The following is a 57671-nucleotide window of genomic DNA, read 5'->3' as shown; positions in this document are numbered from 1 at the left end:
CGAACTGGCCCGATCGGAGGCCGAGGGACTCGAGCGTCTTGCCCTCGTGAAAGGTGCAGAATCCATCCCGATCCATCCGGGTCACGGCCGCATCGACGGTGCCGAGGATGGCCCGGAGGATCATGTCGCCCTCCTTGAACTTCTCGACGGCCTCGACCTGCTCCGTGACATCCTGCCCGAAGCAGAGCAGCCGAATCGGCTCGCCAGCCTCGTCGAGCACGGGCGCATACCGCCACTCGCACACGACGGCGCGCCCGTCCTTGCGGGTGTGGGTGCAGCGGAGCGGGGCGCTCTCCTTCCCGAGCGCACGCCCGAAGGTCTCGGCGTCCAGCTCGCTCACGATCGTGTCCGCGAGGCGGCGGCCCACCGCTTCGTCAGCGGTATATCCAAAGATGCGTTCTGCCTCGGCGTTCCACTCGGCGACCACGAGCTCGTCGAGGTTCCCCGCGCACTCGATCACCGCGAAAGGCGCGCTGCGGACAGCCCTCATATAACTCGCGGCGAGGCCCGGGGCTCCGGGAGCAGTCCCTGTGCTCATCATCTTTCGTCCAAGGTAAACGGGGCCGGCTGTCGGTGTCGAGGACGACCGACCGGAGGCCGGCAGAGAGGACGAGAGGTGAGCCGAGCTTGTGAGATGAACTTCGTTGGGACGCAAATGCGGACTTCCGCAGGCGGGCGTGGCCTGACCGACGGCGCCGGGCGGGTTGCTGTGAGCCGCGCGTGGGCGCGCGCAGGGACACAGGGAGCGGATGCGCTTCGCCGGCGGGTGTGCAGGCGGCCGCTCCCGACCTGGGCTGCCCCGTGGGCTCCAGCGTGCGGGGTCGCCCCCATGTGCCGCCGCCAACCTGGGCCGCTCCGCGGGGTCGAGCCCTTCGAGGCAGCCATGGGAACGCTCTGTGCCGCCGGATTGTTCGTGCACGTTCATGACCTCTAGCGCAGGGATCGATACCAACAAGATGAAGCTCATACCCGCAGAAGACAGCCATGTGATGGCGATGAGGAAATGGTTCCCCGATCGGCGAAGCTGCCAGATATGGGGTGGTCCGCAGTTCAGGTTCCCGTTTACGGACAGCACCTTCCTGGAGGACACGCGGAGCCATGTGCTGCCCTCCTATGTGATGCTCGGAGCTGATGACCAGCTTCTCGGTTTTGGCCAGTATTACCTGAGGGCCGGTCGCTGTCATCTCGGACGGCTCGTGATATCGCCCGAGCACCGGGGTGCGGGGCTGGGCCGGTGGCTCGTCGGTGGCCTTGTCGAGCTTGGCGTTCAGGAGCTCGGCGTCGGCGAATGCTCCTTGTTCGTCGTTGCGGACAACACGCCCGCAATGCGGTTATACCGGAGGCTGGGCTTCGTGGAGAGCCCGTACCCGGAAGATGACCCCGGCGTCGCATCCTTCGTGTATATGGTGGTGCTCGCAACCCGACTGGCAGAGCTGCGCCTGGGTGCCCAGCGAGGCGCTGCGAGCGACGCGCGAGACGCGCGCGATTGAGCGCGGACGCTGGGCCTGCGCCAGCTTCATTGCACCCTATCGAGGCCGTCGACCCTGTGACGAAACAAGAGATCCAAGCCTTATGCGCTGTCGCGCTTGAGTCCTTCAAGGACGTGCTCCCCCCAGAGCGCTTCCGCGATGCGCACGACTGGGTTCACCGGTACGGGGAGTGGGGGCTCGCCATGGAGCACGTCATCGACTGGATCGCCGACCTCGATCTCCCGGTCGACCAAGCCCAGTTTGACGCCATCGAGCGCGCCATGGCGGCGATGGGATGGGCTGAGAGCTCGAGGATGAAGTGGCTCCGAGGGTATCTCGCGGCGCTCGGATCGCGGAATTCTCAGGAGGGTGAGTCCGCATGAAGCTTCACGAGCGCCATGCTGTGCATGGCGCCCTGCAGGAGGAAAGCCAGTTGCCCGAGCTCCATTTCCGCCGTTCTCATCCCGAGGAGGCGGCCCGCCTTCAGGACATCCGGCGCGCGCGGCTCGCGTCGCCCTCCGACAGCGAGGCGCAGCCGAGCAGATCGCCGCCTGGCCAGGCACCTGCTCGGGCGCGGCGGTGGTACGCTGCGGCGCGATGAGCGCTTCCGCGAGCCCCGCACGCCTCCGCCTCCATCACGCTGCCTCGTCGTACTACTCGATGATCGCGCGCCTCGCGCTGGTCGAGCGCGGCGTCCCCTTCGAATCGGTAAGCGTCGACATCCACCGCAGGGCGCAGCAGCTCGCGCCGGACTACGCGCGCCTCAACCCGAACCTGACAGTGCCGACGCTGCAGGTCGACGGCCGCGTGCTCTCGCAGAGCCGCGACATCCTCCTGTTCGCGTTCGGCACGACCGAGGCCGCGCTCGACGACGCGACGCGGGGCTGGCTCGACCGCCACTACGCCTTCCCCATCGAGGAGCTCACGTTCGGGTGGCTGCTCTCGTGGAACCCGCTCGCGCGACCGGCCGTGCGAAGGACGCTCGTGGCGACGGAGAAGCGCCTGCGCCAGCTCGCGACCGAGCACGCGGACCTCGCGGACGTCTACGCGCGGCGGGCCGAGGTGTTCGCCGGGCGCATCAAGACGTTTGACCCGGAGGGCGTGGTGGCGATGTTCGGCGAGCGCAAGCACGCGGCGTTCGAGCTCCTGGACGCGCTCGATGATGCGTTCGCGGATGGGCGCGAGTCGCTCGTCCCCGGTGGTTACGGGCCCGCGGACGTGGTGTGGACCGTGTTCCTCGCGCGGATGGGCTTCGTGCGCCTCGACGCCGAGATCGCCAGGCGAGCGCGCCTCGCCCGGTATGCGAAGGCCGTCAAGGCGCGGCCGAGCTTTCGCGAGGCGGACGTCTGGGACCGGTTGAGCCCGCTGAAGTTGCTCAAACAGGTGCTCTGACGCCGCCCGTGCGCTGGTATCCGACGTTGCTGCCCGCGACGTACATGGCACAATGCGCTTTGCCGCCGGGCAGGCCGCGGCCGACCCACCATGCGGGCAGTCAGGGTCCAGGCTGCTCGTAGTGCAGCCGCGCCTCGGGTGATCGCATGAAGACCTACAAGAAGGCAGATTTTCCGGTCGCGGACGTCCGGCGCTTCCTGGAGCCCGGTCCTGTGGTGCTGGTGAGCTCTGCGCACAAGGACCAGCGGAACATCATGACGATGGGCTGGCACATGGTGATGATGCAGGAGCCGTCCCTCGTGGGGTGCTTCATCTGGGACCAGAACGATAGCTATGAGATGGTGCGGCGCAGCAAGGAGTGCGTGATCAACGTGCCCACGGTCGATCTCGTGCGCGCCGTCATCGGGATAGGGAACAGCCACGGGTCCGAGGTCGACAAGTTCGAGCAGTTCGGGCTCACACCCGTCGAGGCGACGAAGGTCGGCGCGCCCCTCATCGCCGAGTGTTATGCGAGCTTCGAGTGCAAGCTCGTCGACACGAGCGCCGTCAAGCGCTTCAGCCTGTTCGTCTTCGAGGTGGTCAAGGCGCACGTCGCGACATCGCCGCGCTATCCGACGACCGTCCACTACCGCGGCGACGGGGTGTTCATGGTGTCTGGTCGCAACGTCAGCTACCGGCAGCTCTTCAAGCCGGAGAACCTGTAGCTCGCGAGGCGCTGTAGACCAGGACGGCAGGTCGGAGCGCGTCCGTGTCGACCGGGGCGGACTCTCGGCCGGGCGCGCGCGGTGCTGGTTGCGGCGCCGGGACGGTGCCAGGAAGAGGGCACAAGGAGGAAGCTTGGTGCGGGGCACTGGCCTGCTCGCGCCGATCCGGATCAGACGAACACTTGACAAAGTATATACAAATGTATATACTTTGCGCCATGAGTACTGCCAGTAGAGCAAAAATATTCAAAAACGGCGGGAGTCAAGCTGTCAGACTTCCCAAAGATTGCCGATTTCCCGATGGCGAGGTGCTCGTACGGCGTGAGGGACGCCGCGTGATCCTGGAGCCGATCGACGAGTGGCCTTCGAGCTTTCGTGCCTGCCTTGGGGCCTGGCCGGATGAGATCGAGCGGCCGGCACAGGAGCCCGTCACGGGGATAGAGGATCCGTTCGAATGACGCTCCTCTACATGCTCGACACGGACACCGTGAGCTTCGCTCTCCGCGGATTCGGTGGCGTTCCCACGCGGTTGCTGGAGCACAGACCGTCGGAGATCTGTATGAGTGCGATCACGCTCGCGGAGCTACGATACGGCGCTGATCATCGTCGCTCCAGGAAGCTGCACGGTCTTATCGATGCCTTTGCGGCTGCCGTGACGGTTGTCCCCGTCGATGAGGGAGTAGCTGCTCGGTTCGGAGCGGTGGCTTCGGCGCTCGTCCGTCAAGGTACGCCGATCGGCAGCTTCGATGCGCTGATAGCGGCGCATGCGCTCGTGCTCGACGTGACCTTGGTGACGAACAACGCGAAACATTTCAGCCGCGTGCACGGGCTACGCATGGACAACTGGGTCTGAAATGAACCTCCGCTCGATCAGCCGTCGTCGTGGGCGATCGCCCAGCCGAACTCGGGTGCGAGCGCGCCGGTGGCGGCTTCCTGCGTGACGCCGAAGAGCCCTGCGACGAAGCGCGACGGGTGAGCCGTGCCGTCGCGCGCATCGACGAACCTGACGGCCGCGCTGGCGATAGAGCTCGGGATCGCCAGGAGGCTCGGTCCCTCGGGCTTGAATCTCCAGTCCGTGCGCTTCTCCGCGGCGCGCAGCGCCTGTTCCCATCGGCCGAGATACGGGTTCGGCTGGAGGCGCTCGCCAACGTCGCTTCCCGGGGCTCCCGCTGCCGCGATCCGCAGCTCCCGCACCCCGAAGGCCGACCGTCCAAAGCGTTATCGACGCCGCTTCGATTCAATCGCCCGCGCGATCCGGCATTGGCTCCGGCCCGCCCGCTCGCCAGCGCCGCGCGCTCCCGCGCCGACGAAGCGCGGCGGGCGCACCGGAGGCGCCGCTCGCGCCTCTTCCGTGAGCGTCCTCATCATGGCGGCTATGCGACGCGCGGGAGTAGACGCTCCCGCCGGATAGAGAGCTGAACAACCTCCTGCGATGTGCCGGCCAACCCGCCGACACGACCGAGAAATCAACGTCCTCGTCGGGAATTCCCCTCAGGACGGCTCGGTAGAAGCCCTGTCGGCGCTTGCAAGAAAGTGGACCGCCCGGCGAAGGTTCTGCTAGGGGGGTCTATCATGATCATCGCGCTCACCGGACAGAAAGGTGGGATCGGCAAGAGCACCACGGCCGTGAGCCTCGCCGTGGCCGCGCTGGCGAACGGCCGGCGTGTGCTGCTCGTCGACGCCGATCCCCAGGGGACCGTCCGCACGTGGGGCGACGTGGCCGCCGAGGCGGGGCACGATACGCCGACCGTCATGGCCATGGGCGCCTCGATGCACAAGCCGGGACAGCTGCCGGAAGTCGCCGCCGCGTACGACCTCACCGTCATCGATTGCCCGCCGCGCCACGGCGAGATCGCGCGATCGGCGCTGATGGTCGCCGACATCGCCATCTACCCCTGCGGCCCCACGGCCGCGGACGCGTGGGCCCTCACCGCAGCGCTCGAGGTGTTCCGCGAGGCCGCCGCGCTGCGGAGCGCGCTCAAGGGCTGCATCCTCATCACACGCAAGCAAGGCCGCACGGCGCTCGGCAAATCGGCGCGCGCGGTGCTCGAGACGTCGGGCTTGCCGGTGCTCTCCACGGAGCTCGGCTATCGCATCGCCTACCAGGAGTCCCTCGCCTGCGGGCAAGGGGTGACGGGCTACGCACCGCGGGACGCCGCGGCCAGAGAGATCACCCACCTTCTCGAAGAACTGGAGAAGCTTCACCATGGCCAAAAAGCAAGTCGCGGTCTCGCTGCGAAAGCCGCCGTCGCCTGAAAAGGCCGACGCGTTCGTCGCGGGCGGCGAGGGCGGCAAAGCGGCAGACGACGTCGTGAAGTCGAGGCCCGCCGCAGAACAGCGCGCGCACGACGGCGAGAAGCCCGTCGAGGCGCGCCGCGAGCGAGCGCCGGAGGCGCCGCAGGAGCGCGCGCAGGAGGCGCGTCCAGACGCGGAGCCGTCCGCGGCGGCGGCGCCGCAGGCGGCGAGCGCCGCCGCCGGGCCCCAGGCGCTCGCCACCACCTCGGAGCCGCACGCCGGCCCGCCGGTGCTCCTCGGGAACGACGGCCGCTCCCGGCGCGCGGTCACCGTCTACCTGCCCGATCCGCTCGCGGATCGGCTGCTGCTCCATTGCATCGAGAACGATCGCGACATGAGCAACCTGGTCGGCGAGGCGGTCGAGGTCCACCTCGACAAGCGCCTCGGACCGGCGTCCGTCTCCGCGGTCCCGGCCGAGGCCGCCGCCGCCCCCCGCGAGGCGCCGCCCCCGAGCGCGAGCTACCGCACCGAACCGTTCCGTCCGGCGGACACCGGCCCGAAAGGGCGGGTCGGTCGCGTGGTCCAGGTCGGCCGGGTGCTGATGACGCTCTGGCGGCAGCGGCCCCGGGCGAGCTGACCGACCCGCGCGCATCGACTCCGCCCCGCTCGCACCTGACTGGCGCGGCCGCCTCGACAGGAGTTGACGTTCGCGTCCGTCTCGCCAATGAGAAGCTAGGAGACAATGGACGTCGAAGAAAAACTCTTGAACATCCTCCTCGTCGAAGACGACGACGTCGACGTGATGAACGTCCGCCGGGCGTTCAAGCGGAACAATATCTCGAATCCCCTCTGGGTCGCCGGGAACGGCGTCGAGGCCCTCGAGATGCTGCGCAGCGGCGTCGTCCCGGTGGAGCGGCGCCTCATCCTGCTCGACCTGAACATGCCCAAGATGAACGGGATCGAGTTCCTGCGCGAGCTGCGGGCCGATCCAGAGCTCGGGGCCACGTCGGTTGTCGTGTTGACCACATCGAACGACGATCGCGACAAGGTGGGAGCCTACAACCTCAACGTCGCTGGCTATCTCCTCAAGCCGGTCACGTTCCTCAGCTTCATCGAGCTCATGGCGGCGCTGAACAAGTACTGGAGACTTGTGGAGCTACCGTAGCGAAACACATCATCTTTCTGGTTCTTGTCGTGACGGCGAGCGCCCCGCGCGGCGCGCGCACACACGCGGTCGGAGCGTCGGCCGAGAAGGTGTCCCGCGAGATCCCCGTGCGCGTCGCGCGTTGAGCGGAGGCGGCCCGGGGAAGTGCGGCTACTTGCTGCGCTTGACGACGCCGAGCGCCTTCTGCGCCGCCTTGACGGCCGCCTGCGCTTCCTTGCCTGGAGCGCTCGAGAGCGCCGCGATGAGCGCCGTCGCGACCTCGCGCCGGCTGTGCGCGTGCACGTCCGCGAGCTTCAGGTAGAGCGGCGCCTTGTCGGCGAGATCGGCGTCGCCGCGCCGGGCCTCGATCCGCTCGACGAGGCAGGCGGCCACCGCGGCGTCGTCCATCTTCTTCAGCGCGTCGAGCGCCGCCGCGCGCTTCGCGAGCTCCGGCCGGGCCTCGATGAGGTCCACGAGCGGCGTGAGCGCCACGGGGCCGAACGCGCGGATCGCGTCCGCCACGATGCCGGGCTTGTAGCCGTCGGCGTAGGCCGAGAGCAGCTCGCTCAGCCCGCGGACGTCGCCGAGGAAGCCGAGCGCGTACGCGGCGATCTTCGCCTCCTGCTCGTTCTCGCTCCGGCTCGCCAGCATCCGGACGAAGGTCTCGACCATCTCGACGTCGCCGAGCTGCGCCAGCGCGTAGGCGGCCTCCTCGCGGACGCCGCGGGCGACGTCCCCGTAGAATGCGCGGCGGAGCGCCGGCAGCGCGGCGAGGTCGCCCAGCTCGGAGAGCGCCTTCAGCGCCTCGAGCCGCTCCTCCTTGGTCGGCGCGGCGCCCAGCGTCTTCGCGAGCTCGTGCACGCGCCCGAGCCGCGCGGCGCGCCGCGCGCGCACCCAGTCGCCTCCCGGCCCGGCCGGCTGCGTGGCGTGCGCGACGTCGATCACGTCGAGCGCGTCGCGGGCGAGCGCCCGCAGGCCGGCGTCCTTCGCGTGCTCCTCGACCTTGCCGAGCATCGCCGTGGCCTCGGCGCGGGCCGGGCCGCCGTGCAGAACGACCGCCTGCAGCACCCGCACCGCCGTCAGCTTCGCCACGCGGCCCGCCTTCACCGTGAGCGCCTTCTCCGCGGCGGCGATCGCCTCGGCCCCGAGCGGCGCGAACGTCCTCGCGATGGTCGGCGTCGCGGTGCCGTCCGCCCAGATCGGGAAGATGTTCGCCACGAGCTCGCTCGCCGGCAGCGCCGCGTAGTAGCGCGCGTGGTGGACCGCGGCGACGTAGCGGTTCATCGCACCCGCCGCGCGCCGCCGCGCCACCTCGTCCGGGGAGAGCGTCTCGTCGGGCCGCGCCACAGCGACGCTCTCGTAGGTCGGCACGCGCTCGGTCGAGGCGCGGTCGATCTGCGTCGCGCCGGCCAGGCGGACGAGCGCCATCTCGAGCACCTGGTAGAGCTTGATGAAGTCGTCGAGCCGATCGGCCGGCTCGGGCCGCTGCGGCAGCGTCTGGAGCAGCGCGGCCTGCTTCTCGAGGCGGAGGTCGCGCAGCCGCGCGGCCAGCGGGTCCGTCGCGCGCGCGCTGAGCCCGGTCAGGCCCGTGACGAGCGCCTCGGCGAGCTCCTCGCGGACCTCGCCGAGCGCGATGGCCGCGGGCGAGGCGCCCGCCTCGCGGGCGGCGGCGTTCCACGCGGAGCCCTCGAGCGGCCCGCCCCGCGCCGCGCTCCCCTGCTCGGCGCCCTGATCGAGCACAGGGCGCAGCTCCAGGCCGAGCGGCCCCTCGACGACGGCGGCGAGCGGCCACAGCGTGGGCAGCGCGGCGTCGATGCCGACGTCCCCGAGCAGCGCGCGGAGCCGCGCGTCGCGCAGCGAGCCGGCGAGCCGCTCCTCGAGCGCCGGGTCGTCGGGCAGGTGGAGCGCCTCCCCCTTGTCGTCGACCGCCGAGAGCCGCGCGCCGCGCGCGAAGAGCGTGTCGGTGAGCACCGCAACGGGCACGAGGTCGGGCGCGAAGACGTCCTTGCGGTGCTCCTGGAGCGCCGCGAGCGCCGCGCCGACGTCGGGCAGCGCCCGCGCGAGCACGGCCTCGAGGGCGCCGGCGTCGAGCGGGCGCTTGTCGCCGAGATCGCTGAAGTCGACGCGCAGCGGCGGGTAGCCCGGGTAGGTCGTCGCCCGCGCCCCGGCGAGCACCTCGCCGGCGAAGCTCCGCTTCGGCTCGGTCCGCTTCGCCAGGAACACCGGGAGGATCTGCTTCTCGCTGAAGTGGCGGCCGGACTCGAGGTCGATGAAGCGGCTCTCCCGGATGACGAAATCGTCGCTCGTCGTCCGCGTCGAGAAGGCGTACTCGACGAGCGTGAGGTCCCCGGCGGGCTTCCTGTCGGACGCCTTCCACGTCTTGCCGACGAGCTCCTCGACGTGGCGGTCGTCGAGCGGCTCGCCCGCGAGGTGCTTCTCCAGCTTGCGGGCGGTGAGCAGGAGATCGGCCATCACGTTGGCGTAGGCGACCGCCGGCAGCGCGCCGCGGGCAGCCCCCCGGGCTTGCCGGCCCCCCGCGGCCTGCCTGCGGAGCAGCGCGGCGAGGTCGAGCGTCCGCGCCGAGAGGCGCCGGAGGCGGTTCTCCCGGAGCGCCTCGGCGAGCTTCTCCATCTGCTCGATGCGGTCGCCCCCGATCGTCGCGACGCCGGAAACGCCGAGCTCGCGCACGAGCGTGCCGACCTGCTCGACGCCGGACTTCATCATGGCCTGCGCGTTCGCGCTGCCCTTCTTCACGCTCTTGCGCGCGGTGTCCCCGCCCGGCGCGCCCGGCGGCGCCGCCTCGCTCACGGCGAACGACTCGGGCGCGCGCGCCCACGCGACGAGCAGCGCCGCCGCGTGCTTGCAGAACGCGGTGTTGAAGGTCCGCGCCGGGCAGGAGCAGCGCCCCTTGAACGCTGGCGCAGGCGCGTCGCTGTAGACGAGCGACACCTTGTAAGGCGAGGCCCCGGAGCCCTTGGCGTCGCAGAACAGCTTGTTCTCGTAGCGCGCGAGGTTCAGGAGCTGCCCGCCGTCGTAGAGCAGCGTGCCCTTCTTGAGCTCTCCCGCGTCCTGGATGAACGCCCGGAGCTCGCCGGCCCCGATGCGCTTCACGTCGCCCGGGGCCGCGCTCACGGCGCCTCCGCGGGCGAGCGCGCCGGGCGCGGCGACGTGGGGATCTCGTCGTTCGGGAGCAGCGGATGGGCGGCCGGCATCGGCCTGGAAGCCTATCACGGGCGGCAGCGCGGGAGCTGCTCGCTGCCTCCGCCCGCCTCCCCCGGATCGGGCCATCGGCTCATGAGATCAGGCCCTCGGGCCGTCAGGCCGGCTGTGCGGCGGCGCTGGCGCGCTCCGCCGCGGCCTCCCCGAGGCGCGGGTAGTCGATGTAGCCGCGCGGGCCCTCGGAGTAGAAGGTCGCGACGTCGGGCGTGTTGAGCGGCGCGCGGCGCGACAGGCGCTCCGGAAGATCGGGGTTGGCCAGGAACGGCGCGCCGAAGGAGACGAGATCCGCCGCGCCGGTCCGCAGCGCTTCCTCCGCGGTCTCCAGCGTGTAGCCGCCGTTCACGACGAGGGCGCCGCGGAACCGCTCGCGGAGCAGGGGCGTCACCCGCTCCGCGGCGCCGAGCGCCTGCCCCGAGAGCGGCTCCACGACGTGCAGATAGACGACCTTGCGCGCCGAGAGCTCGGCGGCGACGTGGCCGAAGAGCGCCCTCGGATCGGAGTCGCTCATGTCGTTGAAGTCGGCCAGCGGCGAGACCCGGACGCCGACCCGGTCGGCGCCGAACACCCCGGTCACGGCCTCGGTGATCTCGAGCAGGAACCGCGCCCGGTTCTCGACCGAGCCGCCGTACCGATCCGTCCTCTGGTTCACGCCGTTCCGGAGGAACTGGTCGATGAGGTAGCCGTTCGCCGCGTGGATCTCGACTCCATCGAAGCCGGCGGCCTTGGCCCGGCGCGCGCCGTCCTCGAACCGCGCGACCACGCCGGCGATCTCGTCCGTCTCCAGGGCGCGCGGGGTGGTGTACGGCTGCGGGCCCTCGGGCGTGTACGCATGGCCCTTGCGGATCGCGACGGCCGAGGACGAGACGGGCGCCTGCCGGTTCGGCTGGAACGAGGGGTGTGATGCCCGCCCGACGTGCCAGAGCTGAAGGAAGGCGCGCCCTCCCGCCCGGTGGATCGCGTCCGTCACGAGCCGCCACCCGGCGACCTGCGCGTCCGTGTGGATGCCAGGCGTGCGGAGATACCCCACGCCCTCCGGGGTGACCTGCGTCGCCTCGGTGATGATGAAGCCGGCAGAGGAGCGCTGCTCGTAGTACCGCGCGTTGAGCTCGGTCGGCACGTTGCCCTCGCCGGCGCGGCAGCGCGTCAGCGGCGCCATCACGAGGCGGTTCGGCAGCGAGACGGGGCCGAGCGCGAAGGGGCTGAAGAGCAGGTCTTTGGCGGTGGTCACGATCGATGCTCCTTGCAAAGAAGATGTGGCTTCCGAAAGGGAAGTGGCATCCGTTCGGCGAGCATGATGAATCTGCACTGCACGATGTCAAGTCACTTCCCTTTTGGAAGTGAACAGGTCATGCTGGTGTCTGGGACGACACATGAAGCACGCGTGCCAGCACCTCTGCGAGAAGTTTCAGGTCGCGATGGACGTGCTCGCGAAGCCCTGGAACGGGCTCATCATTGCGACGCTCGAGGAGGGGGCGCTGCGCTTCGGCGAGATCGGCGAGCGGCTCGACGCGATCAGCGATCGGATGCTCTCCAGCCGGCTGAAGGAGCTCGAGGCGCTGGGCCTCGTGGTGCGGCGCGTCCTGCCGGGGCCCCCCGTGCGCGTTGAGTACGAGCTGACCGACGCCGGGCGGGGATTCGGCGAGGTGGCGCAGGCGATCTCGCGGTGGGGAGAGCGGCTCGCGGTGAGCGCGGCGCGCGGCGGAGGGGCGAAGCGCAGCGCGCGCGCGGCGCGGGCGGCACGGTAACGACCGGCGGCGAAGCGCGCGCGGGCGTCATCCGCGTGGCCTCCACGCGGGTCGCGTGACGGATGTCACGAAGGAGTCCGCCCGCTCCTGAGCAGCGCTCAGGCAATACCTGACGCCGAGCGCTCGTGCGGCGAGGTAGCGGCGAGGTAGCGGCGAGGTAGCGGCGAGGTAGCGAGATGAGCGCCTCTGTCGATCTCGAGGTTGCGCTTGCCGCTCCGGTGGAATGGTGATGTAATTCGAGGGCTTCGCATCTCGGTGGCTGATAAAATGGGGTGCAGATTCGTGGGATACGAGCTCAGCCGTTAGGCCGGCGAGCGAGGCGTACGAAAGTACGCTGCAGCGCGCCGAACGACGCGGATGAGCTCGCCAAATACGAAGACGCACCCCGCGACAACGCGAAGCGTCAACGCGAGGGCGTCCCCTGGGGGTCGCGGTGGATCGCCTTATGGTACTGCAGCACCAGCGCCGACCGGGGGGGATGAGGCTCGCGCACCAGTTCTGGTTGTCTCTCGTCCTCCCCATCGCGATGGCCATCCTGCTGTATGGCATCTTCGCGTCGGCGCACCGCAAGCAGGTCCTGCGGGAGGAGGCCACGGCGGAGCTCCGCAACTACGCCACCCTGCTTCAGGCGTTCGTCGAGAGCGCGCTGCAGCGCAGGGACGTCGCGCTCGTCCGGCGGAGGGCAGAGGACTTCGCGAGCGCCGAGCGCATCCTTGGCATCGCCGCGTTCACCAGGGAAGGTGAGGCGATCTTCATCACGAAGGGAGTCGAGCGCGAAGCGGAGCGCCTCGAGCAGATCGCGCGCCAGGCGTTCCTCGAAGGCGGCGACATCGAGGAGACCGGCAGCCTGGCCGAGCAATCCGTGCTGCTCCGCACGGTTTCCATCCGCCCGAGCAGCGCCAATCAGCCCCTGGTCGCCGTCCTGGTGCGCGATCGTCATTACGTCGAGGTGCTGGAGAGGACGTTGAACCACGGCCTCGCGGCGACCGGCGTCGTGCTGCTGCTGATCAGCGCGGTCGTCGCGGGGCTCGTCGGGCGCTTCACGGTCGCGCTCCCCGCGCGGGCCATCCTCGCCGGGGCCGAGCGCGTCGCGAGCGGCGATCTGGACGCGGCCGTGCCCGAGCGGGGCGCGGAGGAGCTCTCTCGTCTGGCGAGCGCCTTCAACACGATGACCTGTTCTCTCCGCGAGGCGCGGGAGCGCGCGGTGCGGGAGGAGGCGGCGCGTGTGAACGGGGAGCGCAAGCTGCAGCAGGCGCAGGCGCTCGCCGCCGCGGGGCAGGTGGCGACCTCGCTCGGCCACGAGATCGGCTCGCCGCTGAACGTGATCCATGGCCGCGCGCGCCGCGCGGCCGACCTGCCCGGCTGCCCAGAGCACCTGCGCGCCGAGCTGGAGACCATCGCGCGGCAATCCGAGCGGATCACGCGCGTCGTGTCTCGCCTCGTCTCCCTCGCTCGGCCGCCGAGACCGCAGCAGGCGGACAGCGATCTCCGGCGCGTCATCGACGATGTTGTCGCTTTCCTGGGCCCGGAGTGCAGGAGGCGCGGCATCGAGCCGAGCGTCCTGTGCCCGCTCGACGGCGCCGCGAGGGCGCGCGTCGCCCTCGACTCCGATCGTCTGTTTCAGGTCGTGTTCAATCTGTGCCTGAACGCCGTCGAGGCCCAATCCCGCGGCGGCGAGCTCGTGGTGAGCGTCCTGCCCGAGTGCGATGGTCCAGCGGGCTCTAGCGTCGTGTGCTTCGAGGTCGCCGACGCGGGGCCGGGGATCCCCGCCGGGGATCTGCGCCGGATCTTCGACCCGTTCTTCACGACGAAGGCGGCCGGGAGCGGGCTCGGGCTCGCGATCGTCCGTGGGATCGTCGAGGAAGCTGGCGGCTCGGTGGAGGCCGCCGCCTCGGCGACAGGCGGGGCGCGCTTCCGGATCACCTTGCCCGCGACCGTGTCCGATTCACCGGCGAGCGCGGAAGCGAGCTCGGAGTCAAGTAGAGGGGGTAGAGAGGAAGGGCAGAAAGCATGAGTCTGGGCTCACCGAGCGTGTTGGTTGTCGAAGACGACGATGATCTCGGCCGGTTCGTCGTTGACATCGCCAAGGACCACGGCTACCAAGCGACGCACGTGGCCGATGCGATGTCGGGCCTCGGTCTGCTCCCGTCGGGGGACTTCGACCTGCTGATCACCGACATCCGCATGCCGGGGATGGATGGCATCGAGCTGATCGCGCGGGCGAAGGAGCACGATCCGTCGCTGGCGATCATCGCGATCACCGCCTTCGGCTCCGTCGAGACCGGGATGCGCGCCCTCCGCGTCGGCGCCTCGGATTACCTCTCCAAACCTTTCCGCTCCGATGAGCTAAGCTCTCGCATGCGACGCGCGCTCGAGCGTCGCGCTCGCGAGATCGAGCATGCTCGTCTCCAGCGGCAAGTCGCAGAAGTATTGCGCCGCGGCAAGTCGTGAAACGGCGGTACTCCAGGGTCTCATGACGCCGAGCTCCCCCGGCGTCGACGAGGCCTGAACACCTGAAACGAGAACAAGCACTCCAGGCGCGCTAACGTCGTCGGGAAGGTGGTCATGCAATCGAACAACATCGCGGCGACCTCGAAGGACAAGCACGGGAGCGGAGCGAGCAAGAAGTCGCCGCCCCGCAAGCGCGGCGCCAACGGCAGCCACCTGGATGTGCGGGAGATGCAGCTCCAGGCGGTGCTGGAGGTGCTCAAGGCGGTGAAGGCCGGCAACTTCTCCGCGCGCGTCGGCATCGGCGAGGTGCCGGGGACGATCGGTCAGATCGCCGATGAGGTGAACGACGTCGTCCAGCAGCTGCAGACCGTCGGCTCGGAGATCACGCGCGTGGCGCGCGAGGTAGGCACCGAGGGCAAGCTGGGCGCGCAGGCGGAGGTGCAGGGCGTCAGCGGGACGTGGAAGGACCTCACGGACAACGTGAATGTCCTCGCGGGCAACCTGACCAACCAGGTGCGCAACATCGCGGTCGTGACGACGGCGGTGGCGAACGGCGACCTGTCGAAGCAGATCACGGTCGAGGCGAAGGGGGAGATCCTCGAGCTGAAGAACACCATCAACAAGATGGTGGAGCAGCTGCGCGCGTTCGCGTCGGAGGTGACGCGCGTCGCGCGCGAGGTAGGCACGGAGGGCAAGCTGGGCGCGCAGGCGGAGGTGCGCGGCGTCAGCGGGACGTGGAAGGACCTCACGGACAACGTGAATGTCCTCGCGGGCAACCTGACCAACCAGGTGCGCAACATCGCGGTCGTGACGACGGCGGTGGCGAACGGCGACCTGTCGAAGCAGATCACGGTCGAGGCGAAGGGGGAGATCCTCGAGCTGAAGAACACCATCAACAAGATGGTGGAGCAGCTGCGCGCGTTCGCGTCGGAGGTGACGCGCGTCGCGCGCGAGGTAGGCACGGAGGGCAAGCTGGGCGCGCAGGCGGAGGTGCGCGGCGTCAGCGGGACGTGGAAGGACCTCACGGACAACGTGAATGTCCTCGCGGGCAACCTGACCAACCAGGTGCGCAACATCGCGGTCGTGACGACGGCGGTGGCGAACGGCGACCTGTCGAAGCAGATCACGGTCGAGGCGAAGGGGGAGATCCTCGAGCTGAAGAACACCATCAACAAGATGGTGGAGCAGCTCCGGACGTTCGCTGCGGAGGTGACGCGCGTCGCGCGCGAGGTAGGCACGGACGGCAAGCTCGGCGGCCAGGCGCAGGTGCCGGGCGTCGCCGGCACGTGGAAGGACCTCACCGACAACGTGAACCAGCTCGCCGGCAACCTGACGAACCAGGTGCGCAACATCGCCCTCGTCACGACGGCCGTCGCCAAGGGCGATCTCTCTCAGAAGATCACCGCCGAGGCGAAGGGGGAGATCCTCGAGCTGAAGGACACCATCAACAAGATGGTGGAGCAGCTGCGCGCGTTCGCGTCGGAGGTGACGCGCGTCGCGCGCGAGGTAGGCACGGAGGGCAAGCTGGGCGCGCAGGCGGAGGTGCGCGGCGTCAGCGGGACGTGGAAGGACCTCACGGACAACGTGAATGTCCTCGCGGGCAACCTGACCAACCAGGTGCGCAACATCGCCCTCGTCACGAAGGCGGTCGCGAGCGGCGACCTGTCCCAGAAGATCGCGGTCGAGGCCAAGGGGGAGATCCTCGAGCTGAAGGACACCATCAACAAGATGGTCGATCAGCTGCGCGCGTTCGCCGCGGAGGTGACGCGCGTCGCGCGCGAGGTAGGCACGGACGGCAAGCTCGGCGGCCAGGCGCAGGTGCCGGGCGTCGCCGGCACGTGGAAGGACCTCACCGACAACGTGAACCAGCTCGCGGGCAACCTGACGAACCAGGTGCGCAACATCGCCCTCGTCACGAAGGCGGTCGCGAGCGGCGACCTGTCCCAGAAGATCACGGTCGAGGCGAAGGGGGAGATCCTCGAGCTGAAGGACACCATCAACAAGATGGTCGATCAGCTGCGCGCGTTCGCCGCGGAGGTGACGCGCGTCGCGCGCGAGGTAGGCACCGAGGGCAAGCTCGGCGGCCAGGCGCAGGTGCCCGGGGTCTCCGGCACGTGGAAGGACCTGACGGAGAACGTCAACGTCATGGCCTCGAACCTCACCTCGCAGGTGCGCGGCATCGCCAAGGTCGTGACCGCGGTCGCGAACGGCGACCTCCGCCAGAAGCTCGCCCTGGAGGCCAAGGGCGAGATCGCGTCGCTGGCGGACACCATCAACGACATGACCTACACGCTCCGCGTGTTCGCCGAGCAGGTGACCACGGTCGCGCGCGAGGTCGGCATCGAGGGCAAGCTCGGCGGCCAGGCCAAGGTGCCCGGCGCGGCCGGCACGTGGAGGGACCTCACCGACAACGTGAACCAGCTCGCGGGCAACCTCACCACGCAGGTGCGCGCCATCGCCGAGGTCGCGACCGCCGTGACGAAGGGCGATCTCACGCGGGCCATCTCGGTCGAGGCGCAGGGCGAGGTCCTCCAGCTGAAGGACAACATCAACCAGATGATCTCGAACCTGCGGGACACGACGCGCGCCAACCAGGAGCAGGACTGGCTGAAGACGAACCTGGCGCGCTTCTCCGGGATGATGGCCGGGCAGCGGACGATCGAGGCGCTCTCTCGCCTCATCATGTCCGAGGTGACGCCGCTCGTCTCGGCGCAGCACGGGGCATTCTATGTGCTCGAGTCGGAGGAGAAGTACCCGGCGCTCAAGCTCACGTCGAGCTACGCGTTCCAGAAGCGCAAGGGCATCTCCAACCGGTTCGCGCTGGGCGAGGGGCTCGTCGGGCAGTGCGGCCTGGAGAAGAAGAGCATCGTCGTCACGGATCTCCCGGACGACTACATCCGGGTGAGCTCGGGCCTCGGCGACGCGCCGCCGCGCAACATCTGCGTCCTGCCGGTGCTCTTCGAGGGCGGCCTCAAGGCGGTCATCGAGCTGGCGAGCTTCCAGAACTTCACGCCCATCCACCTCACGTTCCTCGAGCAGCTCACGCAGTCGATCGGCGTCGTGTTCAACATGATCGGCGCCAGCATGAGGACGGAGGAGCTGCTCCAGGAGCTCCAGAGGTCCAACACCGAGCTCGGCTCGCGGTCGCAGGAGCTGGAGGAGAAGGCGTCGGAGCTCGAGATCAAGAACCGCGAGATCGCGCGCGCCAGCGCCTCTCTGGAGGAGAAGGCGCGGGAGCTGTCGCGCACGTCGAAGTACAAGTCCGAGTTCCTCGCGAACATGTCGCACGAGCTGCGCACCCCGCTGAACAGCCTGCTCATCCTCGCCAGGATCCTCGCGGACAACGAGGAGCACACGCTCACGTCGAAGCAGGTCGAGTACGCGAAGACGATCGCCGCGGCGGGGCAGGACCTCCTGCAGCTCATCAACGAGATCCTCGACCTCTCGAAGATCGAGGCCGGCAAGATCGACGTGAAGACCCAGCGGGTGCTGCTCTCCGAGCTGGCCGAGTACGTCGAGCGGAGCTTCCGGCAGATCGCCGAGCAGAAGGAGCTCGAGTTCTGGGTCCGGGTCGCGACCGGCGTCCCCTCGGGGATCATGACGGATCTGCAGCGGCTCCAGCAGATCCTGAAGAACCTGCTGTCCAACGCGTTCAAGTTCACGTCGTCCGGGCGGATCTCGCTCGAGATCGAGGTGGCCAGCAAGGCGCTCACGTTCAAGCGGGAGACGCTCATCAAGGCGAAGACCGTCGTGGCGTTCGCCGTCACCGACACGGGGATCGGCATCCCGGCGGAGAAGCAGACGCTCATCTTCGACGCGTTCCAGCAGGCCGACGCGTCGACAAGCCGCACCTACGGCGGCACAGGGCTCGGCCTGACGATCAGCCGGGAGCTGGCCAGCCTGCTCGGCGGGGAGATCTCGCTGAACAGCACGCCCGGGCTCGGCAGCAAGTTCACTCTGTACCTGCCGGCGGAGCGGACGGAGCAGAAGGCGACGAGGCCGGCGCGCGCCGAGCTGACCGAGCCGGTCGCGCCGCTCCTCACGAACGGCACCTCCTCGGTCGCGCTCGCGGGGCGCAGCGTGCTTGTCATCGACGATGACGCGCGCAACGTCTTCGCCATCACGAGCCTGCTCGAGCGGCGCGGGGCGCACGTGGTCCTGGCCGAGAACGCGAGGCACGGTATCGAGATCTTGCGCGACGCCGATTCGTCCATCGATGTTGTCCTCATGGACATCATGATGCCCGAGCTCGACGGCTACGAGGCGACGCGGGAGATCCGGAGCGATCCCCGCTTCAACGAGCTGCCGATCATCGCGGTGACGGCCAAGGCGATGCCGGAAGATCGACAGAAGTGCCTGGACGCCGGCCTGAACGATTTCGTGGCCAAGCCGGTGGACGAGGGGCGGCTGATGTCGACGATCCTGCACTGGGTGCGGCCGGATTGAGCCACGGAGCCGCACCGTGTCCACCGCGCCCGCGACGACCAGCATCCTCCTTGTCGACGATCAGCCGGAGAACCTGACGGCGCTCAGGGCGATCCTGGCCGACGAGAGCTACCGCCTCGTGACCGCCGCGAGCGGGAAGGACGCGCTCCTCAGGATCCTGTCCGAGGATTTCGCGGTCATCCTGCTCGACGTGCGGCTGCCCGACATCGACGGCTTCGAGGTCGCCTCGCTCGTGAAGCAGCGGGAGAGGTCGCGCCACACGCCGATCATCTTCCTGACGGGGGCGACGGACGATCTCGCGGCCATTTACAGGGCGTACGCCGTGGGCGGCGTCGACTACCTCCTGAAGCCGCTCGAGCCGGAGGTCGTCCAGGCGAAGGTCGCCGTGTTCGTCGAGCTCCACCGGCGCGGCGAGCAGATCAAGGAGCAGGCGGAGCTCCTGCGCCAGGCCGAGCAGCGGCGGCGCGACGCCGAGGTCGAGGACCTCCGGCGCGCCGCGCAGGCGAGGTACCAGAACCTGGCCGACGCCATCCCGCAGTGCGTCTTCACGGCGAAGCTCGACGGCGGCATCGATTACGTGAGCTCGCGCTGGCTGGAGTACACCGGGCTCGCGTTCGAGGCGCTCCGCGGCTGGGGCTGGCAGGCCGCTGTGCACCCGAACGATCTGAACCAGTTCGTCAGCAAGTGGCGGCGCTGCCTGGAGTCGGGCGAGCCCTTTCAGGGCGAGTGTCGCCTCAGGTCGATCCACGGCGCTTACCGGTGGCACCTGTGCCGGGCGGTGCCGGAGCGGGACGTCTGGAAGCGGGTGGTCGCCTGGCTCGGCAGCTTCACGGACATCGACGACGGCAAGCGCCACGAGCAGGAGCGCCTGCACCTCCTGACGCGCGAGCGGGCGGCCCGCGCGGAGGCCGAGGCCGCGGTGCGCCGCTCGGAGATCCTCGCGGAGGCGTCGAGCTCGTTCTCGGCGTCGCTCGACGAGCACAGCGTCGCGACGGCCCTCGTGCGCATCGCCGCGGAGCGCATCTGCACCTGGTGCGTGCTCGACCTGCGCGAGGACGGCGGCGCGCGCAGGCTCGCGGCCGCGCATCGGCCCCGCGACGGGGCGCGGTTCGTGGAACGATTCGTGGAACGATTCGGCCCGCGCGAGCTCGCCTTGACCGCGGAGGGTGTCGGCGCAGTGCTCACGACCGGCCGCCCCGACCTGCGCGTCGAGTGCGCTCCGCGCGACGTCGCCGTGGCGCTCGACATCGACGATCCCGCCGTGATCCAGGAGATCGGCGCCAGCAGCTACCTGTGCGTGCCGCTCGTCACGCGCGGCGAGGTGCTCGGGGCGCTCAGCATGGTGTGGGTCGAGCCGGGCGAGCGCTTCGAGCCGCCCGACTTCGCGGTCGCCCTCGACGTCGCGCAGCGCGCGGCGCTCTGCCTCGAGAACGCCCGGCTGCTGCGGATGACGCGCGAGGCCGTGCAGATCCGCGAGGATTTCGTGGCGGTCGCCTCGCACGAGCTGAGGACGCCGCTCAGCGCGCTGGTGCTCCAGGTCCAGGGCCTCACGCGCGCCCTCCACCGGGCCGACGGCGGGCTGCCGGCGGATCAGGTGCTGGCGAAGCTCTCCCAGGCCGGCGGGCAGATCGAGCGGCTCACGCGGCTCATCGACACGCTGCTCGACGTGGCGCGCATCAACAGCGGCCACCTCGAGCTGAGCCTCGATGACGTGGATCTGTGCGACGTGGCGCGCGAGGTGGCGGGCCGCCTCGAAGCCGAGCTGGAGCGGGCCGGCTGCACGCTCAATCTGGACATGCCGTTGACCGCGGTCGGCCGGTGGGACCGCCTGCGGATCGATCAGGTGATCACCAACCTGCTCATGAACGCCATCAAATACGGGCGGGGCAAGCCGATCCAGGTGCGCATCTCGGTGGATGGGCGGTCCGCGGTGCTCCAGGTGGCAGATCAGGGCATCGGGATCGCTCAGGAGTACATCGCCCGCATCTTCGGGCGCTTCGAGCGCGCGGCGCCGACCAGCTCGTATGGCGGGCTGGGGGTCGGCCTGTACATCGTGGACCAGATCCTGAGGGCTCACGGCGGCAGCATCCAGGTGGAGAGCGCCCCGGGCATGGGGGCCAGATTCCAGGTGGCGTTGCCGCTCCCGCCCCGAGCGGCTGGTCCGTCCGGGCCCCTGGGCGAGCGCCCTGGATCGTCGTTGACCGGTCCTGCCGGCTGAGAGGCGCTCTCCTGAGCTCACCTGCCGTCCGTGGGGCAGGGATGCGGTCGCGCTGCGCCACCGTTGCAACCGGTGGTTTCAACCGTGAAAGGCGGCTCACGGTCCCCCCGTGAAAAGCGGCGACGCCGGCATCCGGCCATCGTTGGCCTGCATCGTGCAACAAGCTCGTGACAGAGCGCCCGGTGCGACACCCGGGGGCAGTCCCTCGCCGATCACCACGGAGACACGGAGGCACGGAGCGAACCCAGACCCGTGCCTTCGTGCCTCCGTGGTGCATGCGTGCATCCGCCGTGAGAGGCGGAAGGCGAGTGGATCTCCCGGGTGGACAAGTTCACGTCCGGACGGGCGCTCAGGGCTCCTGATCTCCGCACTGCGACGCTGCGTAAAAGATCAAAACGGTTTATAGGTGATGAGCCCTCGCTGAGCGACGTGATCAGTCCGCAACATATATCGGTAGTTCAAGTGAAACTTTCTATCAGCCTAGTTGGCCCCTCGATCAGCGCCGAGAGCAGCGCGGGTCCCCTTCTGGTCAAGACACCCTCTCTGGAAGAGGTGGTTCGCGCGGCCGGGGCCCGCCGGCGGGTCTCTGCGAGCGCTGCCCGGGGCGCCACGTCCCGGAAGCGCGCCGCCGCCCGGCGGACGGACGAGCGCTCGGCGAAGGCGACCCGCCGCGCGCGCTGACAGGGCGGCGCGGGCGCGCTCGCCGGCGCGGCGGTGTTCGAGGAAGCGCGCCGCAGCGGGCCGAGCGACGCGGAGGAGCCTGTAGCGCGTGACCGCGCGACGATGCGCCCCGCTCTGGCGGTGCGAGGGCCACGGAGGCACAGACGACGCAGAGGAAGGAAAAGAACCTCTGTGTCCTCTGTGCCTCCGTGGTTTTGTGCCCTCGCCGAGGCGCTCAGCGCGCCTCGGCGTCGAGCAGCGGGCCGAGGTCCTGACCTCGCATGAGCCGCTCTACCACCTTGACGAGGAGCTTCGGGGTGCAGCCGAAGCAGGGGGTCCCGAGGGCAGCGAGCTTCTGCGCCATGTCGTGGTCGTACGAGGGTTTGCCGCTGTCGGACAGCGCGAGGAGGCAGATCGACTTCACCTTGCTGTCGGCGAGCTGGCGCATGCGGGCGACGAGCTCCTCGGCGTTGCCGCCCTCGAACAGGTCGGTGATCAGGATGAACAGCGTCTTCTCGGGGCGCTCGATGAAGTTCGCCTGGGCGTAGGCCACCGCGCGGTTGATGTCGGTGCCGCCGCCGAGCTGCGCCGTGAACAGCACGTCGACCGGATCGACGAGCATCGGAGTCACGTCGACGACCTCGGTATCGAAGAAGAGGAGCCGAGTGCGGAGGACGTCGAGGGACGCGAAGATCGCGGCCATGATGGAGCTGTAGACGACGCTCTCGCCCATGGAGCCCGACTGGTCGACGAGGATCGCGACGTCCCACTCGTGTCTCCGCGTCTGGTTCGCCCAGAAATAGAGCTTGTCGGGGACGAGGCGGCGCTGCTCCGCGTCCCATCCTCTGAGGTTCTTGCGGATGGTGCGCTTCCAGTCGAGGTTCCTGAGGACGCGGAGCGGGCTCGTCGTGTTCCGCCGCAGGGCGCCGAGGACGGCGGTGCGGATCTCGGACTCCAGCGCGCGCCGCACCTCCTCGACGACCTCGCGCACGATCTGCCGGGCGGTCTCCCGGGCGGCGTCGGGGATGAGGCCCTTCGCGCTCATGAGCGTGGCGACGAGCTCGACGTTCTTCTCGAGGAAGGGCAGCGTCTCGGGCTCGAAGAGGAGCTGCGTCAGCCCTCGTTTCTCGATGGCGTCCTTCTGGACGAGCGCGACGATGTCGTGGCTGAAGAACTCGCGCACCGCGGAGAGCCACTCGGGGACGTACGGCCGCGAGCCGCCCAGGTTGCCGGCGCGCTCGTCGTAGATGAACGAGAGGGCCTTGTCGAGGTCGCCGAGCCGCCGCGGGTCGACGTGGAGCGCGGACGCCGCGCCGCCGAGGCCGCCCAGGGAGAGCCGAGGATCGACGCGCTCGGCCTCGGCCCCGAGCGCCAGCCGCCAGCGCAGGAGGGCGTCGCGATCGCCGTCGGTGAGGTCGTCCGTCGCGCCGGCGGGGGAGGGGGGCGGAGGGGCTTTCTTGGGGGTGCGGGCGCTCATCGCTGTGGGGTGTCGGAGGGGTCGCGAGCTCTCCAGAGAGCCTGTTTGGCGGAAGCCCGATGAGCCGCCCTGCGGCGCGAGCAGCGAGCGGCCGCGAGCGCGGTGCGTGCGTGCCGCACAGCGGCAGGATAGGGGGCGTGGCCGCGGGGCACAAGGAGGACGGCGCGGCGGAGCGCGGCGGCGCCGCCGCGCTCCGTCGCCGCCGGCGCTACGCCTTCGGAGCCCCGACGGTGAACTCCCAGACGAACTTCCCCTTCCCTTGCTTCTCGTCCGGCGGGGTGAGGACGAGCCCGTCGATCGACTTCACGACGCAGCTCGCCACATCGTCCGACGCGGTGGTGCCGGCGGGATCGACGGCGACGTTCGTGATGCGGCCGCTGTCCTCGAGCACCGTGAAAGCGACGGTGACCTTGCCCTGCGCGCGGGGGTTCCGCGCGAGCTCTGCGTCATAACAAGCGCTGATCTCGTCGCGCCTCGTCTCGAGCAGCGCTGCCGTATCGTCGCGGTACATCTCGGCGTTCCGCACGGCGAAGGAGCAGCCCGCGGACGCGCTCGCCAGAACCATCATGGTGAGACCCGAAAACAACTTCTTCATGCTCGCCTCCTTGCGGGGAGCGCCCTTGCGGCTCGGTTTCGGACCAGCGTTCATTTGCCGGCGTCCGCGGTCTTCTGCGCGGTGTCCTGCTCGACGATGTTGAACTCGACGCGACGGTTCTTCTCGCGCCCCTCCGGCGTGTCGTTGTCCGCGATGGGCTTCGACTTGCCGAAGCCCTTGGCGGTGAGCATTCCGGCGGCGATCCCGTGGTCGACGAGGTACTTCATCACGGCTTTCGCGCGGCGATCCGAGAGCTTCAGGTTATGGTCGTCCGATCCCTCGGCGCTCGCGTGACCCTCGATGGCGATCTTCTTGATGTGCGTGTGCTTCTTGATCGTGCTGACGACCTCGTCCAGCAAGCTGTGTGACTCCGACCGGATCGTCGCCTGGTCGTATTCGAACTGGATCTTCTCGTTGATGATGATCTTGTCGTCCGTCACGACCACGCGCTCCGGCGGGGGCGCGGGCGGCGGGGGCGGCGCGGGCGGCCGGCCCACGACGGCGAGCGCCTTCCCTCCTTCGAACGTGGTGACGCCGCCGCAGGCGATGGGGCCAAGGCCCACCGCCGTGAGCGCGGCGGCGGCGACCCAGGGCCCGAAGCCCGTGGCCCGCCGCGCGCTGCGCCGCGCGACGAGCCAGCGGGGGCTCGGGCGGCTCGTCACATCTCGTTTATCGTCGAACTCGTTCATGATCGCGTCTCCATGGCCCGCTGTCACGGGCCCAGGCCACCGGGGCGCTCTCCGTCGCCCCTTGATGAAACCGCGGGAATCGGCGCGCCGGAGCGCGTCGCGCGCAGGAACTCGGCGAGCGACGTGAGCGCGTGGAGATCGCCGGGCGCGAGGGCGCTCGCCGCCGCGTGGAGCCGCCGGCGAGCCGAGTCGGCGGCGTGAGATCTCCTCGGCTCAGCGCTTTCGCTGGGCCACGCATGCTCGAACGAAGCCGGTATCAGACCGCGGGTGTGAAACCACGCGAGGATGCTGGCACGGATTTGCGCGAGCCGGAAGACGCGCCAGCGTCGGAGCTGCTCTGGCCTGCCAGAGAGCACGGCCTTGAACCGCCGAAACGATCCCCGGCCCTGGAGGGAATGCAGGAGCGTCACCTGGAGCTCGAGGTCGTCGACCGTCGGGATGAACGCCTCCAGCCATCCGTATTGCTCCCGCGCGCCGATGGCCTCGACACGCACGCAGCGCGGATCCGCCTCGATGCGCGCGCACGTGTCCGGGTCGGCGAGCCCGTCGACCAGCCGGATCACGGCGCCTGTCTCGAGGTGAAGGAAATAGCGGATGTGCTGAGCGGTGTTGTCGAAGGCGTTCGCGAGAGCGTTCCAGTCGACAGGGATTCTCCGGTTCGCAGCAGTGGACTCCGGCGCGGTGGTGCACATTGCGAGCCCGGCCTGTAGGCAGCTCCCATGCCAGGCGTGCAGGACGCACGCGCCTGCGCGGGGCGCCGGAGAGCATGTTTTCCGCAAGCAGCTGCGGGTGTCGCGTTGTGCAACAGGTCGATGAGGACGGGAGTCGCGCGCCTCGCGGCGGCGGGGCCGCCGGGCGGATCACGGCTTCGGGTCGCTCGAGCGTCCTCCGCGCATGCCGTACCGCTCGAGCTTCCGATAGAGGGTCGCCCGGTCGAAGCCCAGGATCTGCGCCGCCTGGCTCTTGTTGCCGCCGACCACCTCCAGGACGCGCAGGATGTAGCGTCGCTCGACCTCTTCCATGGGGACGAGCTCGGTCGGGTCGTCGCTCGAGACAAGGACGTGGGAGCGCCGGTAGGTCCGGATCTTCTCGGGCAGGTCGTCGACGGTGATGTGATCGTACCGAGCGAGCGCGACCGCCCTCTCGATGCAGTTCTGGAGCTCGCGCACGTTGCCGGGCCACGCATAGGCCATGAGCTTCTCCGCCGCGGGCGCCGAGAGTCCCTGGATGGGCCTCGCCTTGACGGTCGCGAAGTGCTCAAGGAAATGCTGCGCGAGCAGCAGCACGTCGGCGCCGCGGGAGCGGAGCGGCGGCAGGTCGACGTGAACCACGTTGATCCGGTAGTAGAGATCCTCGCGGAAACGGCGCTCTTCGATCGCGGTCTCGAGGTCGCGGTTCGTCGCGGCGATGAGCCGGACATCCACCGGGAGCTCCTCGTCGGCGCCGACGGGCCGGACGACGCGCTCCTGGAGGGCGCGCAGGAGCTTCGGCTGGAGCCCGATCGGCAGCTCGCCGATCTCGTCGAGGAACAGGGTCCCGCCGTGGGCCCGCGCGAACAGGCCGCTCCTGGCCCCCTTGGCGTCGGTGAACGCGCCTCGCGCGTGGCCGAAGAGCTCGCTCTCGAGGAGGGCGTCCGGGACCGCAGCGCAATTGACCGCCACGAACGCGCCCTCGCTCCGCCGGCTGCGCTGGTGCACGGCGCGGGCGACGAGCTCCTTGCCGGTCCCGCTCTCTCCCGTGATGAGGATCGACGTGTCCGAGTCGGCGATGCGATCGAGCAGATCGAATACGCTCCTCATCACCGGGCTGCCGCTGAGGATCTGCTCGTACCCGTGGGCGTCGGCCACGGCGCGCCGCAGGCGGCGCACCTCCTCGCGGAGGGCGCGGTGGCGCAGGGCGCGCTCCACGGTGAGCCGGAGCGCCTCGAGCTCGAACGGCTTGGTCACGAAGTCGTACGCGCCGGCGCGGATGGCGGACGTGGCGGTGTCGAGGCTCCCGAACGCGGTGATGACGATGACCGGGAGATCGGGCCTGTTCTCGACGATCCGCTCGCAGAGGTCGAGGCCGCTCATGCCGCGCATGGTCATGTCGGTGATCACGACGTCGAAATCCTCCACGCCGAGGAGCTCGAACGCCTCTGCGGCCGACGTCCGCCATGCCGTCCGGAACCCGCGCTTCTTGAGCCCGGCGTCGAGGAGCTCGCAGACGCCGCGCTCGTCGTCGACGATCAGGACGCGCCCTGTCATGAGTTCCCTCGCGGCAGCATCATGGTGAAGCGGCTCCCCGAGCCCGCCCGGCTGTCGACGTGGATCCAGCCGCCGTGCTCCTTGATGATGCCGTAGGCGACCGACAGGCCGAGCCCGGTCCCTTCGCCCACGGGCTTGGTCGTGAAGAACGGCTCGAAGATGTGCTCCAGGACGTCGGCCGGTATGCCCTGCCCCTCGTCACGAACGGACAGCGCGACATAATCCCCCTCGGCCCCTCCCTGGTCGGCCGGGGGACTGGCGCGCTCCGCCCGGAGGCCCACGGCCAACGTGCCGCCGGACGGCATGGCCTGGATCGCGTTGACCACCACGTTGGTGAGCGCCTGCTGGAGCTGCTCGGCGTCTGCGTGGACGACCAGCTCCGGCGTGTCTCCTTCCTGGACCATCGTGACGCCCTGCTTCTCGGCCAGCGGCCTCAGCATGACGAACGTGCTGTGAATGACGCTCCTCAGCGGGGTCTCCTGCTTCTCTGCGCTGCGGCGCCGGGCGAAATCGAGCAGCTGGCGGATGATCTGGGTCATCCGCTGTGACTGCTCGAGGATGATCTGCCCGTTGGCCGGCACCTCCTCTCCCGTGACGTCCCCGTCCACCAGCATGCGCGCGCGCCCCACGATGACCTGGAGGGGCGCTCCCAGCTCGTGTGCGATCCCGGACGCGAGCTTGCCGACGGTGGCGAGCCGCTCGGCGTGGCGGAGCTGCTGGAGCGCGGCGAGCCGCTCGACGGCCTCGGACTCGAGCTTTCGGTTCGCCGCGGCGAGGCGGTCACACATCGCATCCATCTCCCGTCCGAGCTCGCCGATCTCGTCCTCCTGGCGCAGCGACAGGCGCCGGGAGAGATCGCCGGCGCCGATCCGCCGCGCCTGATCGATCAACGTTCGCATGGGACGTCCCACCAGCCCGACTCCGAGGGAAGTCGCGAGCAACCCGCATACCAGCGTCAGAGCGGCCGTCGTGACCGCCGTGTTCAGGATCATGCCGTGGGTGGTGCGGCGGGCTCCCGCCAGCGACTCGGAGAGCTCCAGCGCGCCGACGCGGTCGCCGGTCACCGGCACCGGCACGCACGTGACGAGCACGTCCGCGTCTTCACGAGGGAGCCTGTGCACGACCGCCTCCCCTCGCGATACGGGGACGAGCAGCTCCGGCGCGAGCTGGGGCCGATGGGCGTCATCCGCCTGCTCATCGAGCCAGACCCACCGGAGGTCCACCTGTCTCTCGCGCTCGTTGGCGTCCTCGACAAGGCGCAGCGCCCGCGCGGGCCCTTCCGTGCGCCACACCCCCGTGATGGCGGCGGCCAGCGCGCGGCCCATCGCGTGATGGTCCCGCTGGACATCGTTCTCGAAGGTCTTGGCCTCTCTGCGGATCTGCACGTAGGCGCTCAGCGCGAGCACAAGGAAAACGCCGAACACCAGGGCGAGCGTCAGCTTGCGCGCCAGCTTCATGCCCGACGTCGTAGCGCAGGTGGAGCGCGGCGAGCCATCGCCGCTCGACGCCGCCGCAAAGTACGACATGCCGCATTTTGCGGCACCGGCGATGGCCCGCGCGCGGGCCCGCGGGCCGCCGGAGCGCGCTCCCCTGTGGAGCCTGGCGGGCCGCTTCGGTACGACCTGTTACCGCGGGCCGGCGGGTGCTTTCTCTGGGCAGCAGAACAGGTGATCTGGCACCAGCATGGCGCAGCCGTCTTTCCAGGGGTCGTCAGGCGCGTAGTCCGTCCGGTTCTCCGCAGGATAGAAGTACGCCCTGGGCTTCGCTGGATCGGCGCAGGCGCTGTCGCGCTCCGGCGCTGCCTCGCGGCCCTTCGGCGCGCCGGTGACCCTGGAGCAGGCCGCGAGCGCGGCGCCCGCCGCGAGGAGCGTGAGGAGCGCCGCGAGGGGCCTATGCACCCACGGCGACGAGCGACCGGGCTGTCGCCGCGGATATGGCTGTTGTCGAGAGCTGCCCATCGTCGGGCCCTCCGGGTGCATGACCATCAGGGGGTGCATCGGGCCTGCAGGGGGATCGATTTCAAGCGCTCGCAGGCCGTCGGAGAGCAGCCGAGGCCCGCACAGGCCGCTTCGAAGCTAGGGTAGCAGCAGCCGGCGGCGAAGACCTCGCTGTCGGCGCAGTCGACGAAGTCCTGAGCAGGTCGGGCTGGAGCAGCGCATCGTGCCGGCTTGGTGGGCGGCGGGAGGTCCGCTCTGGGCGCGTGACCGGAAGCAGGGGTCTGGTCGGGATCGGACGTCGGCGCGCCGCCGATCGCGGGCTCGGACTCTGGCGCCGGCCCCTGCTCGGGGGCCGCCTCCGGGTCGGGCCCTCGCTCCGCGATCAAGCCAGGCCCTCGGCCGGGCGGAGCGGCCGAGGTCGTCGGGCTCGGCGTGCTCGCGCAGTGAACGAGGAGCAGAAGAAGCGAGAGCGACCGTCCGAGAGCGAGCGCCTGGACCGATGCGATCTTCCGCGTCATCAAGGGAGCATCGCACGATGGCCTACGCGAAACCAGGGGAGCCCGCGTCGTACGCGCGCGCGTTCAGCCGCCAGGGCGGCCCCCCGTGCCGGCGACGTCGGTCAAGGCGTAGTGCCTCATCTCCTGGATATTTTCGAAGAAGGGCTTCACCTTGGCGAAGAATGACGGGAACGAAGCCTCCTTGCGAAACCCCTGGAGGTGGCCTTCCAGCGAGTCCCAGCGGATGCGGACGACGAAGCTCGTCGGCTCCTCGGTGCATCGGGAGATCTCGTAGTCGAGGCAATGCACGGAGCCGCGCAGCTCCGTGGCTGCAGCGCGGTAAGCCGACAGGAACGCCTGCGCTTGCTCTGCGGGGATCGCGTAGCGAATGTACTCGATGATCATTGCAGCTTCCTGGGTAGGGGGTGTGCGGCAGCACGAGCCGTCCGGGGACCAGAGATACGCGCCGGCGGATCGATCGTCGAATCGACAGTCGGTGAGCCGATTCATAGACGATGTCTATGGGTCGGCGTACTATCCATCGACCATGCGCTTGCAGTCGGTGGACACCCACCTTGTCGTGGCCTTGCACGCTTTGCTCCAGGAGAGGAGCGTCACGCGCGCTGCGCGCCGAGTGGGCGTGACGCAGCCCTCGATGAGCCACGCGCTTTCACGGCTGCGCGCCCATTTCGGGGATCCATTGCTCGTCCAGGTGGGCAGAAAGATGACGTTGAGCGAGCGAGCGCGGGACCTTTTGCCGAGAGCCGCCGAGGCCGTCGAGCGGCTCGAGCACGTCTTCGGCCAGGCCGAGCGGTTCGATCCGAGGCGCTCGACCCGCACGTTCCGGCTCGTCGCGACCGACAACCTGGAGCTGCTCGTGCTCCCGCCGTTGACCAGGATCCTCGCCGCCGAGGCGCCGCACGTCAACCTGCGGTGTCGCAACATCCCGCCGGATTTCGCCGAGCTCCTGCGCCGCGGCGAGCTCGACGCCAAGCTGGGGCGCGGCGGGCCGGTGCCCGACGGATGCCGGTCCACGCAGCTCGCGGCCGAGCAGCTCGTCTGCCTGATGCGGCGGGGCCACCCGGCCTCCCGGAAGGCGCTCACGGCGGCGCGCTACGCTGCCTGCGAGCACCTGATGATCTCGCCGCACGGAGAGGACCACAACGTCATCGATCAGGAGCTGGCGGCGCGGGGGCTGCGTCGTCGGGTGACCCTGACCGTTTCGCATTTCCTCGTCGCTCCGTTCATCCTCTCCGGCTCTGACCTGCTGCTCACCGTGTCTGCGCGGGTCGCCGTGGCGCTGGCCCGGAGGCTCGATCTCGTGGTGCGGCCGTGTCCGCTCGAGGCCAGGGGTTACACCTTGACGCTCGTCTGGCCGGAACGCTCCGAGGGCGACGAGGGCCACAGCTGGCTTCGCGCCGCCATCGAGCGCGCCGTCGCGTGTGAGCCGGTCGCGGGGCTGGGCGAGGCCGGTGGGCCCCCTGCGCGAGGGCGGTGAGAAGCTTATCATGCGTCGGGAGCGCGGCGCGCCGCCCCCGTACGTGTCGGATATCCAAAACGTACGACGCGCACTGCGCTTTCGGTCGCGGCCGCTTGGCGATCCGGCTGTAGGTAGCTCAGGACGAGCGTCCAGCCGGATCGGCGGCTATCGCGTCATGCACATCGTCGCGCGTCCCGGTTCCGGCGAGCAGGTGCCACTTCCGGAGCGTCGACAGGTCGCGCATGGCTTCCACGGCGGACCGCAGCGCTGGCGGCATGGGGCCGAACCGCGCTTCGTACAGCTCGATCGTCCCCTGCGCCATCCCCTGCTTGCGCCCCTGCTCGATGAACTGCTCGACGAGCTCCTGGGTGGTCATGACAAACTCCTCTTCCTCGGGCGTCGCCGGTCCGGGCTCGACGAGCGCCGCTCGGAAGCGTAGCAGAGGGCCGAGCGCGATGGCGCGCTCCGGCGCGTCTTCCGGTAACTGGCGGAGCACCGCAAAGAGCGCGCTGATGCTTACGTGCTCCCGAGGTCCGACGTGCTTGTTTTCTGCACACGCACGATCACTCTCGCTTTGGGGCGCAGAACGTCCTCGCCTCCCCGCGCCCGGTGAGCCATTGACCCGGGCGAGAGCGCCTTCGTGGCGACGTGCCCGACCCATCCTGCCCTCCGAAGGGCCGTGATGGTTCCCGGCTGCCACGCGGTGTGGGCCTGCGGAGACACCCACCCCCTGCGCGGCGCGGCCTTTCCTGAGAGCGCTGCGCGGCATGTGCCGTGCTCCTCCGGCCGGCATGCCGTGCTCCCGACTCGCCATGTCGATCGCTTTGCTTGCGCTCATCTCCGGCTGCGCCGCCCGCCCGCAGTCGGCCCTTCCCGTTGCCCTCGACGTCCCGCATCCGCCTGCCCCGCGTTCGTCCGAGTCCAAGGGCGCTGAGGACGCCGCGTCCGGCGGGGCGCTCCTGGTCTGGGGCCGCACGGGCGATGGGCCGCCTCGGACATGGCACCTCACCGAGGAAGGCGCGGTGATCCGCGAGGAGCCCGGGATCGTCGTGGCGACCGGTCGAGGGGAGTGGCGCTGGGAGGTGAGCGAGGTGAAGGTGGAGACCTCGGCCTGCGAGTTCGGGCCCGGGGAGACGCGCGAGCCGGGCGAGGGGACCGCGCACCGCGCGGAGCTCGTGCTGCGCGGGACGGGCGCGCGCCAGCAGGTGATCGCGCCGTCGGACGCGGACGGGAGCAACGTGATTCAGCACGAGGCGGAGGCGATCGGGAGCGTCGGGCCGTACCTGTTCATCGAGGAGCGGACGTACAGCGACGCGTGCGGCGCGCACGGCTTCGTGGGCGTGGGGTTCATGGTGTGGGACGCCGACAAGGGCGCGATCGTCGATCTGCTCGCCGAGGTGTCCAGCGTGCCGGCGCTGCAGGGCGAGGCCGAGGCGCTCCTCGACGAGGCCGAGGACGACCCGGAGGCCGCCCGGCAAGAGGAGGATGCGCCGGAGCTCGTGCAGATCGCGCCGGCCTACGACGCGCGGGGGGCGCTCCGGCTGACCGCGAAGCTCGCGCGCGCCGCGTGTTATGCCTGCGGCGACGGCGCGTGGAGCTCCTACACGCGCTCGGCGGTGGTGCCCGCCAAGAAGGCGCCGGGGCGCCTCGCGGCGTGGGTGTCCCCGCCGCCCGGCATGCAGAGCTTCCTGGCGCAGCACCCGGACCTCGACGTCGGCGGCTGGTCGCGGGCCGGCCGGACCGAGTGAGGCGAGCGAGCCCCGCTGGCTCGGCCGGCCGCGTGGTGAGGGCGGCGCGCGGAGCGCCGCGTTCATGGCCCCGCGTCAGAGCAGGTCGTCCAGGTCGTCCATGGCCTGCGACAGGTCCTCGCTCATCTCCTTCAGCTTCTCGCGGTCCTTCTCCAGGAGCACCGCCTGCGCCGCGCGCGCCTTGTCCCCGAGCTTCCGCGCGGCGAGCACGTTCTCGAGCAGGTACCGCCGCTCGGTCGCGCCGAGCGCCGCGAACGCGCGCCGCAGGACCGGGAGCGTGTCCTTGAAGCGCTCGGGAAGGATGCCCCCGAGGAACGCGTCGAGCGCCTCGACCACGGGGCGGCTCTTCACGAGCACCAGCGCGTTCACCTCGAGGAAGCCGGCCAGGAACGACGCCGCCGCCTCGGGCGGGGCGGCGCTCCCGAGCCGCAGGCCGACGATCCGCGCAACCTCGGCATCATCGATGACCTGCGCCAGGTAGAGCAGCCCGCACGCGAGGCCCGAGGCCGTGGGGTTCACCGCGTCGCTGTCCACGAGCGCCCGCGCCGCCTCGAACCACGCGGCCCGGTCGACGATCGGCTGCGACAGCGCCACGTCGTGCAGCGTGCGCAGCGCCTCCTTGGCCGGGGCGACCGCCTCGTCGCTGCCCGTGCAGCCGCCGTGGACGCGCAGGACCGCGCGCGCGAACGTCTTCTCCAGCATCGTCGCGATCACGCCGTCGCCGAGCGACGACAGCGAGCGCGACGACCCGAACGACGCGAGCCCCGCGAAGGCGCGGCACGCCCGGGCGAGCGACGGCAGGTCGCTGTCGCCCGCGGCGAACCGGTCGCACGCGTCGAGCGCCGAGGCCGCCGCGCGGGCGCTCGACGCGAGCACGGCGTTCAGCAGCACGTCGGCGGCCTCGCCGGTCGTGTGGCACGCCGCCAGGTCCTCCTCGAGCAGCCGCGTCGCCACCTGCTCCAGCGTGTCGCCGAGGACGATCTTCTCGACGAGCGCCACGTCGGTCGCCGGCGTCCACTGCGCCTCCCACGTCTCGCTCAGCTGCCGGAGCAGCTCGTCCGGCGGCACCTCGCTCGCCTGCCCGCGCCGCTGCCCGCGAGCGCCCGCGCCGCCCCGCCCGGCCGCCCGGGTGCCGGCGTACGCCGCGTAGGGGATCTTCGCGATGCGGAGCCGGTGCAGGAGCACGCTCGTCCCGACCTCGACCTCGTTCGTGAGCGACAGCCGGAACGACTCGGGCGCGTCGGTGGCGGGGAGCCTGCGCTCGCGCACCTCGCGCCAGAACTCCTCCTGGAGCGAGTTCTTCCCGATGCCGCCCCCGACGCGGCCCACGTTGCGCCCGATGACGGCAGGCCAGAGGAAGCCGTCGACGTGCGTGGCGTCGCCGCGGCACATCGTGGCGATCGTCGCCTCGCGCACCTCGTCGAGGCCGGGCTCCGCCTTGCCGCGGAGCTCGGCGAGCGAGACCGCGAGGCGGAAGGCCTCGATGGTGTCGGCGAGCGAGGCCATGAAGCCGCGGAGGCGGAGGTGCTCGGTGAAGTCGATCAGCACCTCGAGGGTGGCGCGCCGGAAGTCGCCGCCCGCGTCGTGTGCGCGCTGGTAGTACTGCGGCGCCCGGTTGCCCGCGCCGTAGCCGAGCTGCTCGGAGAGCCGCGGAAAGCTGAACGGGATGAGCGTCACGGCGCACGGGATCGGCGCCGGCAGCCGCGCCTCCAGCGCCGGATCGACGTCGCGCGCCGCGAACGCCGCCGCGTGCGCCGCGCCGAGCACGGCCGCGACCTCGTGCGGGGCGAGGTCCGGCCCCATGCGCTCGAGGATGCTCCGCGCCATGTAGGCGTCGCGCGCCCGGTGGATCAGCCGGTCCCCGTCGCTGCGCACCAGGTCCGCGTACGCGAGCAGGGCCTCGCGGAACGGCCCGGGCTCGTAGCGGGGCGCCTCGAACGAGGCCTCCCAGAACTCCTCGAACGAGCGGAAGCCCCGGGCGCGCGCGCACGCCGCATAGATGCTCTCCTGCGGCTCCTCCGCGCTGGCCGGCCCGCCGTCGCCGCCGTCCCCTGCGCCGCCGTCGTCCGCGTGCTCGCCGTGCTCGTCGCCGTGTTCACCGTGCTCGTCGCGGTCCTCGTCGATCTCGCGCTCGTGGCCGCCCGGATCGTCGGCGTCGTCGTGGCCGACCGGGGCGCCGTCGAAGGGCGCGAGCGTCGTGCCGACGGGGATGTCGATGAGCTCGACGCGCGCGCCGTGCTCGAAGGCCCATTTCACCGCGACGTACTCGGGCGAGTAGGCGGCGAACGGCCACAGCGACGACGCCGGCTCCCCGTCGGTGCGGTAGCCGAGGATCGCCACGGGCGGGACGGTCTTCGGGTCGACGAGCGCCTCGAGGAGCGGGGTGGCGTCGCTCGGGCCCTCGACGAAGATCGCCTTCGGGCGCACCTCGTCGAGGTAGGCGCGCAGCGTCGCGCTGGAGCGCGGCGAGTGGTGGCGCACCGGGAAGAGGTGCACGGCGGCGAGCCGGTCGAGGTCCATCGGGTCCCTTCAGATCGCGAGGCGCTTCTTGGCGGCGGCGTAGAACTCTTTCCAGAGCCCTGCGCGGCCCTTGGCCACGGTCTCGCAGTACTCGCGGACGGCCTTGAGGTCGTCGCCGCCCTCCTTGCTCACGGCGCCGAGCAGCGACCGGGAGAGGTCGTCGGCGGTGACCTTCCCGGTGCCGAAGTGCTGCGCGAGGATGCCGCTGTTGAAGAGCACGCTGATGGCCTCCGCGGTCGACAGGACGGAGCCCGGGGTCTTCACCTTGGTCTTGCCGTCCTTGGTGACGCCGGCGCGGAGCTCCTGGAAGAGCGTGACGAGCAGCTTGGCGAGCTCGGCGGGCGGCTCGACGCCGACCTGGTAGTCGCCGCGGAGCTCGGCCTCGCGCTTCTGCACGATGCGGATCTCCTGCTCGAGGTCGTCGACGACGGGGACGGTGATGAAGTTGAAGCGGCGCTTGAGCGCGGCGCTCATCTCGTTGACGCCACGGTCGCGCGTGTTGGCGGTGGCGATGAGGTTGAAGCCGCGCTGCGCGGGGACGACCTGGTCGAGCTCGGGGACGGCGATCTGCTTCTCGGACAGGATGGAGATGAGCGCGTCCTGGATCTCCGACGAGGTGCGGGTGATCTCCTCGAAGCGCGCGAAGCGCCCGTCGCGCATGGCGCGGAGGATGGGCGAGGGCACGAGCGCCTTCTGCGAGGGCCCTTCTGCGAGGAGCAGGGCGTAGTTCCAGCCGTATTTGACGTGCTCCTCGCTGGTGCCAGCGGTCCCCTGGACGACGAGGGCGCTCGTGCCGCTGATGGCGGCGGAGAGGTGCTCGGAGAGCCAGCTCTTGGCGGTGCCCGGCTCGCCGACGAGCATGAGGGCGCGGTCGGAGGCGAGGGTCGCGAGGGCGACCTGCACGAGGGCGCGATCGCCGATGTACTTGGGGGAGATCGCGACGCCGCCGACGGGTTTGTCGCTGCCGAGGATGTACGTCTCGACGGCCCTCGGCGAGAGGCGCCACCCGGGCGGCCTCGGCGCCGTGTCGTTGGCGGCGAGGGCCGCGAGCTCGTTTTCGTACTTGGTCTCGGCGGGCTGGCGGAGGTCGCTCATGGGTGGCGCAGGAGGTTACCGCAGAACGGGGCGAGGCGTCCCTCCGGGGAGATCAGCGGCCGGCGGGCTGCGCGGCCGCGGGCGGCATGGCGGCGGGCGGCGGCGCGGCGGGCGTCGTGTCGCTCGACGGCGGGGTGACGGGGTTCGTGATGGCCGGGGGCGGTGAGGCGGGCGTCGTGGCGGCCGGGGGCGAGGCGGCGGGCGCGGCTTCGCCGCTCGTGGCGCTCCTCGGGGGGGTGGCTGTTGCGCGCGACATCAGCGCCGGGATGTGCGTGTCGACCTTCCTGCGGCCCCAGATCTCGACGCCTGCCTTGTAGATCTCGTCGTAGCGGCGCTGGACCTCGGTCCAGAGCTGGTCGCGCAGCACGGCGTCGGGGTTGCGCGCCGACTTTCCTGCGGGCGCGCCGGCTGGAATGAGCTGCGTGAGGAGCCAGTTGCCGTCGTCGGAGAGCTGCCTGAGCTCCTCCTGGGTGAAGGGGTGTCGATCGGCGACGGCGTCCGCGAAATCGCGGAACAGGGCCGGGATGGCCACGGCGTCGCGGGCCTCGTCGATCGGCCCGCTGTTGGCGCGGATGGCCTTGACCCGGTCGGCCAGCACGAGGCCGCGCTCGGCGAGGACCTCGAGGACGCGTAATGCCTGGCTGCGGAGCGGGCGCACGCGCAGCTGGCGCGCCTGGATCTCCTTGCGGCTGGCCGGGACGAAGACCCGATCGGCGGCGAAGGCGAGCGCGAGGCAGAGGGCGGGGAGCTCCAGGATGTCGTCGAACCGGAGCAGCGGCAGCGCCTCGCGGAGGCGCGCCTCATGGGGCCTCAGCGCATCGACGGCGCGGGTCGCGTTGAGACGGACGATGAGCGCGTCGCCGGTCCAGGGGTCGAGATCGTCCTCCGGAGTCTGCTCCACGATGGATCGGAAGTGGTGGAGCGCGACCTCGGCGTCCTCGGTGAGGAAGGGTTGCTTGCCGCTGGTGCTGAGCTTCTTCGCCTGAGTTCTCGGCTTGTTATTGGGTTGTCTTCGAGTCGAGGGCATTCGGGCACCCTCGCACGGGAAGCCGCGAGTCGCCAGCGCGCGCAGCGTTGATTTCTTGCCTGCGGCGCCGGGTGGAGAGGCGGTGATGACGAGGCATGTGGCTTGCGCTGTCGGGTGGAGAGGCGGTGATGACGAGGCATGTGGCTTGCGCTGTCGGGTGGAAAGGCGACGGCCGGGAGGCTCGGCGCACTCCGGGATTGGGTGAGGGGGCGACGGCCGGGAGGCGGGTGCCCTCGAGGGCCGGGTGGAGAGGCGACCGCTATTGGAACGCTGGCTTGCGGGCGTCGGCGGCGTGGCGGTTCAAGGGGCGTACGAGCCAGCGAGCGGGGGAGAGCGGCGAGCCGATGGCGGTGGGGAGGAGGTTCCTTGGAGGGGCTGACCGCGCCGCGATCTGTAATCGGTTGTAATCGAGGTGGTGTTGACACGGCGGGTCATGCGGGACATAGGTGGCCGCGAATTCAACAGACCTTGCGTCGGGAGTGTCTCGAATGCGACACGCGGGCTGGTTGTACCGTCTTGCTTTGTTCTGTGCGGTGGTGCTGCTGCTCGGGCGGGGGCATGAAGGCCTCGCGCTGGCAGGGCCGCCGGAGCCGCGGCTCATGCCGATGTCGCCGCCGGGCGGCGGAGCAGCGCTCTCCTCGATTCCCTTCCGGCTGCCGAGCGACGGTGTCGGGGGGCTGCCCCTGGGGCCGCGCGTCGATGCGCCGCTGGTCGAGGACGCGGGGGCGCCGTTCGGCGAGATGGTGGTGCCCGACAAGGCGCGGGTGGTGGAGTTCGAGGGGGCCGTGCTGGAGATCCCTCAAGGCGCGGTGGACGAGCCGGTGCGGATCACGATTCGCCCGCTCGACTAGGGCGCGGTGCGTCCGATGGGGCGCGCGATGGTCAACGTCACGCCCGGGGGGAGGGCATACCGCTTCGGGCCGCACGGGCTCAGGTTCAAGAAGGCGGTGCGGCTGACGTTGCCTTATGACGAGCATGCGATTCCCCCGGGGATGACCGCGCAGCACGTGACGGGCTTCTACTTCGACGAGGCGCTGGGCCAGTGGGAGCGTGTCGCGCGGGACGGCGAGGCCGCAAAGGGCAAGCTGGCGAGCCTGACCGACCACTTCACCGACTTCGTGAATGCCACGCTCGCGATGCCGGATGCGCCGGGCACGCGCAGCTTCGATCCGAACAGCATCAAGGGGCTCGCGCTGGGGAGCCCGTTCGCCGCGGTGACGGTGGTCGCGCCGCCTGAGGCGAGCTCGAGCGGCGCGGCGCGGCTGAGCCATGCGATCGAGGTTCCGCCGGGGCGCAACGGGATCCAGCCGGCGCTCGCGATCGCGTACGACAGCGAGCACCGCAACGGATGGCTCGGCGTGGGCTGGGATCTGCGGCTGTCGAGCATCGAGATCGACACGCGCTTCGGGGTGCCGACGTACGCGGCGGGGGAGACGCCGCGCTACCTGCTCGACGGGAGCGAGCTCGTGCAGGCCGAAGGCGGCGCGTGCGGCGACCCGTGCCTGTTCCGGCGGCGGGTGGAAGGGCGGTTCGACCGCATCGTGCGCCGCGGTATCGCGGCGGATAGCTATTTCTGGGAGGTGACGGACAAGGACGGGACAACGGTTGTCTACGGCCGCGACGCGAACGCGCGGCTCGACGATCCCGAGCCGGGGCCGGGCCAGCCGCGCAACGTGTTCCGCTGGTACCTCGACGAGGTGCGCGACACGTTCGGCAACCAGATGCGGGTCCGCTATGATCGCGGGGTCGAGGCCGGTCCGCCGCCGCGCATCGAGGTGCATCCCGAGCGCATCGAGTACACGGCGAACGCGCCACGAGGGGTCGAAGCGGCCTATGCCGTGGATTTCGTGTCCGAGAGCGGGCGGCCCGACGTCATGCTCAGCGGCAGGCCCGGCTTTCTCGAGCAGACCGAAAAGCAGCTCTCGCGTGTGGACGTGCGGTTCGGCGACGTCGTGGTCCGCAGCTACGCGCTCCATTACATCGACGGCGATTTCGGCAAGCGCCTCCTGCAGGCCATCGCGTTCCATGGGCGAGGCGCGCGGCAGGCGGGCGGGCAAGTGACGCTCGGCGAGGAGCTGTACCGGCATACGTTCGAGTACTTCACGGCGCCTCGCACCGCGTCCGGCGAGGTGGCGGCGTTCGCGCAGGCCGCCGAGGCATGGGGACGGGCCAAGGCGAAGGACGGCCTGTCGCGCACGGAGGAATCGACCGCGGGCGGCAGCGCGTCGGTGGGGCTGGGCATCGGCATGTTCTCGATCTCGATCGGCGGGGGCGGCTTCTTCGGCGACGAGACGGTGCGCAAGAGCGTGTTCGATCTCAACGGCGATGGGATGCCCGACTTCCTGGAGGACAGCGGCGATGTCGGGCTCAACCTTCTTCGCGCCGCGTCCGGGAGCCATTTGACGGCGGCGAGCGCGCTCGGCTTGTTCGACAGGGATCTTGGCCTGACGGACCGCTCGGGATGGAGCGTGTACGCGGGGCTGAACGTCGCGGTGCTGAGCGGCTCGGTGGGGTACACGCGGAGCAGCACGGAGGACGAGCAGATCGTCACGGACATCAACGGCGACGGCTACCCCGATCTGGTATCGGGCGGCCCGCTCGGGGGCGTCTACGCCGCGCTCAACGACCGGCGAGGCCGCTTCGGGAGCAAGCAGCCGTGGGGCGCGCTCGACACGAGCGGCGCGCCGTCCGGCCGCCCCGACCTGGCCCAGGCGGCGCGCAAGGACTTGCATCCGGCCGATCCGCTGCTGCGCTGGACAGCGCCGTTCGAGGGAGACGTCCGCATCGGCGGGGCGCTGCAGAAGCAGGAGGCGGGCGGTGATGGGGTGCGGGTGCAGATCGTGCGGAGCGGCGAGGGGGAGCCGCTCTTCGACGATGTGCTCGACGGGGACGAGCTGACTCCCTGCCTCCTTGGCGCGCATCGGTGCGGCGGCGATGTCCTCACGACGCACGTGGCCGCGGGCGACCGGATCTACTTCCGGGTGAGCGCGGCGCCGGCGGTCGACCCCGAGCGGCGCGTGGACACGGCGGCTGATCTGGTCTCGTGGAGCCCGTCGATCACCTACGAGGTGAGCGAAATGCAGCTCGCGCAGGCGGGGCCGGACGGGGCGCCGATCCACCGCTTCGAGTACAGCCACGACCACCGGCTCGCGGGGCGCCCCGACGTGCCGTGGGTGGCGCCGGCCGACGGCAGCGTCCGGATCACGGGCGACCTCTCGAAGTGGGCGACGAGCGATGAGCTGTGGGTGGAGATCGTGCGGGAGCGCGGCAGCGCCGCCGCGGAGTCGATCCTGGCGCCGCAGCACGTCGGCGCGGGCGCCGGCGGGCTCGGGCTGGGCGCGCTGCTGCCCGAGGCGATCCCGGTGCTCGCGGGCGATCGCGTCCGGTTCCGGGTGAAAACCGAATTGCCCGACGACCCGGCGCGCATCGCGTGGAGCCCCGTGGTCCGTTACGAGGAGTACACGCGCGTGGACCGGGCGACGGGCGCGCCGCGGCGCGGGCAAGTGCAGTGCGGCGCGCAGCCGAACGGCCGCACCGGCTGCAGGCTGCACAACGACGGGCCCGGGGACGCGCCGCTGCCGCTCGCGCTCGTCGAGCAGCGGGCGCATGTATCGATGCCTGTCGCGAGGTGGTCGTATGCGACGCGCCCGCGGCCGTGGATCGCGCCGAGCACGGGGACAGCGCGGCTCGAGGGAATGCTGTTGGTGCCGGGGACCAACACGTTCTCTCAGCCGTTGACCCTGGTCGTTCAGGGCGTGCATCGGCTGCTCTTCAAGCAGGCGTATTCCGCGCCGAGCGCTGCTGGGACGGCTTTCCCCGTGGACCTCGACCTGGAGGTCCAGGCCGGCGAGCCCATCTTCGTCACGGCCTTCGCGCAGGAGCCGCCCACGGGCGCCACCCTGCACGCGACGATCGACGGGGAGCCGGTGTCGCTCGGCTTCCTCGCGCCCGAGGCGGCGACGAGCGGCGGGTCAGAGGACCCGATGGCCGGCGGGTTCCATGGCTGGTCGGTCGGCTTCCTCGATGGAGATCGCGCGTTCTCGGAGGCGGACATCGCCTTTCCGACGCTCCACCCGGAGCGCGGCTTCACGCTCGCTGTGCCGCTGCCGCAGGGGAGCGCGCCGGTGTGGGGCGCGGCCGCGTCGGAGGCGTTCGTCGGTGGCAGCGCGGTCAAGCCGTCGATCGTGGGCAAGGTGAGGCGAGGAGACGGTCAGCTCGGCCGGCTGCGCAGCGCGGAGACGTGGAACGCGGAGATCAGCGCCAACCTCGGGCCGCTGGGGGCGGGCTACAGCTTTGGCAGCACCACGTCGGACCTGGACCTCATCGACATCAACGGTGATCGATTGCCCGACAGCGTGACGCGCGAGGGCGCGGTGCTCAACACCGGGCGAGGGTTCGGCCCGCGGGACAGCTGGTCGCTGCCGGAGGCGCTGCGGCGGATCGAGCACCGTGCGATCCGGCTGGAAGGGAGCGCCTCGGTCACCGTGGACAGCGAGATCCAGACGATCTCCAAGACCACGAGCGAGGGGCGTTTCGAGGGGTACCTGCACACGCAATTCCACCTGGGGACGAGCTATGGCCTGTCCGCCACGCACGTGGATCTGGTGGACGTCAATGGCGATGGCCTGGTGGACCAGGTGACGCAGGATCCCCAGAGCGGGGTGATGAGGGTGGCGTTCAACCTGGGGCACCGGTTCGCTGGACCGGTGGCGCTGGAGCGGGCGCGCTTCGAGAAGAGCGACTTCGATGCGGGAGCGCTGCGCGAGACGCTCGGCGACATCTTGAGCGAGTTCACGGACGCGGCCGGGGTGGACGCGGTGCGGCTGGAGGACACGGGCGCGAACAGCGTCGGCGTCGGCGTGGACGCGACCGTGGCCGCCGTCGGCGCGGGGTACACCTACACGACGGCGCGGACGGTGGTGGACTTCGCGGACGTGAACGGCGACGGGCTGCCGGACAAGGTGATGAAGGCGCCGGACGAGCCGTGGTTCCGGGTGCAGCTCAACCTCGGGAGCCGGTTCGCGCCGGAGGAGTCCTGGCCCGCGGGGGCGTGGGGTGTGTCGATCGATCCGCCGGAGTACGCGTTCATGGGCGGGGGCGACGCGGTGAGCTTCCGCAGGTCGGAGAGCTACGAGGGCAGCTTCAAGGTCGATGTCTGCTACTTCGTGTGCGTCGGCGGGTCGGTGTTCTACTCGGAAGGCGCCGGCTCATCGCACCTCGCGTTCGAGGACATCGACGGCGATGGGCTTCAGGATCATGTGCTCAAGCGAGACGGCGACGCGACGGTGTACGCGCGGGTCAACGCGCTCGGCAAGACGAACCTCTTGCGGCGGGTGAGCCGGCCGCTCGGCGGGAGCATCGAGCTCGACTACCAGCGCGAGGGCAACCTGGTCGTGCCGAGCGAGGGGGCGCTCGGGGAGATGGACAGGGCGCCTCAGGTCGATATGCCGTCGAGCCAGTGGGTGCTGAGCGAGGTGACGGTGCACGACGGCGTGGAGGGCGCGCCGGGGGTGTACGGGGTGCATGCGTACCGGACGAGCATCGCGACGCACGCGGATGGGGTCTACGACCGGGAGGAGCGGGTCGAGCTCGGGTACGGGCTCGTGACGACGACGGCGCTCGGCGAGGATGGCGTCACGGTGATGTCGAGCGAGGACGTCGAGCACCTGAACCACGATGTCTACCGCCGCGGCTTTGTCGCGCGCTCGACGCTGCGCGACGGCGACGGGCTACTCTACATGGTGAACGAGGTCGACTACGCGCCACCGCCTGAGGGGCTGGAGCCCAGGGTGGGCTGGTTCTTCCCCAAGGAGACGGAGAGGAGGGGCGCATTCTACGAGGGGACGACCGACGACCCGAGCGCGCCGCACAAGAGCACGCGCGAGACGCGGGGCTTCGACGAGCTCGGCAACCTGACCGAGCTTCACGCCTACGGCGAGGCCGATACGCCGGACGACGATGTGCATCAGAGGGTCGACTATACGGAGCCTGGCTCGGCCTACATCGTCAAGCCGGAGCTCATCGAGACGACGGACGAGCAGGGGCGCGTGCTGCGCCGGCGCACAGCGACGTACTGGCCGGGAACGGGCGCGTTGCACACCGTCACGAACGTCATCTCCGGCGGCAAGCGGGCGGATGGGACGACCTACGCCAACGCGGAGGCCACGTGGAGCTATGTGTTCGATGACTTCGGCAACCTCGAGACGTCGACCGACCCGAACAGCTACAAGCTGACCTACAGCTTCGATGACGTGACGCACAGCTACCGCACGTGCGCGAGCGATAGCTTCGGGTACCATTCGAACAGTGTGCCGAATCTGCTGTATGGCACGGTCGAGCAGGAGACCGATGTCAACGGGCACACGATGGTGCACCGGGTGGACGACTTCGGACGGCTCACCGAGGTCTGGGGGCCGAGCGATCTCGCGGAGGACGGTGAGGACGCTGTGCCGGTCGGGTGCACGCCGAGCAAGGTCTGGAGCGCGGAGGAGCCGGCGGGAGAGGGTGAGCCGACGATCGGGTTCGAGTATGCGCTCCAGCCGGGTCAGACCGCCGCGCTGCCGGCGTGGGCGAAGACGAGCCACAAGGACGTGGAGCACCCGGGCGACCCGATCGTGACGGTGACGCTCGCGGATGGGCTGGGGCGCGTGCTGCAGACCAAGAAGGACCACGCGCGCGACACGGGCACGGGCACCGAGGTCGGGATGACGGTCAGCGGAGCGGTGGCGTTCGACGCGCTCGGCCGCGTGGTGGAGCAAGGGCAGCCGGGCTTCAGCGCGGAGCCGGACACGGCCTTCGTGAGCCTGGGGCTGCTGCGGCCGACGCTCACGCGTTACGACGCGGTCTCGCGCGTGCGGGAGGTCGCCATGCCGGACACGAGCGCGCCGGGCGGCTATGCGCGGACGGCGATCGAGCACGACCTGGTGGCGCTGGAAGGACAGCTGCTCTTTCAGGAGATGGTGATCGACGCCAACGGGAAGGTGCGGAACACGTACCGGGACGTGGGTGGGCGGATCGCAGCGGTGGAGGAGTTCAACCGGATCAAGGGGGTGGAGACGCGGATCGTGACGCGTTATCAGCATAGCCCCCTCGGCGAGCTCGTGCGGGTGACGGACGCGCGGAACAACGCGACGACGGCGACGTACGACTCGGTCGGCCGGATGGTGACGCTGGTCAGCCCCGACGCGGGCCGCACGGAGTGGCGCTACGATCTGGTCGGGAACCTTCGAGCGAAGCAGACGGCGGAGCTCGCGGCGCGGGGACAGCTGATCCGGTACGAGTACGACTTCAACCGGCTGCGGAAGATCGACTATCCGGTGACGCAGGACGTGGTCTACACGTACGGCCAGCCGGACGATGCCGGGGACGAGGAAGGCAACCGAGCGGCGCGGCTGGTGGAGGAGACGAGCGCGGCGGGCAAGCGCAGCTTCCGTTACGATCGGTTCGGCAACACGGCGGAGCTGACGTCGGAGTTCCCGAGGCTGCGGGAGCCGCACCGTGGGCCGTACCAGGCGACGATGAAGTACGTGTTCGACGCGCTGGGGCGGATGCAGGAGCTCCACTTCCCGGGCGCTGGCGAGGAGACTGTGCGCTACGGGTACGACCGAGGCGGCGCGGTGGTGTCGGTGGTCGGGGAGAACCAGCGCGTCAATCCGCAGCACCCGAGCGAGCCGAGGACGACGGAGTACCTGAGGCACATCGGGTACGACGAGTTCGGGCAGCGGGTGCGTGTGGTGGCGGGCAACGGGATCGAGACGAAGTACCGGTACGACGAGTCGACGCGGCGGATGACGGAGGTCAACGCGGACCACCAGAGCGCGCAGATGCGGTCGATGGGCCGAGCGCCGAGGCCGTTCCAGCGGCTGCGGTACCGGTATGACCTCGTCGGCAACATCCGGGAGCTGAACAACGAGGTGCCGTTCGACGAGTCGCTGGGCGGCGCGGTGATGGTGGCGCGGACGCAGCAGCGGTTCGCGTACGACGACCTGAACCAGCTGACCGAGGCTTCGGGGATCTACCAGGAGCGGGGAAACGAGCAGCAGCGGTACACGCTGGGCATCGACTACGACATCCTCGGGAACGCGACGACGAAGCGGCAGGAGGTCGCTCGGTACGTGCCGAATGGCCCGGGGCAGTGGCGGCTGGACTACCCGATCCGGGAGAGGACGTACCGGAACGAGTACCGCTACACGGGGCCGAGGCCGCACGCGGCGAACCAGGTAGACGAGTACGTGCCGGCGGAGTCGCAGCCGCGGCTGAGGGAGCTGTCGTACGACGCGAACGGCAACCACAAGCAGTGGAAGTACCGGGGCAGCCCGCAGCGTACGCTGAGCTGGGATGAAGACAATCGGCTGATGTCGGTGAGCGAGAACGGACAGGAGATGTCGCGGGCGCTGTACGACGGCGCGGGGGAGCGGCGGGTGCACCTGCACCGGGTGGCCGGGGAGGAGGAGACGGCGTACGTCGACCAGCACCTCGTGGTGCGCAACGGGGTGATCGCGACGAAGCACCTGTTCGCAGGGGAGACGCGGATCGCGAGCAAGATCGATGCGGACTACTACCAGAGGCCGCCGGTGCTGTACTACCACCCGGACCACCTCGGGAGCACGCAGTACGTCACCGACCAGGACCAGGCGCTGAGCCAGCACGTGGAGTACCTGCCGAGTGGGGAGCTGTGGGCGGACCAGACGGACTCGCGGTTCCAGAACCGGCGGCCGTACCTGTTCAATGGGAAGGAGCTCGACCTGTCGACGGGGCTCTACCACTACGGGGCGCGGAGCTATGAGCCGCGGCTCGGGGTGTGGCTGAGCCCGGATCCGGTGCTGGCAGAGTACATGGCCGGCAGGATCAATGGCGGGGTGTACAAGCCGATCAACCTGGGGCTGTACACGTATACATGGAATAACCCCGTAGCTTTCGTTGATCCGGATGGCAGGTATTCAAAGGAAGCTGCGCAAGTTTTGGAAACTGCCGTGAAGACAGCCGGTTCGGCCACTGTGGCGGCACTGGCGGAGCCCTCGCCATTTGGGGAGGTGATCGTTGCTGGCGCGGTCATTGTCGGAGGCGTAGGCCTCGTGGGCTATTTGATCTACGATGCCATCACGGATGGAGACTCCCCCAAGTCATCTGAAGCTGCGCCTGCGCCCGCGCCTCCCGCGGAAGTACCCTCCCCACCCCCACCGCCTGCAGCGGGCGGGGGTGGGGCGAAGGAGCCCCCAAAACCTGCTGTTGCTGCGGCGGCGGAGCCACCACAGAAGCCCTCGAAGAGGCAAGGCGAGGGCTCGAGTAAAGCAGCATCAAGGATCGACCCTACAAAGCCTGCAAGAGAGGTCGTACCAGGAAGCCTGAGACGCGAATTCCCCGGCCAACACCTGGACAAGTCTCTGAACGGTATCAAGGATGCCCTGCGCACGGCGCGCGGTGAGGAGAAGAGAACTCTTCAGACTGCCAAGAAAATACTTGAACAATCGGAGCGTCTTCTGGAGAAGACGAAAAACAAATGAGTGGTTGGTATTCGGCCTGCATGCTGTTCGAATCAGAGGTTGACGATCAGTCTTCCGAAGAGCCTCTGTGTGAGGAGAGTATTCGGTTAATAAATGCAGATGATGTTGATGCGGCTAGGGTGATGGCCGAATCGCTTGGGGGTGAGCTGGAGCATTCATATGCTAATCCGGATGGCAAAACGGTTAGGTGGGTATTTAAGGGAATTGTAGAGTTGCAGGACTTGTGTGAATCGGAAATCGTGAGTGGTACTGAGGTTTTTTCGAGGATGTTCAAGAAGGGTCAGCTCGATAGATAGATCTGCTGCCGAGAGTGCGCTTCCGAACCAACTCGCTACTTGCGATCGGGTTGACGGTGGATGTTTGTGAGGACGACGGAGTACCTGAGGCACATCGGGTACGACGAGTTCGGGCAGCGGGTGCGTGTGGTGGCGGGCAACGGGATCGAGACGAAGTACCGGTACGACGAGTCGACGCGGCGGATGACGGAGGTCAACGCGGACCACCAGAGCGCGCAGATGCGGTCGATGGGGCGGTCGCCGAGGCCGTTCCAGCGATTGCGCTACCGATATGACCTCGTCGGGAACATCCGGGAGCTGAACAACGAGGTGCCTTTCGACGAGTCGCTGGGCGGGGCCGTCATGGTGGCGCGGACGCAGCAGCGGTTCGCGTACGACGACCTGAACCAGCTGACCGAGGCGTCAGGGATCTACCAGGAGCGGGGAAACGAGCAGCAGCGGTACACGCTGGGCATCGACTACGATGCCCTGGGGAACGCGACGGCGAAGCGCCAGGAGGTCGCTCGGTACGTGCCGAATGGCCCGGGGCAGTGGCGGCTCGACTACCCGATCCGGGAGAGGACGTACCGGAACGAGTCCCGCTACACCGGGCCGAGGCCGCACGCGGCGAACCAGGTGGACGAGTACGTGCCGGCAGAGTCGCAGCCGCGGCTGCGAGAGCTGTCGTACGACGCGAACGGCAACCACAAGCAGTGGAAGTACCGGGGCAGCCCGCAGCGCGCGCTGAGCTGGGATGAAGACAACCGGCTGGTGTCGGTGAGCGAGAACGGACAGGAGATGTCGCGTGCGCTGTATGACGGCGCGGGGGAACGGCGGGTGCACCTGCACCGGGTGGCCGGGGAGGAGGAGACGGCGTACGTCGACCAGCACCTCGTGGTGCGCAACGGGGTGATCGCGACGAAGCACCTGTTCGCAGGGGAGACGCGGATCGCGAGCAAGATCGATGCGGACTACTACCAGAGGCCGCCGGTGCTGTACTACCACCCGGACCACCTCGGGAGCGCGCAGTACGTCACCGACCAGGACCAGGCGCTGAGCCAGCACGTGGAGTACCTGCCGAGCGGGGAGCTGTGGGCGGACCAGACGGACTCGCGCTTCCAGAACCGACAGCCGTACCTGTTCAATGGGAAGGAGCTCGACCTGTCGACGGGGCTCTACCACTACGGGGCGCGGAGCTATGAGCCGCGGCTCGGGGTGTGGGTGAGCCCGGACCCGGTGTTGGCAGAGTACATGGCCGGCAAGCTCAACGAGGGGGTGTACCGGCCGATCAACCTGAGTCTCTACACGTACGCGTGGAACAACCCCGTCGTCCTCATCGACCCGGACGGGCGCCTGACGACGCAAGCGATAGCCGAGGCGTTTGTGAAGGGCTCGGTGGTCGTCGGGACCGCGCTCTCAGTGCCCGCCACCGCTGCCGTGGTCGAGCCGACCCCCATCGGAGAGCTGGTCGTGGGCGGCCTGTTCGCCGTGGGAACGGTGGGTTATGCGGTCTACACCATCGCCACTGCTGATTCCGACGAGTCCGCGATCGGGCCTAGCTGCGACGTACCGGCAGACTTCCCGACGTCCGCGACGCCTGGAGCACCGCCGCCGTTGGAAGCGGGAGGTGGTGGGGCGAAGGAGCCGCCCAAACCTCCTGCCGCCACGGCAGCGGAGCCGCCGGAGCAGCCGACAGGCGGGGGATTGTTCAAAGGCAAAGTCGACCCATACTCGTTGACACCCACGCATGGGACAACGCTCGGTAGGAACAGGTACAATGCGCTCAAGCAGGACATCGCAGAGCATGGCATGAAAGACACCATAAAGTTTGTCGAGCACAACGGGCAGCGTTATGTTGTGAACGGCCACCATAGGCTTCGGATAGCGAAGGAGCTAAAGATGCCCGAGGTTCCCGTCGAGCAGGTGAAGTTGCCATATCAAGGCTATAAATCGGTTTCTGATCTTGCGGGGCAGTGAACATGGCTACCTGGCAGTGCTCGTTCTTGCTCGTGCCATCTACAGAGCACGATCGCGATCCGCGGATTTTGTTGGAGATGATAGAGAGCGGAAGTTTCTGGGCGGATTCGCAGCCGGGTGAGGATATCGAACGGACGGCCCTCGAGATCCTGGGAAAGGGAGCGAGCTGGTCGTCAGACGTAGACGTCTGGGGAGATGAGGATTCGACCTGCCTGTCAATGGTTCGAGACGGGAGCCGTGTTGTCGAAGTCCTGTTGCGTGTTGATCTGAGGAATATACAGAAGCCAGACCTGGCACGTTTGCTTGATGGATTCAAGCGAGCCCGCGTGCTCTTGGTCGATGAGACGGCGCAGCTATACGAGCCGACACTGCCTGCGGTCCTTCAAGCACTGCAGGCGTCTACAGCCTGGAAGTATGTAACGGATCCAGCGGCGTTCATCGCATCCTTGTCAGAGAAGATCTCCGACATTGATGGTTAGTCGTGGAGAAGTTGGGGAGACTCGGGCACGATATGAGGCCGTACACGCCGACCGTGACCGTAGACCTGAATCATCGCAACGATGGGCAACGTCGGAGGCGGACTCAAAGCACTGTGGATGGCCGAAGGCAAGGCGTTTGTCAGACTGACTGTGCGGAGGGACGCGGCAGAGACGCAGCCGCGGCTGAGGGAGCTGTCGTACGACGCGAACGGCAACCACAAGCAGTGGAAGTACCGGGGCAGTGTGCAGCGCACGCTGAGCTGGGACGAGGACAACCGGCTGGTGTCGGTGAACGAGAACGGGCAGGAGATGTCGCGGGCGCTGTACGACGGCGCCGGGGAGCGGCGGGTGCACCTGCACCGGGTGGCCGGGGAGGAGGAGACAGCGTACGTCGACCAGCACCTCGTGGTGCGCAACGGGGTGATCGCGACGAAGCACCTGTTCGCTTGTACTGAGTGTGCTTTGGTCTAGCAGGCGCTGCTCACATGCTCCAGGCCGAGCACCTCGCCGACGATTCGATCGAGCTCATCGTGTGGAAGGCCGGGATCAGGTGTTCGCCGCCCGAGCTGTTCGATCTGCTCGAGCGTCGGATACCGGAGGTTCCTCAAGTCGGTCGCGTTCACCTGGGTGTGCCCGTTGAACTGCCGAACGTGCGTATCGACGAGCGTCGAGTTCAAGAAGGCCACGAGGCCGCGCGCCATCACGGCCGGCAGGCCCTCGCCGCTCCGGTGGAAGACATTGAGGTGGTTCTCGAACCCGATCCTGTCTCCCGGAGCGGTCTCGGGCGTGAAGAGGGCGGCGACGACCCGCCGCCTCTCCTCCTTCGACGAGAAGCGCTTGACGAGCACGTAGTTCCCGCTGGGCATCCAGAGGTCGGCGGTCTCAGGCGCTTCCACGAGGGCGTTCGGCTTCTTGCCGCGTTTGGGCCAGCGAACGACGCCCGACGCGAGGTGCGTCGGGTAGATCAGCGGACCGGTGCCCCTCTCGGGCTCCTGCCGCAAGAACTCGCGCGCTCGGAAGTCGACGACCTTTCCCGTCGAGACGCCCACGTCCAAGTCCGTCAAGCGGGATGGCATGCGCGCGAACGTGGCGGCGACCTTCTCCCCGGCGTCGTCCGGCACCACGTGGATGAACAGCTCGGGATCTCCAGGTCGGACGACGTGTTCGAACGGCACGGAGCGGACGGACAGCGGCCCGCCCCCGCCCCCGGGACCGCGCGACGACGAGATGGTGACGGACCCGCACTCGCCGCCCCTGACGGCGTGAATGATGACGTTCTCTTGAAGGACTTCGTCCTCCGCGAACGCCGCTTTGCGCGATTCGAAGACGTGCACCCTTCGCAGCGACATCTCTCTGAAGAACAGCTCCCGGAATGGCCGAAAGTAAAGACCATTGCAGAAGCTCCGGGGGGTGATCGCGACGAGCTCCCCGCCCGGCTCCAGGAGGAGGATCGCGAGGCCAAGAAAGGCCGTGTACAGGTTGCTGGTCTCGATGCCCACGCGCCGCAGCGCCGCCCTGGCCTCGGTGTCCGAGTTGAGCTTCTTGTAGGGTGGATTCAGGATCGCGTGTGTGAACGAGCGCGGCATGCCCGGGCGAGCCCGGCCGCCGTCGAGCTGCTCGACGGCCGACCGGATGAAGTCGGCCTCGATGATGCGGGCGGTGAAGTCGATCCCGGCGCCCGCGCATTCGTCGCGACACGCGCGCGCCGTCCGACGCAGGTACGCCGCGAGCCGCGGGTCGATCTCGAAGCCGGTCGCGCGGATCGCGCTCGGGTGTATCCGGCGGGCACATGCGCTGGCCGTGAACGCCGCGAGGAGGCTGCCCACACCGGCGCCGGCGTCCAGCACGCGGATCTCCTCGCAGGACCGCTCGAACAGCGACGCCATGAACGACGCCACCGGCGGCGGCGTGAGGAATTGACCCAGCTCGGACCGCGTGCGGGGATCGAGCGCCCGCGCGGCTTCGATGCGGTCGAGGTCGACGCGGTCGAGGAGCGGCGGCAGGGCGGCTGCCTCGAGTCTCGCTGCCCGGCTCATCGATGACGTGGTTACCGCAGCTGGGGCATCGAGCCAACCGTGCCTGGTCGGTGAACGCGCCGTGGGCGCCTTGCCGGCGAGGCGGCGCCCGCGGCGCGCCGCTCAGGCGGCCTCTTGCCGCGCCGCCACCGCGGCGAGCGGCGGTATCCCGAAGCGCTCGCGCACCTCGTCGAGCGGCAGGTGGACGACGTCCCAGAAGTTCCAGCGATCGCTCAGATCGACCTTGCAGGCCGCGCCTCGCGCCACCGCGCGCAGCACCTTGCGCGCCTCGAAGAGCCCGATCTGCGGCGCGGCGACGGGCGTGATCTGAATACCGAGGTGGAACTGCAGCATCACGAAGAGCAGGAAGGCGAACCCGTCGCGCCGGATGAACCCCGCCTGGAAGGAGCCGGCCTGGATCTCACCCGCAGGATCGGTGTCGTACTCCGCGAGCACATGGCCGAGATCGTGGAACACCATGCGTTCCGGGATCGCGTCCCGGCTCTCGCCGGGGAACAGGAAGCCGCGCGCGGTGCAGTGCTCCCAGAACACCCGGCCGAACGTGCCCTCGGGCAGGAGCCCGAGCTGCTTGTAGCGGAAGGCCCGCGAGCGATCCGCGACGCCCGCGCGGAAGAAGGGCCCGACGAGCCTGCGCACGCCGGCCAGGCCCTCTCTCCTCAGGACCTCGCCGGCGAACGCGCCGACGAGGCGGCGCCTCACGGCGGCCTTGGCGAGCCTTCTGTGACCGCGCGCCACGAGGCGGAGCACGCCCACGCCCTGCTCGCGCACGCCGAGCGCCCGGGCGAGCGCCTCGACCGCATCCACCTCGGCCGCGGTCACCTCGCCGTCCGCCATCGCGGTCACGAGCGCGAGCTGCACCAGCCGCTTGCGCCGGTGCGGATCCGGGATCGCGCGCGCCACCGCCTCGGGCGCGACGCGCGGCAGCCCGTCGACGTCGGCGCAGGCGCCGTGCAGGGCCGCGAGCTCCTCCAGGACGGCGCGCTGCTCCGGGTCGAAGCGCGCGGGCGCGCCGTCGGCCAGGGCCACCTCCCGGAGCGCGCCGAGCGCGGCCGGGATCTCATGAGAAAGAAACACGACGATATCCATGCTGACCTCCTCTTCGGACAAGGGGTTTCACGCGAGGCGCCCCGCGACCGGGCTCACTCTCGCTGGAACGCGCTGATCGCTGACAGGATCGCCGCCGAGATCTCCGTCGGCAGCGACCTGGCCGTCTCCATGATCACCCGGACCCGCTCCACGCTCGCCTGGTCGACGAAGCGGCGGCCGAGCGGCGTGAGCGCGAGCGTCTTCGCACGGCGGTCCTCGGGATCTTCCTCCCGCGCCAGGAGCCCCCGCTGCACCAGGCCATCGACGAGCCGGCTCCCGGCCGAGGCCGAGAGCCCGAGCGACGTGGCGAGGGCGGTGACGCGCACCGGGCCCTCCTGATCGACGAGGTGCAGCGCGGCCACCTGCGCCACGCTGAAGTCCTCCTCGTGCAGCGCCCGCGCGAGCCCCGCGATGATGCGCGAGAACATCATCCGCGTGAACCGCTCGAGCGGCGAGCCCAGGATCTTTTGCTTGCTCACAATATTGTCTATTACGCATTAGTTGCTAACACGCAAGTAAATGCCGACGCGAACGCGCGATCACCAGCGCCGGTCCGTCCGCCGCGGAGGGCGGCAGGCGCGCCGCGCGGCCGGCCACCCACCGGCGCGGCCGGTCGGCTCGACAGGCTGGCCGCTTCGCGGGGGGGTCGCGTCGGGGCGGCGGTCAGCCGCGAGCGGCGGTCACTTGCGGGCGCCGGTCACGTGGACCTCGCGGAGGCGCGCCCGCGCCGCCGCGTAGTACGGCTCGATCTCCTTCGCCGCCGGCGTGCCCCAGAGGTTCTTCCGCTCCTCCGGGTCGCTCGCCAGGTCGTAGAGCTCGAACCGGGCGCCGCCCGAGATCGTCAGCTTCATGTCGCCGCGGAGGAACGACCGCCGCGCGTCGTTGTAGGGCCCCGCCGGCATGTCGATCAGCACGTCGCGCGCCTGGGCTTGCTCGCCCGGGGCGAGGAGCACGTCGGGCAGGAGCGACGCGCCCGACAGGAAGTCGCTCGCGTGCGCGCCCTCGCCAGGCCCGGGCGCCCGCATCAGGTCGAGCAGCGTCGGCGCGAGATCGATCAGGCTGCGCCGCGCCGAGACCCGGGACGGCGCCGCGCCCGGCACGTGGACGAGCAGCGGCACCCGCACGAGCTCCTCCCAGAGCTCGAAGCCGTGGCGGAACATCTTGTGCTCGCCGAACGCCTCGCCGTGATCGCTCGTCACGACGATCGCCGTGCGCCCGGCGAACGGCGCCGCCGCGATCGCGTCGAGCAGCCGGCCGATGTGCCGGTCCGTGAACGCCACCTCGCCGTCGTAGAGATCCCGCTGCGAGGCCGCGCCGAAGCCCGCCACGTCGTCGTGCCGGAGGTAGTCGGCGTGCGGGTCGAGGTAGTGGACCCACAGGAAGAAGCGCCCGCCCGTGTTCTCGGTCGACCCTAGCAGCCGCAACGCGGCGTCGGTCAGCGCGGCGCTCGTCGCCTTGTTGTCGACGTCCCAGGGCGCGCCCTCCGGCGGCGCCGCGGACATGTCCACCACGTCGAAGCCGCGATCGAGCCCGCCGAAGCTGCCGAAGTAGCGGTGCCCGTGCACGCTCATCGTGCGCACCCCGGCGCGCTTCAGGCGCTCGGCGACGAACGTGTCCTCCTCGCCGAACTTGTTGAAATGCCCCCAGTTCCTGTGGGTCTCGCTCCCGTACTTGCCGATGAGCATCGGGCCGACGCTCTTGCCCGTGTAGGACGCGAGCGAGTACGCGCGCTCGAACACCGTGGAGCGGGCCGCGAGGCCGTCGAGGTTCGGCGACACGGGCCGCTGGTTGCCCGCGTAGCCGAGGTCCGCGCGGAGCGTGTCGACCGTGACGAGGACGACGTTCAGGTCCGCCGGCAGGCGCGCGGCGGACGACCCGGGCGAGTCGGCGCCCGGGGCCGCCTTGGGGGCGGGGGCGAGCGCGGCGAGCGCCGCGGACGTCAGATCGCCGCCGGAGCAGTCGTCGTCGATGCCGTTGTCGAGGATCTCCTGGGCCAGCGGGTGGACGCGCGCGTCGTGGTCGTCGCAGTCCCCGCCGCCGAAGAGGGCGGCCGCGTGGTCGCCGTCGCGATCGGCGAGTCGGCGCAGGACCGCGAGGCTCTTGCCCCCGACGGGCGCGCCGCGCTCGATCGCCTGCGCCACCGCGGGCTCCGCGTTGAGCGCGGAGGCGGCGCGCGTGGTGAGCGCGAGCGGCAGGAGCGCGGCGAGGAGCGCGACCGGGGCGCGCGCCGTCCGGACCGCGGCCGGCGCCAGGAAGGCGGCGAGCGCGACGACGAGCAGGAGCGCCGGGGCGCGCAGGTCGAGCTCGGGGCGCTTGAAGATGCCGTAGATGCCGAGGAAGCCGCCCTCGCCCGAGACGCCGCCCGTGGCGACCCCGAGCGCGAACAGGGCCGCGGCGATCCCGAGCGCGACGCCGCCCGTGACCGCCGGATCGACGCAGGCGGGGCGGCCGTCGCTGGCGTTGGCGAGCGCGCGCCGGAGCGGCGGCGTGAGGGCGAGGACGGCGAGGCCCGCGATGAGGCCGAGGCCGAGCGCGCCCGCGGCGACGGCGGTGCCCACCAGGAGGGGCGCGGCCTCGAGGCCGAGCAGGGCGCGGGCCAGGTGGGCGCACAGGGTCATCCAGAGGAACGCCGCGAGCACCGCGAGCGGCACGAACGCCGCGATGTCGGCGGGCCGGCCGATCGCACGCACCCGCAGCGCGCCCACGAGCGTGGCCGGCGACGGCGGGCCCGACGGGTCGACCACGATCGCGGAGGCGCCCGCGAGCAGGCCGACGACGAGCGCGACGGGCGCGAACACCCCGATGTCGGCGAGGTAGGTGGCGAGCTGGAAGGTGGCGTCGTCGCCGGCGCCCGCCGTGGCCCACCCGGCGTCGAGCGACGCGGCGACGACGCCGAAGACGCTGGCGCCGAGCGCGCTCCTGGCGAGCCGCCCCGCCCACGCGCGGGCCAGCGTGGGGACCGCGGGGCCCGGCGAGCTCGAGGCTCGCTTCACGCCGGGCTCCGCTTCCGCGCCATGGGGTGAGCGGCGTCGTAGACCTTGAGCAGGTGGTCGATCGAGACGTGCGTGTACCGCTGCGTGGTGGCGAGCGAGGCGTGCCCGAGCAGCTTCTGGATGGCCCGGAGGTCGGCGCCGCCGTCGAGCAGGTGGGTCGCGCAGGTGTGCCGGAGCGCGTGCGGGTGCAGGTCGGCCCGGCCGGCGCCGAGCGCGCCATAGCGCTGCACCAGCGCCTGGACACGGCGCACCCCGATGCGCGCGCCGCGGCGGGACAGGAAGAGGGCGCGGGGGTCGCGGGCGCCGGTCGTCGGATCGGTGAGCTCGTCGCGCCGCTCGAGGTAGCGCTCGATGGCGGCGAGGGCGTGGGAGCCGAGCGGGACGATCCGCTCCTTGTTGCCCTTGCCGACGACGCGCACCGCGGCCCTGTCGGCCGGGTGCCGGTCGACGTGGGCGAGGTCGAGCCCGCAGAGCTCGGAGACGCGCAGGCCTGCGCCGTAGAGGGTCTCCAGCATGGCGCGGTCGCGGAGCCCCTCGGCCGTCTCGGCGCCGGGGATCTCCATGACCTGGGCGGCGGCGTCGACGTCCAGGAAGGTGGGCAGCGGGCGCCGGACCTTGGGCAGGGCGAGCTGGGCCGCCGCGTTCTTGTCGACCTCGCCGCGCCGCTCCAGGTAGCGGAGCAGGGCGCGGGCAGCGCCCACCTTGCGCGCGATCGAGGAGGGCGCGTGGGTGCGCGCGAGCGAGCCCAGCCAGCCGCGCAGGAGGAGCACGTCGAGGCCATCCACGGCCGGGGCCTCGTCCGGTGAGGGAGCCTCGCCGGCGGCCGGGGCCTGGCCGGTGGCCGGGGCCTGGCCGGCGGCCGAGGCCTTGCCGGTGGCCGGGGCCTTGCTGCGCGCTCGCGCAGGGCGGTGGTCGGCGTTCGCGGCCGCCTTCTCGCGAGCGAAGCGCGCGAGCTGCTCGAGGTCGCGCCGGTACGCGTCCACGGTGTGGCGCGAGGCCCGCCGCTCGGCCGTGAGGTAGGTCAGGAAACGCGCGATCGCCTGCTCCAGCGTGGTCCCGCCGGATCGATCGCCGCTCCGCCGCGCGTGCATCACGGGTTTGCCCTACCACCAGGACGGCGCCGCAGGCAAAGACTCGCCGCTGGCCGAGCTGGAGCGCCGCTCGGCCGGAGCCGCTGCGCGGCGCGGCGAGGGGAGCCGGGCGCTGGCCGGGGGGACCGCGGTCGGCGGTCGCCAGGTCCCGGCGGCAGGGGGAGGTCGCAGGGCGCGTCGCGCCATGCCCTGATAAAAACGCACTTCACGGATCACGAGCGAACACCCACCCGGTGGGCGACATGGCGTGAGCGCCGTGCTGTCCAGGATGATCCATGAGCTGCGCTGTCGAACCGTGAATGGGACTGCCGAGCAAGGCGGTGAAGACCTGCTGTTGCGACGCGCGTGAGACCGACGCCCGCTCGCTCGCAGCGAAGGAGGCTCTCAATCGTTGTTGCCCCCGACGGACCGCGACGGGATGCGCTTGTGAACCCGGTGGTGGAAGGACCTCGATGTGCAGGGCGCGTGGCCGTGCCGGCGCGGGCGATATCGCTCCGGATCAGTCCTTCCGCTGCTGGACTCGCGGCGCTTCGGCCTACTCGCACGCCTCGCCGAGGACGTACCCGTATTTGCAGATGCAGCGGCACTCGACCTCGAACTCGGGCTCGTTGCACGCCGGCCGGACCTGCCGCACCTGCTTCGCCGTCCGGCCCTCCCTGTCCTTCACCTGCACCACGATCTCGTAGTCGTGATCGAAGATGTCGCTGCTCGACCAGTTGTTCGGGCAGACTCCCACGTTCGCGAAGGTCGAGATGTCGGCGTCGACGCTCGCTCCCCAGCCGTCGCCGGTCGGCTTGAGGTTGACCGTCCTCGACTCGGACATCACACGCCCCGACATGGGATCGCGGAGCGAGCCCGACAGCTGGACACCGCAGGCGCTCAGGTTCGTCGCGCGGACGCCCAGGAAGAGCACCCGCCCGCCCTGCGGCGGCATGATGATGTCGATCCCGTCGCCGTCGCTCACCGGGTGCGCCGCGTCGCTCGAGTCGAGCGCGGTGACCTCCATGCGGATGTCGGCGCCCTCCTCGCCCAGGTACCCGAGCTTGCAGGCGTCCTCGACCGGAGGGGGATCCCCGCCGTCGTCGGCGCACGCCGGCGCGGCGAGCAGCAGCGCAGCGAGCCCACGGCTCGCCGCGGCGGGCCAGGCCATCAGCGGTCCCGCCCCTCCGGCGCCGGAGGGTCACCCCCGTCGTCCTCCGGCTCCTCCCGCGGGATGGGCGCGCGCGGGCGCCTCGTG

45 protein-coding genes (2 of these 45 only partly in view) are annotated in these 57671 nt (G+C 70.1%); 22 read left to right on the top strand and 23 right to left on the bottom strand.

The genetic code is table 11. The features are described 5' to 3' along the window. Positions 1-490: the beginning of a PAS domain-containing protein gene (locus WMF19_RS44070; protein WP_437895850.1), read on the bottom strand. It extends 701 nt beyond the left edge of the window; the window shows 490 of its 1191 coding nt (coding positions 1-490); it begins with the start codon at positions 488-490; its stop codon lies beyond the left edge, outside the window. Between the two features lie 466 nt (positions 491-956). On the opposite strand from WMF19_RS44070, the gene WMF19_RS44065 reads away from it, so the two are divergent. The 6 genes from WMF19_RS44065 (at position 957) to WMF19_RS44040 (ending at position 4418) form a co-directional block, all read left to right on the top strand. After that, entirely contained in the window at positions 957-1490 is a 534-nt protein-coding gene (locus tag WMF19_RS44065; protein WP_437895849.1) for a GNAT family N-acetyltransferase, read from the top strand. A gap of 56 nt (positions 1491-1546) precedes the next feature. Beyond that, the gene (locus WMF19_RS44060) at positions 1547-1852 is read left to right on the top strand and encodes a MafI family immunity protein (RefSeq protein ID WP_272102236.1); all 306 of its coding nucleotides are present in this window, start codon (positions 1547-1549) and stop codon (positions 1850-1852) included. Between the two features lie 214 nt (positions 1853-2066). Beyond that, entirely contained in the window at positions 2067-2861 is a 795-nt protein-coding gene (locus WMF19_RS44055; protein WP_437895848.1) for a glutathione S-transferase family protein, read from the top strand. Positions 2862-3007: 146 nt separating this feature from the next. After that, positions 3008-3565, top strand: coding sequence for a flavin reductase family protein (locus tag WMF19_RS44050; protein WP_437895847.1), 558 nt, complete (start codon positions 3008-3010; stop codon positions 3563-3565). A gap of 200 nt (positions 3566-3765) precedes the next feature. Then, on the top strand, positions 3766-4023 hold the full coding sequence (locus WMF19_RS44045; RefSeq protein WP_437895846.1) for an antitoxin: 258 nt from the start codon (positions 3766-3768) through the stop codon (positions 4021-4023). Next, positions 4020-4418, top strand: a complete 399-nt coding sequence (locus WMF19_RS44040; RefSeq protein WP_437895845.1) for a type II toxin-antitoxin system VapC family toxin — start codon at positions 4020-4022, stop codon at positions 4416-4418. Before WMF19_RS44045 ends, WMF19_RS44040 begins: the two co-directional genes overlap by 4 nt. Before the next feature lie 17 nt (positions 4419-4435). Here the strand turns inward: WMF19_RS44040 and WMF19_RS44035 are convergent, their stop codons facing one another. Continuing rightward, positions 4436-4759 carry a hypothetical protein gene (locus tag WMF19_RS44035; protein ID WP_437895844.1) on the bottom strand — a complete coding sequence of 108 codons (324 nt, stop codon included), beginning with the start codon at positions 4757-4759 and terminating at the stop codon, positions 4436-4438. 378 nt (positions 4760-5137) lie between these two features. Here WMF19_RS44035 and parA point away from each other — a divergent pair, with 378 nt between their 5' ends. From parA to WMF19_RS44020, 3 genes are all read left to right on the top strand, one after another. Beyond that, complete coding sequence (parA, locus tag WMF19_RS44030) at positions 5138-5821, top strand: ParA family partition ATPase (protein WP_437895843.1); 684 nt, start codon at positions 5138-5140, stop codon at positions 5819-5821. Next, positions 5772-6437, top strand: a complete 666-nt coding sequence (locus tag WMF19_RS44025; protein WP_437895842.1) for a hypothetical protein — start codon at positions 5772-5774, stop codon at positions 6435-6437. Before parA ends, WMF19_RS44025 begins: the two co-directional genes overlap by 50 nt. A 105-nt stretch (positions 6438-6542) precedes the next feature. Beyond that, positions 6543-6965: a response regulator gene (locus tag WMF19_RS44020; protein ID WP_437895841.1), complete on the top strand. Its 423-nt coding sequence runs from the start codon at positions 6543-6545 to the stop codon at positions 6963-6965. Between the two features lie 150 nt (positions 6966-7115). On the opposite strand, the gene WMF19_RS44015 is transcribed toward WMF19_RS44020, so the two are convergent. Beyond that, a complete protein-coding gene (locus WMF19_RS44015; protein ID WP_437895840.1) occupies positions 7116-10076 on the bottom strand; it encodes a HEAT repeat domain-containing protein in 2961 nt (986 codons plus the stop codon). 184 nt (positions 10077-10260) lie between these two features. After that, on the bottom strand, positions 10261-11391 hold the full coding sequence (locus WMF19_RS44010) for an alkene reductase (RefSeq protein ID WP_437895839.1): 1131 nt from the start codon (positions 11389-11391) through the stop codon (positions 10261-10263). Positions 11392-11533: 142 nt separating this feature from the next. Between WMF19_RS44010 and WMF19_RS44005 the strand changes: the two genes are divergently transcribed. The 5 genes from WMF19_RS44005 (at position 11534) to WMF19_RS43985 (ending at position 21023) form a co-directional block, all read left to right on the top strand. Beyond that, a complete protein-coding gene (locus WMF19_RS44005) occupies positions 11534-11908 on the top strand; it encodes a winged helix-turn-helix transcriptional regulator (RefSeq protein WP_437895837.1) in 375 nt (124 codons plus the stop codon). Between the two features lie 445 nt (positions 11909-12353). Beyond that, positions 12354-13922, top strand: coding sequence for an ATP-binding protein (locus WMF19_RS44000; RefSeq protein ID WP_437895836.1), 1569 nt, complete (start codon positions 12354-12356; stop codon positions 13920-13922). Then, positions 13919-14359, top strand: a complete 441-nt coding sequence (locus tag WMF19_RS43995) for a response regulator (protein WP_437895835.1) — start codon at positions 13919-13921, stop codon at positions 14357-14359. The genes WMF19_RS44000 and WMF19_RS43995 overlap by 4 nt, the downstream gene beginning before the upstream one ends. Before the next feature lie 114 nt (positions 14360-14473). Next, a complete protein-coding gene (locus WMF19_RS43990; protein WP_437895834.1) occupies positions 14474-18805 on the top strand; it encodes a HAMP domain-containing protein in 4332 nt (1443 codons plus the stop codon). Between the two features lie 16 nt (positions 18806-18821). Next, entirely contained in the window at positions 18822-21023 is a 2202-nt protein-coding gene (locus WMF19_RS43985) for an ATP-binding protein (RefSeq protein WP_437895833.1), read from the top strand. Between the two features lie 895 nt (positions 21024-21918). Here WMF19_RS43985 and WMF19_RS43980 read toward each other — a convergent pair. The 8 genes from WMF19_RS43980 to WMF19_RS43945 form a co-directional block, all read right to left on the bottom strand. Next, positions 21919-23160: a VWA domain-containing protein gene (locus WMF19_RS43980; protein ID WP_437895832.1), complete on the bottom strand. Its 1242-nt coding sequence runs from the start codon at positions 23158-23160 to the stop codon at positions 21919-21921. A 208-nt stretch (positions 23161-23368) separates the two neighbouring features. Next, positions 23369-23755 (bottom strand): AgmX/PglI C-terminal domain-containing protein, encoded by a 387-nt coding sequence (locus tag WMF19_RS43975; RefSeq protein ID WP_272102249.1) that lies wholly within the window; start codon positions 23753-23755, stop codon positions 23369-23371. Between the two features lie 50 nt (positions 23756-23805). Then, positions 23806-24444, bottom strand: coding sequence for an OmpA family protein (locus WMF19_RS43970; RefSeq protein WP_437796062.1), 639 nt, complete (start codon positions 24442-24444; stop codon positions 23806-23808). Between the two features lie 23 nt (positions 24445-24467). Beyond that, positions 24468-25136 carry a UPF0158 family protein gene (locus WMF19_RS43965; protein WP_437895831.1) on the bottom strand — a complete coding sequence of 223 codons (669 nt, stop codon included), beginning with the start codon at positions 25134-25136 and terminating at the stop codon, positions 24468-24470. A 168-nt stretch (positions 25137-25304) separates the two neighbouring features. Continuing rightward, on the bottom strand, positions 25305-26690 hold the full coding sequence (locus tag WMF19_RS43960; RefSeq protein WP_272102252.1) for a sigma-54-dependent transcriptional regulator: 1386 nt from the start codon (positions 26688-26690) through the stop codon (positions 25305-25307). Further along, positions 26687-28147 (bottom strand): sensor histidine kinase, encoded by a 1461-nt coding sequence (locus tag WMF19_RS43955; protein WP_437895830.1) that lies wholly within the window; start codon positions 28145-28147, stop codon positions 26687-26689. The genes WMF19_RS43960 and WMF19_RS43955 overlap by 4 nt, the downstream gene beginning before the upstream one ends. 168 nt (positions 28148-28315) lie before the next feature. Beyond that, positions 28316-28588 carry a hypothetical protein gene (locus WMF19_RS43950; protein ID WP_437895829.1) on the bottom strand — a complete coding sequence of 91 codons (273 nt, stop codon included), beginning with the start codon at positions 28586-28588 and terminating at the stop codon, positions 28316-28318. Between the two features lie 620 nt (positions 28589-29208). Beyond that, positions 29209-29529 carry a putative quinol monooxygenase gene (locus tag WMF19_RS43945; RefSeq protein ID WP_437895827.1) on the bottom strand — a complete coding sequence of 107 codons (321 nt, stop codon included), beginning with the start codon at positions 29527-29529 and terminating at the stop codon, positions 29209-29211. A gap of 91 nt (positions 29530-29620) precedes the next feature. On the opposite strand from WMF19_RS43945, the gene WMF19_RS43940 reads away from it, so the two are divergent. Further along, positions 29621-30622, top strand: coding sequence for a LysR family transcriptional regulator (locus WMF19_RS43940; protein ID WP_437895826.1), 1002 nt, complete (start codon positions 29621-29623; stop codon positions 30620-30622). Positions 30623-30740: 118 nt separating this feature from the next. Here the strand turns inward: WMF19_RS43940 and WMF19_RS43935 are convergent, their stop codons facing one another. Beyond that, on the bottom strand, positions 30741-30980 hold the full coding sequence (locus WMF19_RS43935; protein ID WP_437895825.1) for a hypothetical protein: 240 nt from the start codon (positions 30978-30980) through the stop codon (positions 30741-30743). Between the two features lie 436 nt (positions 30981-31416). Between WMF19_RS43935 and WMF19_RS43930 the strand changes: the two genes are divergently transcribed. Then, a complete protein-coding gene (locus tag WMF19_RS43930; RefSeq protein ID WP_437895824.1) occupies positions 31417-32352 on the top strand; it encodes a hypothetical protein in 936 nt (311 codons plus the stop codon). A gap of 75 nt (positions 32353-32427) precedes the next feature. Here the strand turns inward: WMF19_RS43930 and WMF19_RS43925 are convergent, their stop codons facing one another. Genes WMF19_RS43925 through WMF19_RS43915 form a run of 3 tightly spaced genes read right to left on the bottom strand, consistent with a single transcriptional unit; the run spans position 32428 to position 36994 of the window. After that, positions 32428-34872 carry a DUF5682 family protein gene (locus WMF19_RS43925; protein ID WP_437895823.1) on the bottom strand — a complete coding sequence of 815 codons (2445 nt, stop codon included), beginning with the start codon at positions 34870-34872 and terminating at the stop codon, positions 32428-32430. A 9-nt stretch (positions 34873-34881) separates the two neighbouring features. Continuing rightward, on the bottom strand, positions 34882-35967 hold the full coding sequence (locus WMF19_RS43920; RefSeq protein WP_437895822.1) for an ATP-binding protein: 1086 nt from the start codon (positions 35965-35967) through the stop codon (positions 34882-34884). 52 nt (positions 35968-36019) lie between these two features. After that, complete coding sequence (locus WMF19_RS43915) at positions 36020-36994, bottom strand: hypothetical protein (protein WP_437895821.1); 975 nt, start codon at positions 36992-36994, stop codon at positions 36020-36022. A 533-nt stretch (positions 36995-37527) separates the two neighbouring features. On the opposite strand from WMF19_RS43915, the gene WMF19_RS43910 reads away from it, so the two are divergent. The 6 genes from WMF19_RS43910 to WMF19_RS43885 all read left to right on the top strand — a co-directional run bounded on the left by WMF19_RS43910 (position 37528) and on the right by WMF19_RS43885 (position 49699). Beyond that, complete coding sequence (locus tag WMF19_RS43910) at positions 37528-37845, top strand: hypothetical protein (protein WP_437895820.1); 318 nt, start codon at positions 37528-37530, stop codon at positions 37843-37845. Between the two features lie 27 nt (positions 37846-37872). Continuing rightward, a complete protein-coding gene (locus WMF19_RS43905) occupies positions 37873-46497 on the top strand; it encodes a SpvB/TcaC N-terminal domain-containing protein (RefSeq protein WP_437895819.1) in 8625 nt (2874 codons plus the stop codon). Beyond that, entirely contained in the window at positions 46494-46793 is a 300-nt protein-coding gene (locus WMF19_RS43900; protein ID WP_437895818.1) for a DUF4288 domain-containing protein, read from the top strand. The genes WMF19_RS43905 and WMF19_RS43900 overlap by 4 nt, the downstream gene beginning before the upstream one ends. A 66-nt stretch (positions 46794-46859) precedes the next feature. Then, entirely contained in the window at positions 46860-48749 is a 1890-nt protein-coding gene (locus WMF19_RS43895) for an RHS repeat-associated core domain-containing protein (protein WP_437895817.1), read from the top strand. 71 nt (positions 48750-48820) lie between these two features. Continuing rightward, complete coding sequence (locus WMF19_RS43890) at positions 48821-49228, top strand: hypothetical protein (protein ID WP_437895816.1); 408 nt, start codon at positions 48821-48823, stop codon at positions 49226-49228. Between the two features lie 81 nt (positions 49229-49309). Further along, positions 49310-49699 (top strand): hypothetical protein, encoded by a 390-nt coding sequence (locus WMF19_RS43885; RefSeq protein WP_437895815.1) that lies wholly within the window; start codon positions 49310-49312, stop codon positions 49697-49699. On the opposite strand, the gene WMF19_RS43880 is transcribed toward WMF19_RS43885, so the two are convergent. From WMF19_RS43880 to WMF19_RS43850, 7 genes are all read right to left on the bottom strand, one after another. Next, a complete protein-coding gene (locus WMF19_RS43880; protein WP_437895814.1) occupies positions 49696-51264 on the bottom strand; it encodes an Eco57I restriction-modification methylase domain-containing protein in 1569 nt (522 codons plus the stop codon). The genes WMF19_RS43885 and WMF19_RS43880 overlap by 4 nt on opposite strands. A gap of 102 nt (positions 51265-51366) precedes the next feature. Further along, complete coding sequence (locus tag WMF19_RS43875) at positions 51367-52350, bottom strand: hypothetical protein (protein WP_437895813.1); 984 nt, start codon at positions 52348-52350, stop codon at positions 51367-51369. A 53-nt stretch (positions 52351-52403) separates the two neighbouring features. After that, a complete protein-coding gene (locus tag WMF19_RS43870) occupies positions 52404-52829 on the bottom strand; it encodes a MarR family winged helix-turn-helix transcriptional regulator (RefSeq protein WP_437895812.1) in 426 nt (141 codons plus the stop codon). Between the two features lie 201 nt (positions 52830-53030). Continuing rightward, positions 53031-55343, bottom strand: coding sequence for a sulfatase-like hydrolase/transferase (locus WMF19_RS43865; protein ID WP_437895811.1), 2313 nt, complete (start codon positions 55341-55343; stop codon positions 53031-53033). Further along, positions 55340-56434: a tyrosine-type recombinase/integrase gene (locus WMF19_RS43860; RefSeq protein WP_437901744.1), complete on the bottom strand. Its 1095-nt coding sequence runs from the start codon at positions 56432-56434 to the stop codon at positions 55340-55342. Before WMF19_RS43860 ends, WMF19_RS43865 begins: the two co-directional genes overlap by 4 nt. 535 nt (positions 56435-56969) lie before the next feature. Beyond that, positions 56970-57584 carry a hypothetical protein gene (locus tag WMF19_RS43855; protein WP_437895810.1) on the bottom strand — a complete coding sequence of 205 codons (615 nt, stop codon included), beginning with the start codon at positions 57582-57584 and terminating at the stop codon, positions 56970-56972. After that, positions 57584-57671, bottom strand: partial view of a hypothetical protein gene (locus WMF19_RS43850; protein ID WP_437895809.1) — the final stretch only. 3140 nt of this gene lie beyond the right edge of the window; only the last 88 of its 3228 coding nucleotides appear in the window; its start codon lies off the right edge, out of view; the stop codon is at positions 57584-57586. Before WMF19_RS43850 ends, WMF19_RS43855 begins: the two co-directional genes overlap by 1 nt.

Source organism: Sorangium sp. So ce124 (assembly GCF_051525235.1).
Classification (GTDB): Bacteria; Myxococcota_A; Polyangia; order Polyangiales; family Polyangiaceae; genus Sorangium; species Sorangium atrum.
The sequence above is the reverse complement of the archived record's forward strand: the minus strand, read 5'-3'. Positions and strand labels throughout refer to the sequence as shown.

Coding starts and splice junctions, on each gene's coding strand:
- WMF19_RS43875 (WP_437895813.1), bottom strand. CDS start 52,350: ATGGATATCGTCGTGTTTCTTTCTCATGAGATCCCGGCCGCGCTCGGC.
- WMF19_RS43915 (WP_437895821.1), bottom strand. CDS start 36,994: ATGCCCTCGACTCGAAGACAACCCAATAACAAGCCGAGAACTCAGGCG.
- WMF19_RS44055 (WP_437895848.1), top strand. CDS start 2,067: ATGAGCGCTTCCGCGAGCCCCGCACGCCTCCGCCTCCATCACGCTGCC.
- WMF19_RS43945 (WP_437895827.1), bottom strand. CDS start 29,529: ATGATCATCGAGTACATTCGCTACGCGATCCCCGCAGAGCAAGCGCAG.
- WMF19_RS44065 (WP_437895849.1), top strand. CDS start 957: ATGAAGCTCATACCCGCAGAAGACAGCCATGTGATGGCGATGAGGAAA.
- WMF19_RS44040 (WP_437895845.1), top strand. CDS start 4,020: ATGACGCTCCTCTACATGCTCGACACGGACACCGTGAGCTTCGCTCTC.
- WMF19_RS43995 (WP_437895835.1), top strand. CDS start 13,919: ATGAGTCTGGGCTCACCGAGCGTGTTGGTTGTCGAAGACGACGATGAT.
- WMF19_RS44000 (WP_437895836.1), top strand. CDS start 12,354: ATGGTACTGCAGCACCAGCGCCGACCGGGGGGGATGAGGCTCGCGCAC.
- WMF19_RS43965 (WP_437895831.1), bottom strand. CDS start 25,136: ATGTGCACCACCGCGCCGGAGTCCACTGCTGCGAACCGGAGAATCCCT.
- WMF19_RS44005 (WP_437895837.1), top strand. CDS start 11,534: ATGAAGCACGCGTGCCAGCACCTCTGCGAGAAGTTTCAGGTCGCGATG.
- WMF19_RS43855 (WP_437895810.1), bottom strand. CDS start 57,584: ATGGCCTGGCCCGCCGCGGCGAGCCGTGGGCTCGCTGCGCTGCTGCTC.
- WMF19_RS43990 (WP_437895834.1), top strand. CDS start 14,474: ATGCAATCGAACAACATCGCGGCGACCTCGAAGGACAAGCACGGGAGC.
- WMF19_RS43960 (WP_272102252.1), bottom strand. CDS start 26,690: ATGACAGGGCGCGTCCTGATCGTCGACGACGAGCGCGGCGTCTGCGAG.
- WMF19_RS43980 (WP_437895832.1), bottom strand. CDS start 23,160: ATGAGCGCCCGCACCCCCAAGAAAGCCCCTCCGCCCCCCTCCCCCGCC.
- WMF19_RS43860 (WP_437901744.1), bottom strand. CDS start 56,434: ATGCACGCGCGGCGGAGCGGCGATCGATCCGGCGGGACCACGCTGGAG.
- WMF19_RS43975 (WP_272102249.1), bottom strand. CDS start 23,755: ATGAAGAAGTTGTTTTCGGGTCTCACCATGATGGTTCTGGCGAGCGCG.
- WMF19_RS43885 (WP_437895815.1), top strand. CDS start 49,310: ATGGGCAACGTCGGAGGCGGACTCAAAGCACTGTGGATGGCCGAAGGC.
- WMF19_RS43930 (WP_437895824.1), top strand. CDS start 31,417: ATGTCGATCGCTTTGCTTGCGCTCATCTCCGGCTGCGCCGCCCGCCCG.
- WMF19_RS43955 (WP_437895830.1), bottom strand. CDS start 28,147: ATGAAGCTGGCGCGCAAGCTGACGCTCGCCCTGGTGTTCGGCGTTTTC.
- WMF19_RS43925 (WP_437895823.1), bottom strand. CDS start 34,872: ATGGACCTCGACCGGCTCGCCGCCGTGCACCTCTTCCCGGTGCGCCAC.
- WMF19_RS44050 (WP_437895847.1), top strand. CDS start 3,008: ATGAAGACCTACAAGAAGGCAGATTTTCCGGTCGCGGACGTCCGGCGC.
- WMF19_RS43935 (WP_437895825.1), bottom strand. CDS start 30,980: ATGACCACCCAGGAGCTCGTCGAGCAGTTCATCGAGCAGGGGCGCAAG.
- WMF19_RS44045 (WP_437895846.1), top strand. CDS start 3,766: ATGTATATACTTTGCGCCATGAGTACTGCCAGTAGAGCAAAAATATTC.
- WMF19_RS44025 (WP_437895842.1), top strand. CDS start 5,772: ATGGCCAAAAAGCAAGTCGCGGTCTCGCTGCGAAAGCCGCCGTCGCCT.
- WMF19_RS43920 (WP_437895822.1), bottom strand. CDS start 35,967: ATGAGCGACCTCCGCCAGCCCGCCGAGACCAAGTACGAAAACGAGCTC.
- WMF19_RS43880 (WP_437895814.1), bottom strand. CDS start 51,264: ATGAGCCGGGCAGCGAGACTCGAGGCAGCCGCCCTGCCGCCGCTCCTC.
- WMF19_RS43905 (WP_437895819.1), top strand. CDS start 37,873: ATGGTCAACGTCACGCCCGGGGGGAGGGCATACCGCTTCGGGCCGCAC.
- WMF19_RS43970 (WP_437796062.1), bottom strand. CDS start 24,444: ATGAACGAGTTCGACGATAAACGAGATGTGACGAGCCGCCCGAGCCCC.
- WMF19_RS43900 (WP_437895818.1), top strand. CDS start 46,494: ATGAGTGGTTGGTATTCGGCCTGCATGCTGTTCGAATCAGAGGTTGAC.
- parA (WP_437895843.1), top strand. CDS start 5,138: ATGATCATCGCGCTCACCGGACAGAAAGGTGGGATCGGCAAGAGCACC.
- WMF19_RS44020 (WP_437895841.1), top strand. CDS start 6,543: ATGGACGTCGAAGAAAAACTCTTGAACATCCTCCTCGTCGAAGACGAC.